Raw genomic sequence first — 40,559 nt, 5'->3', positions numbered from 1 at the left:
ACCTTGCATTAGCAAAGATATACAATAATACTCAGCTGTGAAACAAAACCAGACAAAAGTCTTGATTTCTTAATCCAGATTAACCGCTCACTTTGTTACAAAGTAACTACGCACATTGTAACAGGCGAACGGAAAGCCATTAGTTACAAAATACATAATTACTAATTATATTATTACAAAGTATGAACATACATACTTAATTATAAGATTAAGTATGTACATATTTATATTTATATTTATATATGTAATTACTTATACAATTAAGTAAAAAAGTGTATAATAAATTAATTATAAAAGTATGCAATTATTTAATTTATTATTTATATATTTGCGCACATACTTAAAAACGTACATTATGGGACAAATATTACCAGGAGTAGTCGTAGCTTTTGAGAATCCCAAGGGCGGGGTAGGGAAGTCTACGCTGACAGCTTTGTTTGCAGGTTATATTCATTCGCAGTCAAACGAAGAGGGGGGCTTATCCATTGCCGTGGTGGATATCGACGACATGCAGAACACTATCGGAAAATTACGTGAGGACGAAGCCGAGGACGGAATCATGAAAAAGGAAGAAGAATATGAGGTTATCAATATCTCTTCCTCAGAGTTCATCAACCAACTGGATTTCCTTCAGGACAATTACGACATTATACTTGTCGATTTTCCGGGTAACCTGAAACAAAACGGTGTAGTTGAAACGCTGCACTTCGTTGACGTGATCATCATTCCCTTCGAACCGAACCAGACCGATTTAAGACCTACATTGACCTTTTACTATAACATCTATGAAGGGATTATCGAAAGCCGTCGAAAGATTGGTAAAAAGACTACCGTGCGTGGTGTTATGAACCGTGTTCTTCCGAATGTGCTGGAGTTCAAAGAAATTTTGAAAAATAAAAAAACCTTGCCTTTCGAGTTGATGCAAAACTACATCAAGGATTCAAGGGTTGACTATCAACGCAATTTAAGTACGCTGAGTAAAGCGTACCATCATCCCTGTGATGCTTTCTGTGAAGAGGTATTGGAATTAATCTGTAACCATATAGGAGAATAAAGCTATGGCAACCAACAAAGAAAGGACATCATCAGCCGCCATGAGAAAACTCTTGCTGCAAAGCGCCAGTAAGAAAGAGCAGGAAATCCAGCAGATCGGAAGTGTTGCGGAAAGCACTATCCCCCAACCTGCGATTGAGCACCCCATCCATGAAGAGGTGAAAGAATCGGCTCCAGTCAAAGAAACCGTCCAAGAACCTCAGCCGGAACAAATGGAAAAGCCGGAATCCAAACCTTCCGTGCAGTCTTCTCCAAAAACAGAAGAAAGCAAAGTCTGCGGAAAAAAATTCTCGGAATATCTGGAAGAGCGAAAATTAAAGAACACCGAAGTAATCCGGATATCCAGCGAAACCCACAGAAAGCTGAAGCAGATTGCTATGGCCACTGGATTAGGAATGCACAACATCGCAAACAACATTCTTGAAGACATATTGACCAGCCATAACAAGGAGATTCAAGCGATACTGAAGAAGTATATGAGCATCTGATTCTACTTTCGGAAAAATATATACGCCTGTTCGACTGCATCCGTCGGGCAGGCGTTATTTTTGCACACCGTTTTAGTGAAGGCCGGCATTGAACCGGGACACTTTTACACAACTGCGGAAAAATCCCTTTGCCTATTATCCTGGACAATATGTTAAAGAATTCAAACCTCTACTTGTTTCCACCTCAAAATTTTTTCCGAAAGTAAGAATACGGTAACAAAATCATTTCTTCGTTTTATTTAGGTTTTTAGGGATTTAAGTATTTGTGGGACACTTTTACACAACTAATAAGGGAGGTTTTCCGTATAATCAACTATATTATTGCAAGTTAGCACTTACTGGCATCTTCTCGTAACCGGGACACTTCTGCACAACTAACCGACTATTCGGGACACTTCTGCACAACTGAACAGGAAAGTCGGGATACTTTTACACAACTAGAATCTGCATTCGGGACACTTTTACACAACTAAATCAGGAATCCGGGACACTTCTGCACAACTAAACCGGCCATTCGGGACACTTTTACACAACTGGGGGATCGGAAACAGCCGTAGTCGGGACACTTTTACACAACTAAATCAAGAAACAGCACGAAAAAAATGCTTTGGAATCTTCATTTATAGGGAGTTAGATTCACTATCTCCGTAAAAAAACGTATCTTTGCATCAGTAAACAACAAGTGTCCGCCTATGAAGGAAAGTAATACACAAAAAGAGTTGAGCAGAGTCCCCAGGACTCTCAGCGAGTCTTCCAACACGAAAGTATTGGAAGTTCTATTTGATGCAGGCGGCACTGTCATGTCTGACATTATCATTTACGTGGCATCTTCACAAATGAAAGATCTGTTCGGCGACTGCTGGTTCTCCATCAACGATTTTTGTGAGGTCATGGGGTATGAACGAACCAAGTTGCAACGAAAACTGACCGAGAAGCAGCTTGATTTCCTGTTCAGCAACCAACGTCCGGTATATATCACCGAACAGAACGGCCAAAAGATAGAGCATCCGATAGAGAACACCTTTGAAGCGGCGTTATACCGTTTAGGGACATCCAACCTCAGTGTAGCATACGCCATGAACGGCAAGACGCAATATAAGTTCATTCAAATACTGGACCGCTTTGAGATAAAGGATAACTTCGGCACGAAAAAGCGCACCAAGCGGAATTACAACGTGCATCTGAGCAAAGATCTGATGAATACTTTGCTTACCGAATACAATCTGCTGGAACTGAAAGACTACCGTAACCTGCCCAACCGCAAAGGCTACCGCAAGTTTTATCTGAACCTGGCGAAAATGATTTACCTGATCAAGTATAAGATTGACCAAGGACAAGCACCTTATTTCACCGTTACGGTTGACCAACTTGCCAAGGAATTTGATGTAACGGTAAAGGACAACCATGACCGGAAGAAGAAGGTGACCAGCATCTTAAACGGTATCAACAAAAAGCTGGAGAGAACCAAATTCCAATACCAGTACATCAAAGGAAAAGGGGAGAAGTGGCCCTACACCGTACAGTTTTTCTTTGACCAGGAAACATTGGAATATTTCGACGAAAAGATAAAGGCGATACTGACCTCGCAATATCACGATGCGCTTAAATCATGCTTCTTGTTAAACAAGAAAGGCATTCCCGTGAGCAGACATTATCAATATAAGGATTTCTTTAAATTGGGAACCGGCGAATATTATCATGAATTTACCGCATGGCTTTATTCTGAAGAGGACAAGGAGATTAAGGAGAACATCTACCGGGATATCTATATAAAGGTAGTAGGCATTCGTCCAGAAGACCTTGCCGTCAACTTAAATCCCTAAAAGTTGGAACAAAAACCATAAAATAGTATCTTTGCAGCGGATTGTCAGAAAATTGGCAGCCCGCTTTTTACATACGTCCGTCTGTCTAACAAAAGAGTGGCATCTATCGTTAAGGAATTAACAACAACAGGCGCATGCCTGTACCAGTATGAAACTGGTACGGGGCGTGCCTTTGTTGTTGGAACGCCACGTCCATGTTAGAGGGTACGTTTCCGTACCCTTATATAAACATAAAACAAATTCAATGGTTCAAACAATTGCCACCCTGATAGATGAGACGCTCATGGTAATGGGCGCCCATCTTCACGTGCGGATGACAGACGAAGAAAAGGCGTATCTTGATGCTCATTTCGAGCTTATCCATATCAAAAAGGGAGAACACCTCGTCACCAGGGGCGAGGAAGTATGCTACCTCTATTATCTGGAATCCGGCATCGTCCGGTTATGGTTTCCGGACAAAGAGAATAGAGAGATTTCAGCACGGTTTATCCAAGCCAAAGAGTTCATCAATTTTTTCCTTTCACATGAAGAACACCATGCCCACTACAATATCAAGGCATTGGAGCCATGCAAGATCTGGAGATTGCCCAAAAAAGATCTTCATCAGCTATATGAGTTATCCATCAATTTCAACAAGCTGGCCAGAATACATTTGGTAAGATCCATCAACCGCAAAATAATAAGGGAAGAGGAGTTTTACACACTGGATGCCGAAGCGCGTTACAAAGCGCTTTTGGCCAATGAAAAATGGCTGTTACGTTCAATACCCTTAAAAGACATAGCAAGTTATATCGGCATCACGCCACAAGCATTGAGCAACATCCGAAAGCGCATATAAACCAAACCCTATAAGCCGGGCAGGACAGTTTTACACAACTAATCCTATCCGGCTTTTTTCTGTAGAATTATTCCACACCTGCCGGTTTACGGCACATGTATTTTTTAATGCACATTAAATAAACACGAAAGGCCCTTTAAAAGCCCTTCATAAAATTTGTCCTCCCGTATATAATCTATATGTTTGGAGCGAAAACAACGCGATAAGCACCTTGATTCGGTTCTGCCGACAGGAATCCGCGTAAATTGGAAACACCGTATGAGACAAATAGAAAAATATATAACATTAATAACCTAAAGAGTAATTCCCATGGAACACATCAGACTGACTGCTATCAGCCTTAGCCTGCTGTTATGCACCGTAAGCGCTTTTGCGCAACGCCATTATGAGAACATCCCGGCACTTGAATTGAACTACGGCACTAACCTGTTCGGCAATGCAGGCAACTATTACAACCTGTCCTTTTCCAGATACATCAACCGGACAAGCTATTGGAAAGCCGGGTTTAGCTATTTTGAGAAACCTTACGAATATACAGCCAACCTACCGCAAGTCTCTACCTTGAACCCGGAAGAAACGATTCCCGAAACGATACATGACAAGGGTAAGGACTTTTTTGTGGACGGCGGTTATTACAGAACCCTGGCCTGCAACCTGAAATCCGTTTACTGGGGCATCGGCCTGGGAGGATTCATCGGTACAGAATACGTCCGCCACCCCGATAAGGAATACAACTTCATCATCGGCCCGAAACTGGAAACGGAACTGGAAGTATTCATCCTGCCCCGAACGGCATTGCTTGCCCGCATACAACAACATTGGAATCCCCTATCCATTGACAAGTGGAACACTGTCTGGAACGTAGGAATAAAGATACTGCTCTACTAACCGACAAATCATATCACCATGCTTATTATCATATTGTTAGCCGATACAAATGTATCCGGCCTGATCTCCTTATACCGTGAAATAGGCGCCATGCTGATAGGGGTAGGCTTTCTATGTGCCGGACTAGCGGTACTTAAAAAGCTGATAAGCAACCACGAGCGCACCAAAGAGGCCATCATCACCTATATCACGGCATTGGTCACTTGGCTCATTATCTGGCAACTCTTATGAACGTAGTGGATTTGATACTGGTTGCCATACTCGCCTGTGTCACGCTTCACTTTTACTTTCGGAAAAAGAAGAAAGCACTTTCTTCCGGAAAGGAGAAAGAGAAGCCGATAAGGGAGGCGGTGCGCAAGGAAGGGCAGGAGAGAGCCTGTCCGGTCATCTGCGTGGTATTTCAGCCTGAGCTGGAAGAAGAGGAATTGGCTGCCGAGATAGCCGATATGTACCTGCATGGAAGAGCCTACTACTACTCAGGCAAACCACTGCCGGAACAGCCGAAAGAAGAGCCCATATCCATCAAGTATAAGGATGTGCAATGGGAGAGACTGAAAACGATTCATGTTTAATTAAAAAATAGGAACAAAATGAAAGCAATCGAAAATGTAAGAGAAAAAGCGAACCAAGTCATTAACCGCTATGGAAAGGTTATCTTCACCTTTCTCATATTCTTCACGCTGTTGGGAACGGCACAAGTGGCGGAGGCACAAAGCGGCCTGAAGATTAACAGCCTATCCGAAGTGACAGACAAAGCCAAAGAGGGTGCGGACACCATTCTGGACGTAGCCAAATACATTTTGGCGGCGGTACTCGGCATCGCTCTGGTCTTTGTCATCTATTCGCTTGCCACGAACAATCCCCATGCCAAGGAATACCTGCTCGGCTGGATCATCGCCGTGGTAGTCATCATGGTAGCCTTCCTGATTATCTAAAAACGAAGAGCCATGAGAACCATGCGTAAAATCAACAAGCCGATCAAGTTCTTCGGTCTGTCATCGGGACAGTTCGCCATCTTCATGCTGCTGACGGCCATCATCATCATCGTGAGCATATTCAAGCAGCTGCACCCGATACTCATCATCGGAATCATTTCCGCCATTCTGTTTCTATCCGGTCTGCTGTTCCAAACCTTGAAAAAGGAACACAAGGCCGGTAACCCGGACTACCTGACCGGCCTCCGGATCAAGAACGCCACCCCCCGGCAGATAACGGACAAACGGCAGATTTTCAAATTCATCCTAAAACAGCAACCATGATAGGAATCATCATACTCATATCCCTGCTAATCTGTGCGCTGTGCCTGCTGATTGCTCTGCTGTATATCCGGCAGACAGAGATAGAGGTGAAGGACAAATCCGTGGATCTGGAAAGTGTCTTGCCTATCCAGACCATCACGGAGAACGCCGTCATCAACGGGAACGGTGACATCACCGTCGGCTACCGGCTGCTTCTGCCCGAAGTGTTCACCTTGTCGGAAAGCGAGGCGCAATACATCCATGAGCGGTTGGAGGCTCTTTTGAAGCTGCTTCCGGCAGGCACGGTCATCCATCAGCAGAATTTCTACTATACGGGGCGATACCATCATGCAGAATACTCTTCCAATGCCCTGATAGCGGAGAACAACCGTCATTTCAACGGCAAGGAGATACTGAACAGTTACACCAACCTGTATGTGACGTTCACGAACGGCAGCCGAAACGGTAAGATACGCAAAAGCGCATCGGGCACCTCGCTGATGCGAAAGCTGCACTACCCGTTCAAGCAACCTTATAAGGAATATCAGCAACGGCTGACAGAAATGGAAGCCTTTCTGATGAACTTTGAGAACGGTTTGTCGTCCATCCAGCAGTTTGAGATACGCAAGATGGATGATACGGAACTGAACAACGCCATCTACGACTACGTCAACCTCTCTTACGAGACACCGGAAAACGATGCCACGCAGAAGAGCGTCAACCCTATGGCTGTCAGTGAAAGCGGAAGCATGAAAATAGGGCAGCAGCACGTTTCCATCCTTTCGCTGACCAACGAAGGCGAGCATCTTCAGGAACTGGCCGTGCCGCACACCGGCAAGTCGAAGGCATACGGGGGAAACATAGAGATACCGGACAGCATACGGAGCAAATGCTCGATGCTGTACCCCGTAGGACTTGGCCTGCCGTTCAACCACATCGTAAACATCGTGATAGAGATAACCGATCCAGATGCCACCGTAACGGCCATCGGTGCGGAGAAAGACGCGCTGAACTACATCACCAACTTCTACCCTCCGGCGGCAGAGAAGCAACGCGAGCAGGCAGCCTTCTGCGATGAGATTACCCAGTTCGACTACCAGACCGCCTATACCGCCTTCAATGTCGTGCTGAACGATACAGACCGCACCTCGCTCATGCGGAAAACCGCACTGGTACAGCAAGGCTTCAGCTTTATGAACCAAAGTTCGTGCTATGTGGAGAACGCCGAGCTGTGCAACCTGTTCTTCTGCAACATACCCGGCAATGCCAGGGCCAATTACCGGGGCTTCGTCAACACGACCAAGCAGGCCATCTGCTATCTGCAAAAAGAGGGGATGTACCTTTCGGACGAGAAAGGGCATATCTACCATGACCGTTTCGGTACTCCCGCCAAGATAAACCTCTGGGATTATCCGGCGCTGAACAACAAGAACCGCATCGTTATCGGCCCGTCCGGTTCCGGTAAATCTTTCTGGCTGAACAATTACATCCTGCAAAGCTATGAGCTGGGCCGGGATGTGATGATCATTGACATCGGCGGCTCTTACCGCTCGATGATAGCCTTGAACCGGGGCAAATACTTCGACTCTACCGAGCAGAAGAAATTTGCGTTCAACCCCTTCTTGTGTGACCGTGACAAGAACGGCAAATACCTGTACATCGACACCACGGATGCCGAGTCTGCCGATGACCAGATAAAGACCATCGTCGCCATTATCAGCTACATTTGGAAGGTACGTGAACCCATGCTGCCTGCCGAAAACGCCATTCTCAGGAAATCCGTCATCGGATTTTACGACTATGTGAACAATTCTTCAATAGGAGAGAAGCATGAGCGTATCTTCCCGACGCTGATAACTTACCGGGCTTATCTGAAGGAAGTGTTCAGCAAACGGATGACCGAGTTTGAGAAACAGAAATTCGAGATAGAGGAGCTGTTGCTTTTACTGGAACCCTATACGGACGGAGAGCTGTCATTCCTGCTGAACGCTACCGAGAACGTGGATATCGTGCATGACCGGCTGATAGCCTTCGATATGGAAGATGCCTCTAAGAAAGAGTACTTTCCACTCGTTGCCATCATCACCCTGCAAATGATCGTGGATAAAATCAAGAAACGCCAGGGGTTTGCCAAAGAGCTAATCATCGACGAAGCACTCGACTTCCTGCAAGACGAGAAATTCGGAGACTTCATCGCCTACCTGTACCGAACCTTCCGTAAAAAGGAGGGAAGCATCACGCTGGCCGCACAGAACATCCTGTTTTTGAAAAACATGCCGTCCAGTATCAAGGACTCCATCATCATCAACTGCGCGACCAAGATTATCCTCGACCATTCAGAACACCGGCAGAACCTGCCGGAAGTGAAAGCCGTGCTTTCCATCACGGACGAAGAGGCCTATATGATCGAGTCGTTGCAGCGCACGGAACGCTGGAGAGAGTTTTTCATCAAGATGTCGAACGATGCCTTCATCTTCCGCAACGAGGTGTCCGACTTCGCCGCCGTAGCCTTCGATTCGCGCCAGGCGACAGTAGTACGACTGAAGCAGTTGTTCAACGAAAGCGGCTCGACCTATACGGCCATCAACCGCTATCTGGAGGAAAGGAGGAAAAAGTATGGATGACGCCACCCAAGGGCTGACCGCCCTTCTAGGCTGGTCAACCGACTTCAACGGCAGCGCATACAATCTTGCCGGAAGCATTGCCGCCGCACTTTTGGGCGTTGCGCTCATTTTCGTGGTATGGGCACTCGCCACGAAAAAGGAAAATGCCAAGAGCTATCTGACAGCCTGGCTGGTATGTGTCATATTCACCCTATTATTCATCACCAACAAATAACCGTCATGAAAAGAATCATTCTCATACTCGGACTTGCCGCCTCGATAGGGCTGATGGGAACCGGCAGTGTTCATGCCCAGTTCGTCGTGCATGATCCCGGCCACACCCTGCTGAACTCAACGGAATGGATCGCCAATGTCAAGAAATGGGTTACACAAATCAATGAAATGATCGATGCCCAGGAACTGCGGCTCGGCCTGCAAAAGATCGACCAGTTGAAGGAACTCAAATCATTGAAAGAGCTTGCCGACCTGCTGGACGACGTAGCCTGCCTGAGCAGCGACTACAGCTTTTACCTGAACGTAGGATCGAATTACCACTGCCTGAAATTTCTCAACTTTCAGCGTGTGACCGTCAATCTGAGCCTGAGTACCGACCTGCTGTTCAAGGTGGCCACCGTGACCAGTTACTTCTCGATGAACTCGGAAGGGCGCATGTCCTTTATCGAGCAGGTGAAGGAATCGGTGGAAAAAGCCGCCGAAGAGATGCGTGAGTTTAACGAATCCGTGCGTTCCACGGTCATTTACAAATCCATGAAGGGGCATAACCGGAAGACCTATTACCAGGGACGGTTGGCCGCTTTCACACGACACACCAATTAAAGCGTTATGAATCAAGATAATTTTCTCTGGGGACTTCAGATCACGGACGGTCTGACGATGGAACTCGTTTCGCAAATGACAGTCATCGCCTTCGGTGTTGGTGTCATCTGCTTTATCTGCAACCTAGCATACAACTATCTCTATCACGGAGCCAGCCAGCTGTTAAGCCCGAATGAGGACAAATTTCCCGACATGATGGAAATCGCCCGTTGCCTGGTACTGTTCTTCTGCCTAAGCATATACACCCCCATCGCCCAAACCATCGTAGGCACGATGGAAGTAATCAACGAAGCCACCTCGCTGACCTCCGAGCGTGCGCAGGAATTTGCCCAGTTCATGGCACAATCAGCCATCGAACAAGGAGAGATGATTGCCGAATACGACAAACACAGCCTCCAGTCGGAGGTAGCAGCCGGAGAAGACAGCACCGGCGCCATGCAGCACGAACTGGATAAAAAGATGGAAGAGGACGAAATGACCGGTGTACGCTCCAGCGTGGAGAAGATTGTGCAGCTGCTCAACCCCGCCAACCTCGCCACCCTTGTGCTTCATGGCATTTCCGCCCTATTGGTAGGAATCATACAAGTAGTCATCTTGGGTATCGGCGTGGTCATTGTCAAGCTACTGGTCATTCTCGGCCCGTTTGTCTTTGCCGTAAGCATGTTGCCGGTCTTTCAGAAACAGTTGAGTATCTGGTTCGGTACGCTCTGCTCCGCCTGTATGGTATTCACCGTCATCAATATTCTGAACCAAATCATATGGCAGACCTTCAAGGCCATCTATACGGAAAGTGCCGACATGGTGGACGCAGCTACGCAGCAGATACAATATTTAGGAATGGATCTCGCCCTGATTGGTGCTTATTGCAGCTGTTTCTGGCTATCCTCCAAAATCGTAGGACACAGCGATGCCGGGAAAATCATTTCGAAAACCGTGTCAATCGTCACCACGGCGGCCACCATCGCCCTGATGGGAGGCGCAGCGGCAGGCGGCAAGCTGACCAACGTAGGCGGTGCCGCCTCTATCGGGGCAAGTTTCATAAACGACAACAATAAAAAATAGAACTATGAATCTGATGAAATTCAAAGGAGCAGATGATGCGGTCAAGCTGACTATCCGGCTTTCAGCCGGGTACTGCATCATTCTGACTATCGCTTTTGCCAGCAGTATCATCTTCCTTATCAACAAAATAGAAAAAGCATACGGCCAGGCTCTCGTCATCGACAGGCAGGGAGAAGTCTATGAGGCAAGCAGCCTGTCTGCCAGCGATATGCGGCAATACGAATACATGAACCATGTAAAGACCTTCGTAACCCACTGGTATGCCTTTGACGAGAGCAGCTACGAGAAGAACATTTCGCTTGCGCTCAACCTCATAGGCAACAAGGGGAAGGAGCTGTTGAACGAGTACAACGATGTGAATATGCTGAACTCACTCATACAAAAGAATATCCGTTACGGGGTACGCATCAAGGATGTAGAGATTAACACACAAACGATACCCGTTTCCGGAAAGATAATCTTCACGCAGACCGGGTACCGGGCACGGGGAAGCATCTCACGTAATATCGAAGCGGAGTTCACCATCTATGATATGCTGTCCCGCAGCGAGGAAAATGCGCACGGAGCCAAGATAGAAGATTGGATTGTCCGCTATTCCGAACCCGTGGAAAGCAACGGCACCAACACATCGCAGGCAGCTTCTCCGGGCAAGAATGAAAACCAGTCAGAAACCTCTAAACCAACCGACCATGGAACCGAATAAACTTATCAAAGACAAGAACAAGCTGTTGATGGCCATCCCGGTAATCCTGGGCATCCTCTTCCTTTATGTATTCTTCATCCGTGAGGACGGGAACGTGCCGTCAGGGAGTGACAGACAGGCCGCCTCGCAAGCCTTTTTGGAACCACAGTCGGAAATGGCCGACAAGGTGAACGACAAGATGGAAGCCTATAAGCAGGACAAACTGGAAGAGCAGGAGAAGGCACGCATCCTGAAAGAGTCTCAGGTCAAAGGATCTGATTTTTACTTCGAGCTGCAAAACCAGCAGGAGCGGTATGACCGTGCCACACTGGAGCGCATCCGCCGTATGCAGAACGATCCGTACAGCGAAGTCATGGCAGAATACGGAGGTGGCCGGAACGGACGCTTCTCTCATCAGCTGGAAAGCCAACTGGACGGACTGGAGGACGAGCAGGCGCTCAACGAGATTATCCGGGAAGCCAAGAAGAACTCACGCATCCGCAAGGAACTGGAAGAATCCGACAAATACCGCAAGCGCATGTATGAACGGATTGTCAATTATGACCAAGAGGGAAAAACGGAGAAAGCCGCTGCCAACCCTTCCGGCCATCCATCCGCCGACAGCCTGATGCAAAAAGGCCCGATCTACCATGCCGAAAACGGCAAGCGGGTACGCCGCCAACCGACCTCCGCACCGGGAAACAGCAACCTCTTCAGGGCTTGCATCCACGGCGACCAGACCGTAGTCACGGGCAGTACGGTACGGATGCGGTTGCTTCAGGACGTAACCCTATCCGGCATGAAGATACCGGCCAACACGCTGTTTTACGGTATCGCCACTTTGGGAGCCAACCGCCTCGATGTGGTAGTCAGCAACCTGAAGGTAGGAGACAACCTCAATCCCGTATCGGTGGTTGTCTTCGACAATGATGCCATGGAAGGTTTGAACCTGCCCAATAACCTGAAAGCCAGTGCAGCCAAGCGTATGGAACAAGGTCTTGTACAGAACATTGACATGCCGCTCTCTTCCATCGGCACGATGGCCAGCGAAGTGACCAGCGTAGTCAACGCCACCACCCAGGTAGCCAAGCAAATCTTGAACATGAGCCTCTCACAAGTGAAGGTACATCTCAAGTCCAACTACGAAATGTATATCCAAGAAGAGAGTCAGGAATCGAAGTTGCGTAGGCAAGCCGTGCAAGCGGAGTTACAGAAGCTCTATGAGCAAATGGAACAAGAGAAAACGAACAAGAAAAATCATCCCCTTCAAACATTGATAGACAAATTATGATAGACATTCTCAATTACCTGCTTGCGCTGTCAGCGGTCTTTTTCGGCTATCGGATCTACGTATCACGCCGGAACGGACGAGCCTTTAAAGAAATCCGTCCGCTGACCGTTTCTTTCGGCATTACCCTGCTTCTTCTATGGGGCATTACCGTATTCACCGCCTTTTTTTCAAGAACCGTTTAACATATCGACAACATGAAGAAATATATTTATCTACTGTTTTACTGCTTTGTGTGCAGTCTGCCGCTCTTCGCTCAGGAAAACGGCACTCCCCGGAAACAAGCCATCAGCCAAAAAGACATCTTTATCTCTTTCGACTGTGTGAAACACCTGGTATTTCCTGTGCAAGTATCTGATATCGCCATCGGCGAACAGGAGCTTGTCATGGCCAGCCGGGTAGAAGAGGCGCCCCATATCGTCAGGCTCTCGGCGCAAGCGGAAGGATTCACCGAAGAGACCAACCTGACCGTAGTCTGCATCGACGGAAGCGTTTACACCTATCACATCCGCTACCTTCCCGAAGGCGGCACGGATTCGTACCCGAACATTTACGAGGACAACGGGAAATGGCAGCACCATGACTATCAGGCAGAAGTCAGCGACCTCCATCTGGCCGAGTTCTTCTTTCCGGAGGACATCGCTTACGGAACGCCCGGCAACGAGGTGTCCTTCACTCTGGCCGCCTACAACAACCAGTTGAAAGTATCAACCGCCAAAGATGCCGTGGCATATTCCAACCTGTTTGTGGTGGATAAGGCCATGAACACTTACCACATCACCATCAAACGGGGCAATACCTCCGTATTCACCTACAATTTTGATGACCAGCGCAAATATACCGCCCATGTGGATGTGAACAGCGAGGAAATGGAAAGATGCATCCAAGAGCTGCGCACCAAGAAGCGCAACATCTACAGCCTGGGGGTCATCGAGAACAAGTTTGAGTTGTCAATGGCCAATCTGTATGTGCATGAGGACTTCATGTTTTTCATCTTTGACCTGAAAAACAAATCATACATCGACTACGACATCGAGTTTGTCAAATGTTTCCAGCGTGACCAAAAGAAGAGCAAGAACGCCATCCAGCAAGAAACGACCATCGAACCTATCTATCAGAAAGATTTTGATACGAAAATCAAGGGCAAGAGCCGGAACCGGCTGATACTTGGTTTCGACAAATTCACGATACCCGATGATAAGGTATTCGAGATCGAGATTTACGAGCGAAACGGCGGGCGGCACATCAAGCTGGCCGTGTTGAACGAATACATCCTTTCCGCAGAACCCTTATACAAGCCACAGCCATGAAACTGAGAGAAGCATTAGACACCTATATGTTCGACAACGTGGGACAGTTCGGCGGCATCGCCGAATCACTGGGCTATCAGACCGAATACCGGGACGGATATTTCCGGTTCCGCAAAGACGGGGAAGAGCTGAGCATGAGCGTAAGCGAAATCAGGGAAAAAGCCGGAGCAAAGTACGATGAAAGCCTTCGTGACCAATCAAAAGAACGTGTATCCGCCCTTTTTGACAAGGAACGTGCCAATGATCCTAAATATGTCGCCGAGCTGGAGAAGGATGGCATCAGCATCAAGCGGTGGGAGAACCTGAAGGGACATGACAAGGACGGCTTTACCGTCATCGACCATCGCCTGAAGGTATGCTACACCGGACAGTCGCTCTATGAATACGCCTACAAGCAAGGGAACATCCTCGACGGGAAAGGCACCAAGCTGGAAAAGGGTGTCATGTCTGATTTGATGGAGATACACGGCAAACCGGGGAAGCTCCGTTTCAACGATGACGGAATCTCCGTATTCTACCGCAAAGAGGCGTTGGTTATCCCGGACAAGGTGCTGGGAAAGAAGTTGGGCAAGAAAGAGAAAGAACAGCTGCTTGCCGGTGACATCGTACCCATCACCGTAAATAAGAAGGACATCCTGCTGCAAGTTGACCGGGATCTGAACTCCGTCATCCTGCGCACCAACCAGGAAATCAAGATTCCCGACATCATCGGGCAGACCAGCGAATATGGCGGCTACAAGTTAACCAAAGCCGACAAATACCTGCTCGCCAACGGCCATGCACTGGAGAACAAGCTGCTGCACAGTCCGGAAGGCTACTTCATTGCCGACATCCAACTGACGGATGACAGGAAAGGAGTCATGATACAGAACATCACTCCCGGCAAGGCACAAGAGCTGATCAAGGCCATGACCCCCAAACTGGAAGCCCATGCGGCCAACATAGAAGCTGCAAAAGAGCAAAAACACGAAGAGGGGCGCAATATGGAAGCCGAGTTTAAGGAAGCGGTGGGCAAACATGACTTTGAAAAAATCGGGAAGCTCAAAGAGGAAGGATATAAACCCAGTGAAGAGTTTATCAAAGGAATCGGTAAGGAACACGGTCTGGATGAAAGGCAAACCCATGAAGTCATCCAGCTGTTCGGCACCAAGCCGGAAGAACAGGGCGAACATGAAAGGCAGGCCGCACGTCTGTTGGATGCCGCACAGACCGACAACTTTCATGTCATCCAAGAGATACAGAAAGAAGGGTACCGGCTCACTCAAGAAGACCTTACCCGGATGCGTGAAACGGGTGTGCAAGCCAACACACTGATAGCCGTACAAAAGATTTTCGGGATGGAAGGCAGCACAAAGACACTGGGAGATGTCAAACTGGCCAGCACACCCAAACCCGACAACAGCAAGGAAATGGCCCGTCCGATAGCCAGCACCATCAACCGGGCTTTCAATGACTTATAACCTAAAAAATCAGGAATTATGGATTACGATGAATTAGTACAGAAAAACATTGCAGGAGAAATCAGTGACTTAGAGTTTCTACTTGCACAGGAAGAGCTTGCACAAGCCTATCAAGAAGAGATGGCTGCCAAGCAGCAAGAGACAAACAACCAAACGGCCAGAGAATGGCTGCTTGATTACGAGAACAGAAATCTATACCAATAAATCATGGATACAGCAAGTGATAAAGCATTACAGCGTTTCGCCGAACTGATGATCGAAAAGATAAAGCAGGTGGAAGACAACTGGCAAAAGCCTTGGTTCGGGATAAAGGGTGGGGGACTTCCGCAAAATATCGAGGGAAGAACCTACAACGGAGTAAATTCCTTCATGTTGTTTCTACTTTCGGAAAAAGAGCAGTACAGCCTGCCGGTCTATATGACCTTCATGCAAGCCAAAGACAACGGCCTTAACATACTGAAAGGAGAAAAGTCATTCCCAGTCATTTACTGGAATTTCTCAGTAAGAGACAAGAACGGAAAGAAAATACCTTTCGACGTATATAAGAACCTGGATAAAAACGAGCAGCAGGAATATAAGGTCACGCCGTTTCTGAAGACATACAATGTGTTCAACGTACAGCAGACCAATCTTCAGGAAACGAAACCGGAGAAATGGGAAGCATTGAAGGAGCAATTCAAGATACCGGCCATCAAGGACGAGCAAGGGATGCTCACCGTGCCTCTGATTGATGCGATGGTACGGGAACAGCAATGGATCTGCCCCATTTATTCCAAGGAAGGAAATAGTGCTTACCATGCAAGGGGAGAAGATAACCATATCGTCGTACCCCTGAAGGGGCAGTTTAAGGACGGAGAGAATTTCTACTCCACACTACTGCATGAGATGGCGCACTCGACTGGAGAACCTGAGCATCTGAACCGGGAAAAAGGCGTGATTTTCGGAGACAAGCAATATGCCAAAGAGGAACTGGTTGCCGAACTCACCTCCGCTACCGTCGGGCAAAGCCTGGGAATATCCACCCATATCCGGGAAGAAAATGCCATGTATCTAAAAAACTGGCTGGGAGCCTTGAAAGAAGATCCCAAATTCATCTACAACATCCTTGCCGATGTAGGAAAAGCCAGCAATATGATTCAGGAACATACCGCACGGATGGAACAGTACCTCACACCGGAGGAACGGTTCACGCAGGCCGTCCTGCAAGACAACCGTCCGGTATTGGAGCAGATGAAAAACGAAGGTTTTACCCCTTCATCACGGTTATTGGAAAGTGTTGCGGCAAACCATCCTACAGCCGACAACCTTGAAACGCTACACAGCACTTTCGGCATTTCGCTGCCTTCCATGGAAGCGGAGCCAGCCATGAAAAATATGAATGAGCCACAGCTCGGATTATAAACTTTTAAAAACCATCATTATGTTTACAGGACAAATTATCGGTTATGTCGGTGCGGATGCCCGGCAGAACAAGAACGGAAAAGGATTCAACTTCCATGTATCCACCAAGTACAAGAACGTGAACAACGAGGAACAGACCCTATGGGTATGCTGTTTCGTGAATTACGAGAGTAAAGTCTTTGAGTATCTGAAAAAAGGGACACAGGTATATGTCTGCGGCGATGTGTATGCCGATGTATTCCAGAAGGATGACGGTAGCCACATCCCATCCGTCAGCCTGACCGTCTCACGCATTGAGTTACTGGGAAAGGCAGAGAAAAAAGAGAGCGGTGACGGAACGGCATCCGGACAACCCCAATAACAGCAACGGCCATGGAAAGAGAGAAGAAAGACCTGTCATTCATCCTGATCCTGCTATCCACGCTCATCGGGACAGCCGTACTGTTTCAGTGGGCTATCGTTACGGGATTATACGCTCCACTACGTAATCCGGCCATGTGGGAAAGGCTGATGGAGAAGGATATCCTATTCCGGTTTCTCTACGTTATCCTGATCGGAGGCCTCGCTTTTCTCTTTCCGGTTGGCAAAGTGAAAGACGAAAACAAGAAATGGGTTTACACCAGTATGACACTGGTTACGGCATCCATGCTGGTTGTCGGATTCAGCCGGTTATCAGCGTGGTATAACCTATTTGTATTTCCCATTCTATTCGTAGCGTACACGCTGCTTGTCATCAAGACTCTGCCTTATTTCATCCGGCGTCATGCCCAATCCGATGATAGCATTTTCGGGTTAAGCCGGGAAGAATCGGCTTTCTACTTCCGCTTTGAAACCGCCTCCGGGCCGCTGGTCATCCATAAGCCGCAGCAGAATGTCTATATCGACGGCGGTCCGGGAAGCGGTAAATCAGAGAGCTGGATCAAGGGAATCATCTACCAGTGCGCCGAGCGCAACTATGCCGGATTCGTGTACGATTGGGAGGGTGATCCCACCAAGGACAAGTCACCCATCCTCTCACGTATCGCATACGGAAGCATCGAACATTTCCGGAACAAGGGGATGGAAACACCCCGTTTCGCCTATATCAACTTTGTGGATATGTCACGCACGGTCAGGGTGAACGTACTTTCTCCGCAATACATGTCAAAGGGAAACGAATCGCTATTCATCCGCAATATCATCATGACACTGATGAAGAATCTGGAAGCAAGCTGGAAGGAAAAGACCGACTTTTGGGCCAACAATGCCATCAACTACGTCTATTCAATCGCCTATAAATGTTTCAAGGAAAGGAAGCTTGGTATCTGTACGCTGCCCCATGTGATAGCCCTTGCCCTTTCTGACAGCAACCTAGTATTCCACTGGCTGTCGGAAGATCCTGAAATCGCATTGAACATGTCCTCCATGCTGACCGCCTGGAAACTGGGTGCACAACAGCAGACAGCCGGAGCCGTATCATCCGCACAGACTCCGTTGGTACTCCTGAACAACAAATACATCTTCTGGGTGTTGTCGCCACTTCCCGAAGAAGAGTTCTCTTTGGATATAACCAACAAGGAACACCCAACGCTGTTATGCGTAGGCAATGCGCCCACCATCAAGGAAGCCGTTTCCCCTGCTATTTCCTGCATCGGCAGCGTCTTGATGTCACAGATGAACAATCCCGGCAAAGCGACCAGCATATTCATGGTAGATGAATTTCCGACCATCCTGTTGCAAGGCATTGACACTTTCATCGGAACCGCCCGGAAGCACAATGTCGCTACCATTCTCGCCGTTCAGGACTTCAACCAAGCGGTCAGGGACTATGGAGAGAAAAGTGCCAACATCCTGAAAGCCTCCTGCGGAACGCAGGCTTACGGTATGACCGGAAATGAGAAGACCGCCAAAGACATCGAGAACTTGCTTGGGGAGAAGAAAGAAGCGCAAGAATCTTATTCACACCAAGCCGGTGGCAATAACAGTGTCACGGAGAGCCTGCAAAAAGAAAAAGTCTTAAAGGCAAGGGACATTGCCGGACAAGCAGCCGGACACTTCATTGGCAAGATTGCCGGAGGCAAGCCGCCATTCTTCAGCGTGCAGATGGATATGTGCCGTTTTGAAGAGAAGGAGATACCCCGTTTCTCCTTACCGGTCAAACTGGGCAACGGCAAAGAAGAGATGGAACTGGAAATCCTGGAAGAGATTATCCAGCAGAACTACATCAAAATCATTGAAGATGTCAACGCCATCCTCAAAAAGATAGAGGACAAATTAAAAGAAAAGTCAGCAGTTCCGCCAACCGGGACACACAAGACAGAACAAAAAATCATCCGATAACATTCAACAAAAGAATCCTACCATGAGAAAAATTCATTCATTATTAGCGGCAGCCTGCTTATTGGCCGCTTCATGCAACAAAGAGGAAATCCAATCGGAAACAGACAAAGCCGGCATGTATCACATCACCGTAGCCGTAACCGGTTCCTCACCCAAAGGCAGTGTGCATATATATAATCTTGACGGCGTGAGATTCAGGAACGAACGCACCGGTACCTCCGCAGCTTCCGTAGATGAGAGTTTCACCGATAAAGCGGAATACAGCACGGAAAAGCCTGTCAGCCAAATTACCGTGCAAGGCATTCTCTATTCAAAAGAGAGTGCTATCATCACCATGCAGATAAAAAAAGACGGGGAAAGCGTATTCAACCAGAGCAAACAGTTGGAGGCCGTTCCCGGTATAGACACTACTGTTGATTTGGTTTACAGTACCTTGAAATAAAAATGCAGACGAATCAAAAAACATATACTTTCTCTTCCATATTTAGATGATATTTCTTATCTTTATGAAAGATAATCTTTCTCATTTATAATCTAAGCTCAGATAAAATGAGATTCAACTAATCCAGTCAACGTTATGAAAGTCGATTTCAATCAGATAAAAACAACCATTTCTCTGCCCGATTTCCTGCTGGAACTAGGATGGAAAATCGTGGAAGGCTCTTCCAACTCCTGTCCCAAAATGAGCAACGGAACGCATACCATCGTCATCAAGCGGAACTCGCAGAACCAATACACCTATTGGGACGTGCATAGTGACAGCGTGCGTGGCCGCAGTATCATGGATCTGATGCAGGAACATCTATTTGAAACAACCGGAAAAATGCCGTCCTTGCGCGAGGTGGGGGAGATCCTTCAGAACTACATCAACACCAACCGCATCACGACACCCGAAAAAAGCCGGTATGAAGTAGGTAACACAAGCATGAGAGCGGACGAACTTCAATTCTACTTGAGCCAGCTACAACCCTACAAGGGCAATTATCTCCAGAAAAGAGGTATCCTGAAAGAAAGCATTGAAAGCCGGTTCTTCAAAGACACTTTCTTTATCCGTGAGGTAAAGAACAAAGGGAGTGTTTACCGCAACGTGTGCATCAAGATGTACAATGAAAACGGTGTGCAAGCCATTTCTCAACGAAATGAAACATTCAAAGGGATTATCGGTGGCAAGTTCGACTGTCTGGCGACCAGCAACCATGACAAAAGCCGCCCGATAGACATTCTCTACATTGGGGAGTCATTTATAGACTGTATCTCCCACTATCAATTACGCCATTCCGGAAACGACCTCAATCTTGTATATGTATCTACGGAAGGGACATTCACGGAAGGACAAATGAGGCTATTACGCCTGATTCTTGACAAGAACCAGGTAAAGGAGCTCCGGAGCATCTTTGACAACGACAAACAAGGGCACAAGTACACTCTATGGCTGCATCGTTACTTTCATGGCGATACGACTGATGTCGAGAGCCTGAGTAACGATGAACTCCGCAACAAGGTACGGAAACTGAAGAACGTCGAACTTTCGGAAAACAAGGATTGGAACGATGATCTGAAAATCTCGTGTGGCATCTGTTCCTCCACGGAGGACGGCCAGTAACCTCATAGATTTGCTCCATCACATAATACGACAACCTATAAAATCAGATCAATATGAATATCAAGCATTTATTTTTTTGTATGCTGCTCATTGCCTTTTCCTCATGCAGCAAACCCGGCTATGAGAAGGCCATTGCGGAATGGGTTCAGACAGATTCTCACGGCACCTGGACGGATTTAAAGTTCGAACTACTGGAAGTGTTGGAAACAGAAGACGTCACCGTATCGGACAGCCTGTGCTACCTGAACAACAAAAGCGCACAATTATCCGCTGTCATACAGAAAGCGGAAAGTCCCCGTGCCTTATTCAAACCGTCCTTTTCCGCCTATATGGAAGCCGAAAAAAGCCTGAAAGCAACGGATGCCATGAAAGCCATGTACCTGCACCGTGACAGTACGGAAGTTATCGGCAAGATATTAAAATGCAGGTATGCCATCGTCCAGCCACACTCAGGGGTGCAGCAGAAAAAGACGGCTTCTTTCCTATTGTCCCCCGACATGGAAAAATGTATCGGCAAACTAAAGCCGACAAGCAAATAATCCGAGCGTAACGATGTGTAGCGACAACGTTTTTTGGGGTTCTTTTTTGGGCGTCTTCCAAAAAAGAACTCCCACACATTTAGATGTGTGGGCTATTCATTACACTACCATCCTTTCCCTTATCAACGGTATATTATCCCGTACCAAATTCAGAATCCGGTCATGATAGGCTGATAATTGGTTAGACTTTCCACGACACTGGCACACCTCCATCCTGCTAAGTGAAAACTCCACCGTTTCCATGCGCCTTCCATCCACCGTTGCCGACATTATCAACGAATCTTCTCTCTTATAATAGGCGTTGCTGAATACACAATGATGCAGCAACTTTCCCTCTTTGTAAAAGTCCGAAAGGCTTTCCAATACCCGAACCATAATATTTCCATCCGCAAACGAAAGATTAAAGAAACGTGATTTGGCAGCAATATAGTCTTTTTCATCCTTTTCAGAATATTTTTTCTTACATTTCCCCATCACCCAATCATGCGCTTCTTCTACATTCAACGGACACAAATAATGAGGATTTCTCGCATCCAATTTATTTTCTATCAGCATATCCACATAGTCCAGCCACAAGTCCGCATCATGTATCACATAGTCATGTCTTAAACAGATTTTTACATACGTCCAATACTTATCTATACCGTATTTTCTCTCTAAAAATCTCAAGAACAAATTCATTTGCCCTGCCTTATATAATATCTCCATCCGATTATCAGTTAATAATGTCATAAAGAAGGAACTCGGACAAATATCATAAAAGGCACCCTTAAATCCATTCCTCGTAAGTTCGGGTATCACTTTCATTCTCGGATAGATAACTGCCGGGCAAATATCATAAATACGGTCATGATGCACATTCCGCTTACGCAATTCCAAAGAACTTCCATATATCCATGCATCGTAATAAAATATAGACATGCCCCGCAGCAAAGACAGCGTTTCTGTCTTGCCCTCTTTATTCATCCAACACTGTACCGCCTCAATTATAAAGTAATTAGCCGGAGACCCTTTTTTCAGCCGGCAGTCCACCATAAAAAAACGGATAACTTGATATTGCTTGTATGTAGTAATCACACAAAAATATTCTTTATATACAGCCGTCCTTTTCCTGCTATTCTCCAATTTCAGGTTCATACCGCAATGAGGACATTTACAGTTTTTCTTATCTTCCTTATCCCGCCATGTATGCCCACAATCCAAACAAAAGCAATTCCCCTTTGCATCACGCTTGAAATAATGCACAAAGCAATGTTTATAGGCATAACGCTTTTGAGCCTCTGAAACGGGAGCTAACTTCCTGCTCCCATTCACGATTTCCATTTGTAATTTTGTCTTGGGTTTCATATCAAAAAAGAGTTAACTGGGTTTGTACTTCGGTGTTGTTCTCACGTTTAGCTTGTTGACGCTTCTTCAACTTTGCCAATTCTTCCTCCTGCAATTTTTTGATAGCAGCCTCACGAGCCGCTTTCTTTTCTTCCTCTGACAATTCAACATGATGATTTACGACTACATTACATTTCAATGGGCTACCCACCTCAATATTATCTTCCTGATAATAGTGCAACGCCATACCAAAAATTTCATCATCACTAAAACCACAGCAACCGCTTTTCTTCACTTGGTTTAAAATATAGGTAATGCAATTATCTATATTCTTTGTAGGTTTTTGATAGACTGGAGCAAACAGACTATCCACCGCTGCCATATTATCAAGGTATGCCTTGATGGTACTTTTAAATTGTTCTGACACTTTCATAGTATATCATTTTTAGATTTCATTTCACAATAAGCCAATTTCACGAGAAACAAGGAGAATAGGCAAATAAGAGCCAACAACGTAACCGACACAACCTTTATCGGACTTGGCGTTATTACCGCTCCGACAAACATAGCCACTGCACAAAGAGCGATGATGACCGAAAAAACAAATTGAATGATTTGCATATACTTCTGCTACTTAGTTTGTTAAACTTCTAATTTTATGCTTCAGCTAGATTTAAAGACCTTTTTTTAAAACCCCTTTCCGGGATGGCCTTTTCTTTCTGCCGACTTTTTTTTTGAGCTTTCATGCCCCATCTGAGTTTATGAGCCTTTTTTTTACGGCACACAACAATAAGGAAGGAGGGATTAAGAAAAGTTTTGGACGACAAAAAATGTTGGGGACAGCGAAGCCGTCCGGCGTTATTTTTTTCGGGACAAAGGGGCGAAGACCGGAACTCTTTCGTATCCATCCACCGAAATAAATTTGCCGTTCAAAAACAAAGGATCTCAGATGGAGCTATGAAAAAAGCACATTAGGGGAGGCAGAAAACAAGGAAAAGGGCAGTACGGAAAGTAAAACAAACCATACGGTTTTGCTTGCAAAACCGTATTCCTATCTCCCTGCCACAAGTGACAGGGGGGGAACGGGTTAGCAACGGACTGCCGGGACAAACGGTAAAAGGAAGGAACTGCAATACGGAAGAAGGAGGTTGTTTCGGCAATGCCGAAGCTCCGGATGATGACCATTGCAATCCCGCCCACGTTTGGAACTTCTCTTTTCTGGTTTGCCCATAATCAGCCGCATAGCGGATGACTACGGGCAAACCGGGAATGAGAACAGTCATTCCGATGAAGGGGAGGGTGGGGAAGAATACTGCGTGAACGCAAAAACACTCTCGGATATGTAGCAAAAAAAAGCGGCACTAGGCCGCTTCAATCATTTGCTTGCTTTTTTCTTTTTAGAGACAGCCTTCTGTTTAGGCTGATCCGGTTTTTCTTCTTCTTTTTCCGGAGCCGGATAAAACTTGGTGGCTACCATCACAATGCGGTTACGCTTCTCCCCACTTTTAGAATCCGTCCATTCTTCCGGCTTAAAGTAGCCTTCAACGGTTATCAGCTCACCTTTTTTCAATACATCGAAGGAATCCAGTGCTTCATTCTTTCTCCAGGCTTCAATCCCCATGAAAGCGGAAACATAAGAGGTTTCTTCACCTGTCTTGTCTGCACGGCTGACCGCGATAGAAAAGCGTGCTACGCTTGCTGTTTCAAAACTACGGATTTCTGCATCCTTACCGATAAAACCTGTTACTGCGAATGAATTTTCAATCTTTTTCATATCTCTGATTTTTTAGAAGTTAATTAATCAATTTTACAGTGCAATAACTGATTGTTGGCTTTGGGGGACACCATGAAAAAAGATATAAATACTCTTTTTATGCTGGCCGGAAAAAGGAAGATTTGTAACTTTTTTATTGGTGAAGATGGCAGCAAATAATTCGGGTTAAATACGCTTTTTATGCAAGGCAAAAAAAGGAAGATTTCAGACGAATAACAACGTGGTGTTTGTGAATCGTCCCCTTATCCCCGTAAAAGGGGTTAGCAACAATCTATATTTGCAACGGAAAATGATTTGACTTCCCTAAAAAATGATATGAAAAAGACAAAACTTGAAAATCAGCAACAGGTTTGGAAAGGATGCAAAAAACAACCGGTCAGACAGCAAGCATGGCACATTCCGAAAATATGGTCAGCCGCCTATCGACACACCGGAAGAAACCTCTGCAATTCCTTTTAAAAAAATGAAGCCGAAGAATGAAGCATACAATATTCCACGTATCGAAAAAAGTGACTGCACGATAAAATGAAAGGCTGCAACGGAAGAACAGACTTGCGGATTCTGCGGGGAGAACATAACCATACAGGCATACAGCCACTACAACTGTTTCCGGAAAAAGAAGATTATACAACCGGAAAAACAGAAAGGCATCCACTCGGAGAAAAGCAAGCAAACGATTGAAGCGGACTGCCGATTTAGCGGCGAAATATCCGACTACCTATATACAGCCCTAAAAGGCTGGGGCATATGGGTAAGCAACAGACTGCCGGGCAAATAAAAGGAGAGTGGCATAGCCGCCGGAAAGAGGTTGTCTCGATGTGGCCGAAGCTCCGAAAGCAGACCGGATATGCCTCTCTCCTTTGCCTTCCCCATTCCTGGATTTCACACAATCACGGAGCCTGCGAGTGACTATGAGAAATCCTGAAACGGGGACAGTCACTCCGCTGAAAGGGTGGGTGGGAAACATGTGACTTTCTCCAAAATAACAAATAGGGGTATAAAGATCTCAAAAGAAAAGAAAGCCGTTCCAGAAAAGACTGGAGCAACTATCACCATCTACTGTTCTTTAAGTTAATTGCAGCAAATCCAAATCATCAGTGACCAATCCATCCAATACATGTTGGATTTTATCAAATATAGCCTTATCTATGCCATACGTGGCGCATAACGATTGAAATTTGCTTACAGCATCGAACACCTGTAATATCTTCTTTTCGGGCTCCTCTACAAAATCCTCGGCAAAGTTGACGAAATCACTTGTAGTCAAGGCAGACCTTTTGCCCATCACGCCCATCGAATGAATGTGTGCTGAAGAATTTTCCCATGTATTTGCCGTGAACATTACATCATATGCAGGTGATAAACGCCATACCCCTGCCTTATCCATGATAAACGATATGTTCTTATTATGATCATCGGATATACCTGCGACATAATTAAATACCATTCTGATAAATATCTGATCTTTGTCTTCCTGGGGAAGTTTCAGAGTCTCTGCTATCCAACACAGCTTCATATAATCATCTGCACCCGGCATAATGGCCGCAAGGGTCTGACTAAAGAGCTTTTCTCCATTCTTACGATCAAATCTTTCCGTTACGAAATGATTTCTTCCATCAATTTCTTTCAGGAAGCATGGCATCATGTTGATTCCCGCCGCCTTTGCCATTTCGCTATATACCATTTCTATCTCTGTGGTAGGAGAGTCATCTGCTTCTTTAAATTTGATGATATACTGCTTAAAATTTTCAGGCAAATCCACCTGGCCGGAACGAAACTCTTCCGTTTCGAGATTATAGGCAATCACTGCCTTCGGGCGCATGCCACCGGCAGAAGTTCCAAGATATATCAACTTTTTCATCGTGAGGCTATCCTCCGGTGATATGACAGCAGCATCTCGATCATTATATATTTTAGAAGCCAAAGTTGCCAATGATGACATATTTACTGACTCATGGATGGCATCATCATTAAATTCCGGTTCAAATTCCAATGCTCCCATAGCCCTCTTGCCAATATAAGAGAGCTTCAATAGAGGCAATGATTCCGTAACCTTTATATTATTATCCGTGAGCCATTGGTCAAATAGGGAAGCCCCCCATTTGTCAGGAAGCGCATCTGCAAGAAATTCCGGAAGCCCTTGATATAATTTATCTTTATTCCCATAGAAAGACGCAAACAAAGGGGTTCTCTTAGGGTGTGTGGAAGGGCATATATCATAATCTTGTTTCCTATATTCATCCGTAAATTGGAATACAGAACAATGCTTTTCAAAGTCCCAATTCAATTTGCCAATGCAAGTCCCCCACAGATATACATTCACTATAATCGGCTCTTTCTTCATACCATCTTACGTTTACCGTTAATTCTTTGTATTCTTTTACCTGTTTTTTCATTGATTAGGAAAGGGGAGTCTGGAAGTTCCGGAACCAAACCGACAACGCCTTCAAGAGTTCCACTTATACGCAAAATCTTAAGCAATGTACTTAGGGCAATATCACTTACTTTACAAGATTCTATTCTCTTAATAGTAACGATAGATACTCCTGCCTTATCCGCAAATTCTTGCTGGGAAAAACAGCAGCTAAGTCTTATAGACTTAACTCTCTTGCAGATTTCCTTTACAATACATTCATCTGAAAATTCGTATATTGTATATGTATCATATAATCTTTTCATAGAAAAACATATTTAGGTATCATTTTTGATACAAAAATACCGATAAATCTGAAAATCACCAAATTAAGAAACACTTTTTTTATAATCTTCTGCCGCATTAGCAAACGATTGAAGCGACCTTGTGCCGCTTCAATCGTTTGATTGCTTTTTCTTTTTAGTCCGGGGGTTCTTATTTTTCCGGAGTCGGGTAGAACTTAGTAGCTACCATCACAATGCGGTTACGTTTCTCCCCACTTTTAGAATCCGTCCATTCTTCCGGCTTAAAGTAGCCTTCAACGGTAATCAGTACATCTTTTTGCAGTATCCAAAAAGCATAGCGGTCTTCCATCTTACTCTAGGCTTCAACTTTCATAACAGAGGAAACAAATGTTTTTTCTTCATTTATCTTGCCTATGCGACTGACCACAATAGAGAAGTGTGCAACCTTTACTATTTCGAATAAATGGATTTCTGCATCCCTACAAATCCTGCCTGTTACTGCGAATGAATTTTCAATCTTTTTCATATCTCTGATTTTTTAGAAGTTAATTAATCAATTTTACAGTGCAATAACTGATTGTTGGCTTTGGGGGACACCATGAAAAAAGATATAAATACTCTTTTTATGCTGGCCGGAAAAAGGAAGATTTGTAACTTTTTTATTGGTGAAGATGGCAACGAATAATTCGGGTTAAATACGCTTTTTGTGCAAGGCAAAAAAAGGAAGATTTCAGACGAATAACAACGTGGTGTTTGTGAATCGTCCCCTTATCCCCGTAAAAGGGGTTAGCAACAATCTATATTTGCAACGGAAAATGATTTGACTTCCCTAAAAAATGATATGAAAAAGACAAAACTTGAAAATCAGTAACAGGTTTGGAAAGGATGCAAAAAACAACCGGTTAGACAGCAAGCATGGCACATCCCGAAAAGATGGTCAGCCGCCTATCGACACACCGGAAGAAACATCTGCAATTCCTTTTAAAAAAATGAAGCCGAAGAATGAAGCATATCATATTCCACGTATCGAAAAAAGTGACTGCACGATAAAATGAAAAGCTGCAACGGAAGAACTGACTTGCGGATTCTGCGGGAGAACATAACCACACAGGCATACAGCCACTACACCTGTTTCCAATAAAAGAAGATTACACCACCGGAAAAGCAGAAAGGCTCCACTCGGAGAAAAGCAAGCAAACGATTGAAGCGGACTGCCGATTTGGCAGCGAAATATCCAACTACCTATCTACAGCCCTAAAAGGCTAGGACATATGGGTAAGCAACAGACTGCCGGGCAGTCACTCCGCTGAAAGGGTGGGTGGGAAAAAACTAAGTGGACGCAAAAAACAACCTTACCATTGGGGGATAAACTTCCCCCTATTTTCACTTCACATATTCTTTACCCCACTTCAATTGATTCAACAAACTTCAACAACAAAGCGACTGTTACCGTATGAAATGAAAGCTGATTGAACAACTTATGCGCTTTCAGCATCTCAATAGCGGCTTCAGCCGTAACAACTCTCTGTTCATAAAGCCGAATTGTCGCATATAACTGGTCATTTGCGACAGGCCCCATTATTAGGTCATAGTCACCGTTTTCTCTTCCTCTGCGGTTGTTGACAACAAACTCCAGCCATTCTTTTGTTGCACCCATAAACCGAAGAACCGGATATTCCCTATCAAGAATATCATCGGGAACTTCATAAACAGAGACGATTGCTTTTTCGCTCTGTTCCCTGTTCTTCTTCAACAAAGCCCATTTTTTTGCTTGTTCAAAGTTGGTTGTCGTATAAAATCCCTTCCCAAAGTCCGTAGCCTTCCGTCCTTTCTGTATATTAGGGCGTTTCACGGTAACTGTAGATCCATGAAATAGTCTCATTTTCTTTTATTGATATAAGTCGTTATAGTATCTAATATATATTCGGGGTCTTGGGTATGAAGCATTTCAAAAGTCTCATCCAAAAAATCAAAAACCCCATAGTCCGAAAACAACAACAAGGTTTCTTCCGCACTTTGTTTCTTTTCCTCCCTATAATTCTCAATGCAGAACATCTTGAAAAGCAGGATCTTCGTGTCACCGTTATACCGTCGTTTTTCTTCTGTTTTTTCCTTCTCCAATGTTTCATAAAGCGACAATGTACTTGAATACCATAACTTGGTACTCTTATCCAGCAAAGATTTATACAACTTGGAAGAATATATATAATACAGTGCATCGCCTAAAGGCAATGCCTTTTTCTTCATGACCAGTTCTACCAGCTCTCTCATCACGAATGGGAGCATGGTTGAGTCAAGTTCTCCTTGATTTTTATGAGTAATTTCCATATTCTTGTTGTTATTACTTTAGCATATTTTCGAAAACACCTTCTTCACAGTTCTTTATACACACCTGACACTCGGCCACCACTTCTCTTAATATTCGGGCACATTCTTCATTCGAATGCCCTTGCAGTAATTCATAGGCATATCGCATCAGTTCATTAGCTTCCATTGTTTCCATCCTTATCAATAATATTCAAGTTCATCATTATTTTCTGCAACGACTCCATATTTGGAGTTCCTAACCAACACACACCTATGCAAAAGGTCATATTGTTCTCTGTATCTGAAAAACGCATATTGTTTTACCTTTTACAAACATTGTTGTCCCATTAAAATCTAAAAGAGTTCTTTGAAATATTTGAAATTTAGTTAGTTACAGCGATTTTCCGAGCGAACGGACTTGAATTTGTAGCTTTGCATCAGATTAATCCGATGGCATATGTTCCAAGACAAATACGTTTTCGCTCAATTGGCTTCATTTCTGAATCGAAGTAAGTTTAACCGCATAGTCACCAAGTATGATGGTGATAAATATGTGAAGCACTTCACCTGCTGGAATCAACTACTTGCTTTGATGTTTGGTCAACTTTCTAATCGTGAAAGTCTGCGAGATTTGATAGTTGCTCTTGAAGCTCATCATTCCAAATGTTATCATTTAGGAATGGGTAAAAATGTATCAAAGTCATCGCTGGCAAGAGCAAATCAAGATAGAGACTATCACATCTTTGAAGAATATGCTTACTACCTGGTTAGCGAAGCACGACAAAAGTGTGCTAATCATATTTTCAAACTTGGCGGTAACGTTTATGCTTTCGATTCGACTACTATTGACCTGTGCCTTTCAGTCTTTTGGTGGGCAAAATTCCGCAAAAAGAAAGGTGGTATCAAAGTGCATACATTATATGATGTGGAAACACAGATTCCTGCATTCTTTCATATCACGGAAGCATCCGTACACGATTCTAAAGTTATGATTGAAATTCCTTATGAACCAAGCTCTTATTACATCTTTGACCGCGGTTATAACAACTTCAAAATACTGTATAAAATTCATCAAATTGAAGCCTACTTTGTTGTCAGAGCAAAAAAGAATCTCGGGTACAAATCCATCCAATGGAAACGTAGGCTGCCTAAGAATGTGCTTTCAGACGCAAGTGTATTTCTGACAGGATTCTATCCTAAACAATATTATCCAGAGCCACTTAGATTGGTTAAATATTGGGATGAAGAACAAGAACGAGAATTTACATTCATAACCAATGCGATGCATATATCTGCGCTTCAAGTTGCTGAACTTTATAAAAATCGCTGGCAGGTAGAGCTGTTTTTCAAATGGCTCAAGCAGCACCTTAAAATCAAAAGATTTTGGGGAACTACAGAGAATGCTGTTCGAATACAGATATATGCTGCTATATGCGCTTACTGTTTGGTGGCAATCATTCAACACGATATGCAACTGAACAGAAGTACATATGAAGTGTTACAAATACTGAGCATCTCATTGACTGATAAGACTCATCTGAGAGACCTCTTTGATAAAACTAAATTTCAAAATGACAAAGAACGATTCGGACCAAATGGGCCAAGTTTATTTAATTTTTAATTCGTCCCAATTTTAATGGGACACTAATGTTTTACAAAGGTAAAACAATTAAGTAAAATTCATCTATCATTGCTTTTCATATTTATTGTGTCTTTCTCTTTTGCATCGGAAGTATTAGCACTTACAGCAACCAGACAGTATGACATCGCCACGTTTGATCATACCGCTGGAAAACAACGATATACAATCTGAATCAAAACAGATTGTATATCACCAATTTCTTTTTTTGTGCCTTGTTAAACGTATAAGAAGTTCCTCCGGCAGATTTTCCATCCCAATAGGCAATCAGCCTACAGGCGTGTGAAATCATGTAATCATTACGGTGGGCATAGCATTGGGCATAATAATATTCGGATAGAACTACCACCTTGTCGGCTTGGCGCAAAATATCAGCATACCTCTGTTTGTCCTCTTTGTTGAAATACACATCTTGCCCGACATAAGGAACAACCGCCACCAAAACCATATCGGGATATTGTTTCCTTTGTTCAAGTACGGTATGAGCAGCCATCATGTCAAATCCAACCGCACAACCAATATAGAAAAAACGGATTCCATTCTCATAGCAGAAACGTACCTCTTCATTCAACGATACGGACAAAGCATATTTATTTGTTCGTATCGTTCTATGACCGGTAAAAGCAACGGACATCATTTTCATCCATTTATCACGTGCCTTTCTACATATATCCAACGAACCTGCCGAAGTTTCATACACCATTCCATTCACCTCATAACGATAAGTGAACCAAGTAGTATCTCCAAAGATATCCTTCTGCTTCTCTATATAACTCTCTTTTTCTTTCATCTTATAACATACGGACAACTGTTTTACCTAAAAAGAAACCTCCCAAAACCTCACCTCCTATTTTTTCCAACTGACATGCGAAACGAGCATACGAAAACCCTTTTGTTAAAATATCGTCAAATACCAAGATTTTCTTACCCCGAAAAAAGTCCTTGTCAAATTCTATCACTTGTACTTTTTGAAGCGACTTGCTGTCAAATTTCTCGTGAATAGCCAAACGATCTCCACTGACACGTATATGTTCATACGCATTGATAGCACCTGAAAACTTACACACAGCCGAAGCAAACCCCTTATAACGAAGTTCATTCTTATCAGCGGAAGAAGCCGGAACACAAGCAAAAACAATATTCTTAACATCATCACCAAAAACTTGATGTAACTTATTCGCTATCATCCAAGCTATATTCAAATAAGCTTTTCCATCCTTAAAACTCCATATCATCTTACGAATTTGCCATTCTCTTTCCGTTGCCTGCCGATATTGCATAGGAAGATACTCAAAGAAAGAAAACATCATCTTATGCCATTGTCTGTCTAAACTAGGATATTTACTCTGATGTGCCATAGTCTTTTATCTATTAAAATTAAACTTATGCTTCAGCTAGATTTAAAGACCTTTTTTTAAACCCCTTTCCGGGATGGCCTTTTCTTTCTGCCGACTTTTTTTTTGAGCTTTCATGCCCCATCTGAGTTTATGAGCCTTTTTTTTACGGCACGCATCAATAAGGAAGGAGGGATTAAGAAAAGTTTTGGACGACAAAAAATGTTGGGGACAGCGAAGCCGTCCGGCGTTATTTTTTTCGGGACAAAGGGCGAAGACCGGAACTCTTTCGTATCCATCCACCGAAATAAATTTGCCGTTCAAAAACAAAGGATCTCAGATGGAGCTATGAAAAAAGCACATTAGGGGAGGCAGAAAACAAGGAAAAGGGCAGTACGGAAAGTAAAACAAGCCATACGGTTTTGCAAGCAAAACCATACTCCTATCTCCCTGCCACAAGTGACAGGGGGGAACGGGTTAGCAACGGACTGCCGGGACAAACGGTAAAAGGAAGGGACTGCAATACGGAAGAAGGAGGTTGTTTCGGCAATGCCGAAGCTCCGGATGATGACCATTGCAATCCCGCCCACGTTTGGAACTTCTCTTTTCCGGTTTACCCATAATCAGCCGCATAGCGGATGATTACGGGTAAACCGGGAATGAGAACAGTCATTCCGATGAAGGGGAGGGTGGGAAAGAATACTGCGTGAACGCAAATTAATGGGATTACCAGTAACTCCAAGCGTTTTTTGCTACTTTTTTGGGGTGCTTGCCAAAAAGTAGCGGACAGCAAAATACCCTCCCTTCCCTAATCCAAAAGAAGGGAGAATGTGCTTCATTGAAGGTATATAGGTTCCGTTCCCTGATTATAACAATACATAGTGTTATTTCTGAAACCATCAAAGCATATATGAAAATCATCGAAATCCTGTTCCGTGGCCAAACGAACCTTATCACTCAACAAAACCATGCATTGTTTATTGACAGATGTAGCCAAAGAGGTAGTACGTCCCGGCTTTATCTCCAATGCCACCACATAAGAAGTCCTTCGTGGATAGATATACCCAATAATTTCCTCATTGAGTACAACCAAACGAATAACATCTTCATTCAAAACGGGAATATTATTAATTTTGCCCATCATTGTTATAATATAAATCAGTTTATAATCATTAAAATACAATATCATTACAAATGATACCTATAATTTTTATAGGTAAACTTTTCCACCGAGACCACCTCATAAAGATAGTCTTCATGGCAAGAAGCCATTATACAGTTCTCACATTCAAGAATAGGATTTATAACTACACGGAATTTAATAGTGCCGTCCACCAGAACAAACTCCACCCGATTAAAGAACCCTTGTAGAGAATGCCCTTCCTTATCCATCAGACGCACTACTTCACCTGTAAAAACAGCCAATTCCTTAGCCTGCCATTTCGCTTTACGCAAACAACTGTTCGCCGCTTTGACGTTCTCATTCACCTCTTTTGTTCTTATTGCTTTCATACCAAAATCCTTTTTACATATTTATCTTGTCAAAAATCAAAAGTCAGCTGCGTAGCCCTTGCGTTGCTCTGAATCGACCTCTTCAATTCAGAATTATCCTCCATTGCATTTTCAAGTTTCCTAATAAAAGAAGTGTCACCTGCTTCCGTTATCTTTAAAATAGGCAACCATACTCCGGCTATCAGCTGTAAATCTATATGATAACTTCTCCAATGCTGCATTGTCAATGTATTCATCCATGCGACTTCACCGGGTACGCTATTCATCATCAGATTGACAACGGTCATCTTTACACAAATCAAATCTATATCCGAGCCATAACAAAAAAGCCTTCCTCCATCATTCTCTTCCGCACATTTTTTTACAGCGGAAAGTAGCATCCTGCCGGAACCACAGCACGAATCACAGACCGACTGTTTAGGTTTCAGCCTATTTCCCCCCATACATGCCATCAAATCAGCAACGTGTATCGGGGTAAAGAACTGTCCGTTATTCCCATGACTGACACACTCCATGAACATATCTCCCAAGACATCGCAAAATCCTTCCGAATATTCAGACACCCTATAAAACATTTGAACAAAAAGTTCCATTTCATATGGCTTATATCTTTTTTCCACTCTACGATAATCCTCCGCCAACATCCCGACAGACAAATAGTAAAGACAAACATCCAAAAAATCCCGAAAGGCTTCTTCATATCCCCGACTGAAAGCAAGCTTTTCATAAAGTTTCATTATCTCCTTTGGTATCATACTTTTCTGACTTCATTATTCACAACATTCTATATTCCTTGTGCCATAGATTTTATCAAAAGCCGCTTTTATCTCCGAGCGATATTTACAGTCCTTCTCAAAACAAAGTTGTTTTGTCCAAAAATCGAAATCAAAACCATCGGTATTATCAATCGTTACAGAAACATAATCAGTCATACCACTCTGACATACAACCGTATGCCGATTTACACAAAAGTGGTCATTTAAAGCAGTTTCTTTTCGGGTAATGCGTTCTACCATCTTATCTATCCACTTCATACTTATAATATTTTATGTAATTGCCCCATTCCAAGAGGCAGTTACGGTTATACTCATTAAAAATCGTTCTCGTTCAAAAACAGCACATCGCCTTTCATCACCATCCAATTAATCTCACTCAGATGATAGCCACAATGCCCACTCAAAAAAATCTCAATCTCTTCAGTGGTCTGCAATCTCCTGTCTGGGCTTATCACCGCAACATTACCGGAATTACAATCCAATACAGCCAGTTTCTCATAAGCCCACTCACCAAACTGGCAGAACTCGATAAAATTGGTATAGGTTATCCGTATGCTATTGTTTGCATCAAATTCAAGGGGTGACTTTGTAATGAATGAACCTGCATGATTCACCACCACAGAGGGGCTAATCTCTGCCAATGAAGATAAGCTGTCATCCCATCTAATCTCATAAAGGAAAAATCCTTTTGGCAATGAATTGCGGTCTATACGATAACTGGAAAAAAGACCGTCTATCGTTTCATTAATAACTAACTGTTCATAATCTCCTTCTAAATAGTGTACTCGTGACATAACTCGTTGTTTTTTGGGATTGTTAAACTTCTAATTTTATGCTTCAGCTAGATTTAAAGACCTTTTTTTAAAACCCCTTTCCGGGATGGCCTTTTCTTTCTGCCGACTTTTTTTTTGAGCTTTCATGCCCCATCTGAGTTTATGAGCCTTTTTTTTACGGCACACAACAATAAGGAAGGAGGGATTAAGAAAAGTTTTGGACGACAAAAAATGTTGGGGACAGCGAAGCCGTCCGGCGTTATTTTTTTCGGGACAAAGGGCGAAGACCGGAACTCTTTCGTATCCATCCACCGAAATAAATTTGCCGTTCAAAAACAAAGGGTCTCAGATGGGGCTATGAAAAACGCACATTAAGGGAGGCAGAAAACTAGGAAAAGGGCAGTACGGAAAGTAAAACAAGCCATACGGTTTTGCCTGCAAAACCGTATTCCTATCTCCCTGCCACAAGTGGCAGGGGGGAACGGGTTAGCAACGGACTGCCGGGACAAACGGTAAAAGGACGGGGCTGCAATACGGAAGAAGGAGGTTGTTTCGGCAATGCCGAAGCTCCGGATGATGACCATTGCAATCCCGCCCACGTTTGGAACTTCTCTTTTCTGGTTTGCCCATAATCAGCCGCATAGCGGATGACTACGGGTAAACCGGAAATGAGAACAGTCATTCCGATGAAGGGGAGGGTGGGAAAGAATACTGCGTGAACGCAAAAACACAGTATGTCATCTTAAAACAATATCTTTAAAAAGTTTTTCAGAAGAAATGCTTACCAATATCCTAATAATTATTACTTTTGATAACATAATACAACGATATGGAAAAGAAAAAGATTACAATAGAGGTAGAACCAGCTACAGCCGTAGCTACCGTCGGTTTATTGCGTGGGATATTTCCCAGTATCATCGAACAACTGGAAAGGCAAGCCGCAACAAACGGCAGCCCCTTAAAATTCAATAAAGTAGAAAATATGCAAGAAGTATTGGATGAGATTTATGAAAAGTGCATTGCCGAAACGAACCTCCGGGAGTTTGCCCAGGCGCACTTAAATAGTGACGGATTACCTAACTGATACAGAAATACGGAATCTGCCAGCCATCCTTATTCCAAATAACAAATGGTACAGAATTACACACCTGTCATGTGGGATGACAAAGCATTTGCCTTTGTCCCCTACGAAGCATTCAGTGATTTGCCACATTATCCCAAAGAAAAATGTGAGCAAATTTGCAAAGAGCTGAACAGCCTTATAAGACTATGTACTTATAGGCCGAAAAAGGAAGATATTTATTTTCATCCGGTAAGTTATGTACGTCGTTCCGGAGGTTTCATAGTTACGGATAATCAGGCATCCTTTGAGAAATGCCCCTATCCTGCTTGCGCAGACCGTCATAGCTGCCAAAAAATATGTGATTTGATGAACCGTATCATTGAAGAGTCTTAATTATATAAAATACCATGGAACATCCAAACTCCAAATGCAGAATAGCACAAGCTGAATATTTAAGTCGGCTACCTGAAGAAGAACGGGAAAATAAGGCCAGAGATATTAGAATCGGAAACGCCAGCTATATTTACCACCAACAAGCGGTTCCAATCCAAGAAAACAGATTGATAATGTATTATAAAGAGTGGTTGGAAGGTCTTCCTCCCAACATTTCACGCCATATGAGAATGCTTGGATTTGAAGCATGTAAGACAATGATTCCGTTTACGAGATATGTGAACGAAAGAAACGATATTGGTATGCGTGACTGGATGCAAGAGCATCTTTCACCGAGTGACTTCAACTATTGGCAGGAACTTTCGAAAAAAGCAGGTTCGCCAACATTTTAATCCCATCCCGTTCAATACGCTGCCTGAAGAATAAAAGGTGCGTATTAAACGAGAATATTTTTTAGCGTTTAGTCATCTCTTCCCGCACCAGTTCCGTTTCTGTCGGGGAGAGTTTCGGCAATTTGACAGTTGCCGGACTTTCTAACTGGTAAGCCTTCACCTCATTGATAAGCAGCTGCCAGTCAAAAAGAAATTCTTCGGAACAACCATGTTTACGATAAATTTCTTTTGCTGCTTCCAAAATCTCAGGAGCGCAAAAATCGTCTCCCTGAAAGACAACTGCCGGACGATCATTATTGATACAGTCTCTCAATAATCGTAACTGATCTTTCATTGTGTTTACCTATTATGCGTTCTGTTGTTTTACCATTTTCAAAAATTCGTCAGACGGTTTAAATGCCGGTATGTTATGAGCCGGAATAATCATAGTAGTATTCTTAGAGATATTCCGAGCTGTCTTTTGCGCTCTCTTCTTCACTATGAAACTACCGAATCCACGAAGATAGACATTTTCCTCCTTACCCAACGAAGTCTTTACCTCGTTCATGAATCCTTCCAAAACAGCAAGCACCGCTTTGCCGTCGATGCCGGTTCTGGCAGATATTTCCTTTACGATTTCCGATTTAGTCATTTCTTTATAATTTGAAAATTAGCGTGCAAAGATAATTAATCCAATGGATTATTTAAAGTCTGGCATCCGCAGCAAGCCCTGCCTTCGCCCAATGAAGTGTTAAATTGTTGCGTATGGGTCAAGTTCCTTAATCCGCTTACACAAATAATCAAAGCGTTTCTTGGTAAGCGGTGTGAGTGTATCGAGGTTCTTGCCATCGAAATTCTCTCCGAAAATAAGGTCGTCCACTCCTATGCCGTGATTGTAATTCTCGCGCACGCAATCACGCAGAATCCAAAGGTTATGCAGGTTCACCCAGTCGGCTGTAATGTTTCTGATTTTACTGAACAGCAGCGCAGCAGTGTAAAGGTAGTGTCCGCAATGGTTGTAGTCATGCAACACCAGCTTGCCCTGGTAATAGATGTCGAAATCCTTGTTTTCTTCATCTTCCTTTGTATCGCAGTAGAAGAATGGAATGTCTTTCAGACCGTCCCAATTAATATAAGTAGTTGGCTTCATAATATCTTTTTTGAATACGCTACATAACCTGTTATTTGCACACTTTCCATTATTCACAGAACATTTGATGAAACACTTCCTTCAGTCTTTTTATCTCACTGAAATTCAAATCTCCAATCTTTCTTTTCAGCCGGCTTTTGTCCACCGTGCGAATCTGATCCGTGGCTATCTCCCCATCACGCCCGGCTACAGAACACAGAACCCGGTAAGGATAGTTCCTTATGGTGGAGGTTATCGGAGCAATGACTACTATTGTAAGGTACATATTCAAATCTGAAGGAGTTACAACAACACATGGCCGTGTCTTTGCCATTTCACCCCCACGGGTAGGGTCTAACTCTACCCAATACACTCCATACTGTTCTACCATGTCCAATCCTCAAACTTTTCATCCTCAAACACATCAGGGATAAGCAACTCATCATCCCCATTCTCATGGGCACGTTTGGCAGCTTCCGCCCATCCCTGCCGTGGTTGTGCCTTTATCACAATATTGTTCCCGTCCAAAGAAATGCTCACAGCCGATTTCAAGGACAAACGCAACTGTTTCAATATCTCGGAAGGAAGTATTATCCCCTTGCTGTTTCCAATCTGAATAATGTTTGTTACCATAATGTTATAACTTTAAAATTGATTATCACAACACAAATATAGACAAAGTTATAACAATACCAAAAGAAAAGCCAACTTTTTTCCATTTTCACCGATAACCCGGCCAACGGCTGCACTCGTCGGGAGGCTAGTGCCCCCCTTGCCGTGCGGCGCTCCCCGACCTATGATTCTTATCATGTCTTGTGTCCTTTTCTCCGCTTCTAACAAACAAATCTGCATAAAATATAGATTTGCGTTTCCATTTGAATTTTAGTTATTTGATACCCTAACTATGAATAGCAAACAGATAACTGATTTTTAAAACAGCAGAATGTTTCTGTTTTATTAAAATAAAAAGGGAACAAATTTTTAAGGTAATACTTACGGAAAAAACAGACTTTATAACGTTTCTTTTTCGTACATTTGCAACAATATAATAAAAGCGAAACATATAATGGAGAAGCAAGGAGAAATCATACTATACCAACCGGATGAAGCTGTAAGGTTGGAAGTACGTTTAGAAGATGAAACCGTTTGGCTCACACAAGCGCAGATAGCAGAACTTTTTCAACGTGACAGAACCGTTATTACCAAACATATAAATAATGTTTTTAAGGAAAAGGAATTGGAAGAGAAAAGCAATGTGCATTTTTTGCACATTGCTAATTCCGATAAGCCTGTCAAGTTCTTTAGTCTAGACGTAATAATTTCAGTTGGATACAGAGTTAAAAGCGTAAGAGGTACGCAATTCAGGCAATGGGCAAATAAAATTTTAAAAGAATATTTATTGAAAGGTTATTCTATAAACCAACGGCTCAATGACATGGAATATAGAATGAACAATAGATTCTTCCAAATAGAGAAAACCATTGCTGAACATGATGCAAAGATAGACTTCTTTGTACGCACCTCATTGCCTCCGGTGGAAGGTATATTCTTTGACGGTCAGATATTCGATGCGTATAAGTTTGCTACAGATTTAATAAAGTCTGCCAAATGCTCACTTGTGCTTATCGACAACTATGTAGATGAATCCGTGTTACTCATGTTGAGCAAACGAAACAGTGGAGTATCAGCTACTATTTATACACAAAATAAACGCACAGCTCCAACTTGATTTAAACAAACACAATGACCAATATCCTCCCATTGAAGCTAGAACCTACAAAAGTAGTCATGACCGCTTCTTAATCATTGATAATACGGAAGTATATCATATTGGGGCATCGCTAAAGGATTTGGGCAAGAAAATGTTTGCTTTCTCCAAACTGGAACTTCCTGCCCATACGATAATTGATGTATTATGAAATAAGCTAATCACCCATGCGAGAAGCGGAAGAGAATATAAAATTCAAGATGGAAATTGACGTATTGGTTCCCATTCCACGTACTGTCACCCGTGATTTCACCAGTTTGAAGCACCTGCGTCAATGGCAGAAACGGAATGACATCGATGGTTC

At 43.8% G+C, this 40,559-nt stretch carries 57 protein-coding genes and 2 pseudogenes (1 of these 59 only partly in view); 36 read left to right on the top strand and 23 right to left on the bottom strand.

The window, feature by feature from the left end; translation table 11 throughout:
- Window positions 1–355 precede the first annotated feature (355 nt).
- The 25 genes from INE92_RS26810 (at window position 356) to INE92_RS26690 (ending at window position 21,432) form a co-directional block, all read left to right on the top strand.
- A complete protein-coding gene (locus INE92_RS26810; protein ID WP_005868872.1) occupies window positions 356–1,054 on the top strand; it encodes a ParA family protein in 699 nt (232 codons plus the stop codon).
- A gap of 4 nt (window positions 1,055–1,058) precedes the next feature.
- The gene (locus tag INE92_RS26805) at window positions 1,059–1,541 is read left to right on the top strand and encodes a DUF3408 domain-containing protein (protein ID WP_005868873.1); all 483 of its coding nucleotides are present in this window, start codon (window positions 1,059–1,061) and stop codon (window positions 1,539–1,541) included.
- Between the two features lie 692 nt (window positions 1,542–2,233).
- Entirely contained in the window at window positions 2,234–3,364 is a 1,131-nt protein-coding gene (locus tag INE92_RS26800) for a hypothetical protein (RefSeq protein WP_005868874.1), read from the top strand.
- A 244-nt stretch (window positions 3,365–3,608) separates the two neighbouring features.
- Complete coding sequence (locus INE92_RS26795) at window positions 3,609–4,202, top strand: Crp/Fnr family transcriptional regulator (protein ID WP_005868875.1); 594 nt, start codon at window positions 3,609–3,611, stop codon at window positions 4,200–4,202.
- Window positions 4,203–4,511: 309 nt separating this feature from the next.
- Window positions 4,512–5,090, top strand: coding sequence for a conjugal transfer protein TraO (locus INE92_RS26790; protein ID WP_005868877.1), 579 nt, complete (start codon window positions 4,512–4,514; stop codon window positions 5,088–5,090).
- Window positions 5,091–5,108: 18 nt separating this feature from the next.
- Window positions 5,109–5,321 carry a hypothetical protein gene (locus INE92_RS26785; protein WP_005868879.1) on the top strand — a complete coding sequence of 71 codons (213 nt, stop codon included), beginning with the start codon at window positions 5,109–5,111 and terminating at the stop codon, window positions 5,319–5,321.
- Window positions 5,318–5,662: a hypothetical protein gene (locus INE92_RS26780; protein ID WP_005868881.1), complete on the top strand. Its 345-nt coding sequence runs from the start codon at window positions 5,318–5,320 to the stop codon at window positions 5,660–5,662. The genes INE92_RS26785 and INE92_RS26780 overlap by 4 nt, the downstream gene beginning before the upstream one ends.
- Window positions 5,663–5,680: 18 nt before the next feature.
- Window positions 5,681–6,025 (top strand): hypothetical protein, encoded by a 345-nt coding sequence (locus INE92_RS26775; protein ID WP_005868883.1) that lies wholly within the window; start codon window positions 5,681–5,683, stop codon window positions 6,023–6,025.
- Window positions 6,026–6,037: 12 nt separating this feature from the next.
- Window positions 6,038–6,349, top strand: a complete 312-nt coding sequence (locus tag INE92_RS26770) for a hypothetical protein (protein ID WP_005868885.1) — start codon at window positions 6,038–6,040, stop codon at window positions 6,347–6,349.
- Window positions 6,346–8,952, top strand: coding sequence for a TraG family conjugative transposon ATPase (locus INE92_RS26765; protein WP_005868887.1), 2,607 nt, complete (start codon window positions 6,346–6,348; stop codon window positions 8,950–8,952). The genes INE92_RS26770 and INE92_RS26765 overlap by 4 nt, the downstream gene beginning before the upstream one ends.
- The gene (locus tag INE92_RS26760; protein WP_005868888.1) at window positions 8,945–9,166 is read left to right on the top strand and encodes a hypothetical protein; all 222 of its coding nucleotides are present in this window, start codon (window positions 8,945–8,947) and stop codon (window positions 9,164–9,166) included. Before INE92_RS26765 ends, INE92_RS26760 begins: the two co-directional genes overlap by 8 nt.
- Before the next feature lie 5 nt (window positions 9,167–9,171).
- Window positions 9,172–9,768, top strand: coding sequence for a TrbJ/VirB5 family protein (locus tag INE92_RS26755; RefSeq protein ID WP_005868889.1), 597 nt, complete (start codon window positions 9,172–9,174; stop codon window positions 9,766–9,768).
- A 6-nt stretch (window positions 9,769–9,774) separates the two neighbouring features.
- Complete coding sequence (locus tag INE92_RS26750; RefSeq protein WP_005868890.1) at window positions 9,775–10,830, top strand: hypothetical protein; 1,056 nt, start codon at window positions 9,775–9,777, stop codon at window positions 10,828–10,830.
- Window positions 10,831–10,834: 4 nt separating this feature from the next.
- Entirely contained in the window at window positions 10,835–11,533 is a 699-nt protein-coding gene (locus INE92_RS26745; protein WP_005868891.1) for a hypothetical protein, read from the top strand.
- Complete coding sequence (traM, locus tag INE92_RS26740; protein ID WP_005868892.1) at window positions 11,520–12,803, top strand: conjugative transposon protein TraM; 1,284 nt, start codon at window positions 11,520–11,522, stop codon at window positions 12,801–12,803. The genes INE92_RS26745 and traM overlap by 14 nt, the downstream gene beginning before the upstream one ends.
- A complete protein-coding gene (locus INE92_RS26735) occupies window positions 12,800–12,985 on the top strand; it encodes a hypothetical protein (RefSeq protein ID WP_007564699.1) in 186 nt (61 codons plus the stop codon). Before traM ends, INE92_RS26735 begins: the two co-directional genes overlap by 4 nt.
- A 12-nt stretch (window positions 12,986–12,997) precedes the next feature.
- Window positions 12,998–14,110, top strand: a complete 1,113-nt coding sequence (locus INE92_RS26730) for a DUF4138 domain-containing protein (protein WP_005868893.1) — start codon at window positions 12,998–13,000, stop codon at window positions 14,108–14,110.
- Window positions 14,107–15,570, top strand: coding sequence for a DUF3945 domain-containing protein (locus INE92_RS26725; RefSeq protein ID WP_212702095.1), 1,464 nt, complete (start codon window positions 14,107–14,109; stop codon window positions 15,568–15,570). The genes INE92_RS26730 and INE92_RS26725 overlap by 4 nt, the downstream gene beginning before the upstream one ends.
- 18 nt (window positions 15,571–15,588) lie before the next feature.
- Complete coding sequence (locus INE92_RS26720) at window positions 15,589–15,774, top strand: hypothetical protein (protein ID WP_005868897.1); 186 nt, start codon at window positions 15,589–15,591, stop codon at window positions 15,772–15,774.
- A gap of 3 nt (window positions 15,775–15,777) precedes the next feature.
- The gene (locus INE92_RS26715) at window positions 15,778–16,971 is read left to right on the top strand and encodes an ArdC family protein (protein WP_005868899.1); all 1,194 of its coding nucleotides are present in this window, start codon (window positions 15,778–15,780) and stop codon (window positions 16,969–16,971) included.
- Entirely contained in the window at window positions 16,949–17,332 is a 384-nt protein-coding gene (locus tag INE92_RS26710) for a single-stranded DNA-binding protein (RefSeq protein WP_007564694.1), read from the top strand. The genes INE92_RS26715 and INE92_RS26710 overlap by 23 nt, the downstream gene beginning before the upstream one ends.
- Window positions 17,333–17,343: 11 nt before the next feature.
- A complete protein-coding gene (locus INE92_RS26705) occupies window positions 17,344–19,290 on the top strand; it encodes a type IV secretory system conjugative DNA transfer family protein (protein WP_005868904.1) in 1,947 nt (648 codons plus the stop codon).
- Between the two features lie 22 nt (window positions 19,291–19,312).
- Window positions 19,313–19,732 (top strand): hypothetical protein, encoded by a 420-nt coding sequence (locus INE92_RS26700; RefSeq protein ID WP_005868906.1) that lies wholly within the window; start codon window positions 19,313–19,315, stop codon window positions 19,730–19,732.
- Between the two features lie 135 nt (window positions 19,733–19,867).
- Entirely contained in the window at window positions 19,868–20,893 is a 1,026-nt protein-coding gene (locus tag INE92_RS26695) for a toprim domain-containing protein (RefSeq protein WP_005868908.1), read from the top strand.
- Window positions 20,894–20,946: 53 nt separating this feature from the next.
- The gene (locus tag INE92_RS26690) at window positions 20,947–21,432 is read left to right on the top strand and encodes a hypothetical protein (protein ID WP_005868909.1); all 486 of its coding nucleotides are present in this window, start codon (window positions 20,947–20,949) and stop codon (window positions 21,430–21,432) included.
- Between the two features lie 99 nt (window positions 21,433–21,531).
- Here INE92_RS26690 and INE92_RS26685 read toward each other — a convergent pair whose 3' ends face one another.
- From INE92_RS26685 to INE92_RS26670, 4 genes are all read right to left on the bottom strand, one after another.
- Window positions 21,532–22,779 carry a PcfJ domain-containing protein gene (locus tag INE92_RS26685; protein ID WP_005868910.1) on the bottom strand — a complete coding sequence of 416 codons (1,248 nt, stop codon included), beginning with the start codon at window positions 22,777–22,779 and terminating at the stop codon, window positions 21,532–21,534.
- A 1-nt stretch (window position 22,780) separates the two neighbouring features.
- Window positions 22,781–23,191, bottom strand: coding sequence for a PcfK-like family protein (locus tag INE92_RS26680; RefSeq protein ID WP_005868911.1), 411 nt, complete (start codon window positions 23,189–23,191; stop codon window positions 22,781–22,783).
- 538 nt (window positions 23,192–23,729) lie between these two features.
- A complete protein-coding gene (locus INE92_RS26675) occupies window positions 23,730–24,041 on the bottom strand; it encodes a hypothetical protein (protein WP_165852472.1) in 312 nt (103 codons plus the stop codon).
- 92 nt (window positions 24,042–24,133) lie between these two features.
- A complete protein-coding gene (locus INE92_RS26670) occupies window positions 24,134–24,532 on the bottom strand; it encodes a single-stranded DNA-binding protein (RefSeq protein ID WP_005868746.1) in 399 nt (132 codons plus the stop codon).
- Window positions 24,533–24,863: 331 nt separating this feature from the next.
- Between INE92_RS26670 and INE92_RS26665 the strand changes: the two genes are divergently transcribed.
- Window positions 24,864–25,061: a hypothetical protein gene (locus tag INE92_RS26665; protein ID WP_007564676.1), complete on the top strand. Its 198-nt coding sequence runs from the start codon at window positions 24,864–24,866 to the stop codon at window positions 25,059–25,061.
- A gap of 218 nt (window positions 25,062–25,279) precedes the next feature.
- Window positions 25,280–25,441: a hypothetical protein gene (locus INE92_RS26660; protein ID WP_005868748.1), complete on the top strand. Its 162-nt coding sequence runs from the start codon at window positions 25,280–25,282 to the stop codon at window positions 25,439–25,441.
- Window positions 25,442–25,598: 157 nt separating this feature from the next.
- On the opposite strand, the gene INE92_RS26655 is transcribed toward INE92_RS26660, so the two are convergent.
- From INE92_RS26655 to INE92_RS26645, 3 genes and pseudogenes are all read right to left on the bottom strand, one after another.
- A complete protein-coding gene (locus INE92_RS26655; RefSeq protein WP_005868749.1) occupies window positions 25,599–26,876 on the bottom strand; it encodes a type II toxin-antitoxin system HipA family toxin in 1,278 nt (425 codons plus the stop codon).
- A complete protein-coding gene (locus INE92_RS26650) occupies window positions 26,873–27,211 on the bottom strand; it encodes a helix-turn-helix domain-containing protein (protein WP_005868750.1) in 339 nt (112 codons plus the stop codon). The genes INE92_RS26655 and INE92_RS26650 overlap by 4 nt, the downstream gene beginning before the upstream one ends.
- Before the next feature lie 169 nt (window positions 27,212–27,380).
- A pseudogene (locus INE92_RS26645) lies at window positions 27,381–27,716 on the bottom strand (single-stranded DNA-binding protein).
- A 331-nt stretch (window positions 27,717–28,047) separates the two neighbouring features.
- Between INE92_RS26645 and INE92_RS26640 the strand changes: the two are divergent.
- Window positions 28,048–28,245 carry a hypothetical protein gene (locus tag INE92_RS26640; protein WP_007564664.1) on the top strand — a complete coding sequence of 66 codons (198 nt, stop codon included), beginning with the start codon at window positions 28,048–28,050 and terminating at the stop codon, window positions 28,243–28,245.
- A 344-nt stretch (window positions 28,246–28,589) separates the two neighbouring features.
- Here the strand turns inward: INE92_RS26640 and INE92_RS26635 are convergent, their stop codons facing one another.
- Genes INE92_RS26635 through INE92_RS26625 form a run of 3 tightly spaced genes read right to left on the bottom strand, consistent with a single transcriptional unit; the run spans window position 28,590 to window position 29,693 of the window.
- Complete coding sequence (locus INE92_RS26635) at window positions 28,590–29,072, bottom strand: DUF3990 domain-containing protein (RefSeq protein WP_005868753.1); 483 nt, start codon at window positions 29,070–29,072, stop codon at window positions 28,590–28,592.
- Window positions 29,069–29,518, bottom strand: coding sequence for a DUF3791 domain-containing protein (locus tag INE92_RS26630; protein WP_005868755.1), 450 nt, complete (start codon window positions 29,516–29,518; stop codon window positions 29,069–29,071). Before INE92_RS26630 ends, INE92_RS26635 begins: the two co-directional genes overlap by 4 nt.
- 13 nt (window positions 29,519–29,531) lie before the next feature.
- Window positions 29,532–29,693, bottom strand: coding sequence for a hypothetical protein (locus INE92_RS26625; RefSeq protein ID WP_007564662.1), 162 nt, complete (start codon window positions 29,691–29,693; stop codon window positions 29,532–29,534).
- 261 nt (window positions 29,694–29,954) lie between these two features.
- Here INE92_RS26625 and INE92_RS26620 point away from each other — a divergent pair, with 261 nt between their 5' ends.
- On the top strand, window positions 29,955–31,118 hold the full coding sequence (locus INE92_RS26620) for an IS4 family transposase (protein WP_005868407.1): 1,164 nt from the start codon (window positions 29,955–29,957) through the stop codon (window positions 31,116–31,118).
- A 193-nt stretch (window positions 31,119–31,311) separates the two neighbouring features.
- On the opposite strand, the gene INE92_RS26615 is transcribed toward INE92_RS26620, so the two are convergent.
- Both INE92_RS26615 and INE92_RS26610 read right to left on the bottom strand, forming a co-directional pair.
- Window positions 31,312–31,926, bottom strand: coding sequence for an SLOG family protein (locus INE92_RS26615; RefSeq protein WP_005868759.1), 615 nt, complete (start codon window positions 31,924–31,926; stop codon window positions 31,312–31,314).
- 1 nt (window position 31,927) lies between these two features.
- Entirely contained in the window at window positions 31,928–32,494 is a 567-nt protein-coding gene (locus INE92_RS26610) for a phosphoribosyltransferase (protein ID WP_005868760.1), read from the bottom strand.
- Window positions 32,495–32,892: 398 nt separating this feature from the next.
- Here INE92_RS26610 and INE92_RS26605 point away from each other — a divergent pair, with 398 nt between their 5' ends.
- Entirely contained in the window at window positions 32,893–33,093 is a 201-nt protein-coding gene (locus tag INE92_RS26605) for a hypothetical protein (RefSeq protein WP_008782408.1), read from the top strand.
- A gap of 212 nt (window positions 33,094–33,305) precedes the next feature.
- On the opposite strand, the gene INE92_RS26600 is transcribed toward INE92_RS26605, so the two are convergent.
- The 5 genes from INE92_RS26600 to INE92_RS26580 are packed head-to-tail and all read right to left on the bottom strand — an operon-like array spanning window position 33,306 to window position 35,552.
- Entirely contained in the window at window positions 33,306–33,614 is a 309-nt protein-coding gene (locus INE92_RS26600; RefSeq protein ID WP_224263218.1) for a hypothetical protein, read from the bottom strand.
- A gap of 44 nt (window positions 33,615–33,658) precedes the next feature.
- The gene (locus INE92_RS26595) at window positions 33,659–33,982 is read right to left on the bottom strand and encodes a hypothetical protein (RefSeq protein WP_005868762.1); all 324 of its coding nucleotides are present in this window, start codon (window positions 33,980–33,982) and stop codon (window positions 33,659–33,661) included.
- Window positions 33,983–34,011: 29 nt separating this feature from the next.
- A complete protein-coding gene (locus INE92_RS26590; protein ID WP_005868764.1) occupies window positions 34,012–34,737 on the bottom strand; it encodes an N-6 DNA methylase in 726 nt (241 codons plus the stop codon).
- A 15-nt stretch (window positions 34,738–34,752) separates the two neighbouring features.
- Complete coding sequence (locus tag INE92_RS26585; RefSeq protein ID WP_005868765.1) at window positions 34,753–35,016, bottom strand: hypothetical protein; 264 nt, start codon at window positions 35,014–35,016, stop codon at window positions 34,753–34,755.
- Between the two features lie 56 nt (window positions 35,017–35,072).
- Window positions 35,073–35,552 (bottom strand): LPD28 domain-containing protein, encoded by a 480-nt coding sequence (locus INE92_RS26580; protein WP_005868767.1) that lies wholly within the window; start codon window positions 35,550–35,552, stop codon window positions 35,073–35,075.
- A 410-nt stretch (window positions 35,553–35,962) separates the two neighbouring features.
- Here INE92_RS26580 and INE92_RS27295 point away from each other — a divergent pair, with 410 nt between their 5' ends.
- The 4 genes from INE92_RS27295 (at window position 35,963) to INE92_RS26560 (ending at window position 37,379) form a co-directional block, all read left to right on the top strand.
- Window positions 35,963–36,163 carry a hypothetical protein gene (locus INE92_RS27295; protein WP_007564649.1) on the top strand — a complete coding sequence of 67 codons (201 nt, stop codon included), beginning with the start codon at window positions 35,963–35,965 and terminating at the stop codon, window positions 36,161–36,163.
- A 197-nt stretch (window positions 36,164–36,360) separates the two neighbouring features.
- Complete coding sequence (locus INE92_RS26570) at window positions 36,361–36,615, top strand: hypothetical protein (RefSeq protein ID WP_005868768.1); 255 nt, start codon at window positions 36,361–36,363, stop codon at window positions 36,613–36,615.
- Between the two features lie 45 nt (window positions 36,616–36,660).
- Complete coding sequence (locus INE92_RS26565) at window positions 36,661–36,987, top strand: hypothetical protein (protein ID WP_005868769.1); 327 nt, start codon at window positions 36,661–36,663, stop codon at window positions 36,985–36,987.
- A 14-nt stretch (window positions 36,988–37,001) separates the two neighbouring features.
- Window positions 37,002–37,379, top strand: a complete 378-nt coding sequence (locus INE92_RS26560; protein ID WP_005868770.1) for a hypothetical protein — start codon at window positions 37,002–37,004, stop codon at window positions 37,377–37,379.
- Between the two features lie 61 nt (window positions 37,380–37,440).
- Here the strand turns inward: INE92_RS26560 and INE92_RS26555 are convergent, their stop codons facing one another.
- The 6 genes from INE92_RS26555 to INE92_RS27130 form a co-directional block, all read right to left on the bottom strand.
- Window positions 37,441–37,713 (bottom strand): hypothetical protein, encoded by a 273-nt coding sequence (locus INE92_RS26555; protein WP_005868772.1) that lies wholly within the window; start codon window positions 37,711–37,713, stop codon window positions 37,441–37,443.
- Between the two features lie 12 nt (window positions 37,714–37,725).
- Window positions 37,726–38,010: an HU family DNA-binding protein gene (locus tag INE92_RS26550; RefSeq protein ID WP_005868774.1), complete on the bottom strand. Its 285-nt coding sequence runs from the start codon at window positions 38,008–38,010 to the stop codon at window positions 37,726–37,728.
- A gap of 99 nt (window positions 38,011–38,109) precedes the next feature.
- Window positions 38,110–38,508: a hypothetical protein gene (locus INE92_RS26545; RefSeq protein ID WP_005868776.1), complete on the bottom strand. Its 399-nt coding sequence runs from the start codon at window positions 38,506–38,508 to the stop codon at window positions 38,110–38,112.
- A 49-nt stretch (window positions 38,509–38,557) separates the two neighbouring features.
- Window positions 38,558–38,878: a type II toxin-antitoxin system PemK/MazF family toxin gene (locus tag INE92_RS26540; protein ID WP_005868777.1), complete on the bottom strand. Its 321-nt coding sequence runs from the start codon at window positions 38,876–38,878 to the stop codon at window positions 38,558–38,560.
- Window positions 38,872–39,120, bottom strand: a complete 249-nt coding sequence (locus INE92_RS26535; protein ID WP_005868778.1) for an AbrB/MazE/SpoVT family DNA-binding domain-containing protein — start codon at window positions 39,118–39,120, stop codon at window positions 38,872–38,874. The genes INE92_RS26540 and INE92_RS26535 overlap by 7 nt, the downstream gene beginning before the upstream one ends.
- Window positions 39,121–39,168: 48 nt before the next feature.
- On the bottom strand, window positions 39,169–39,297 hold the full coding sequence (locus tag INE92_RS27130; protein ID WP_255418045.1) for a hypothetical protein: 129 nt from the start codon (window positions 39,295–39,297) through the stop codon (window positions 39,169–39,171).
- 256 nt (window positions 39,298–39,553) lie between these two features.
- Here INE92_RS27130 and INE92_RS26530 point away from each other — a divergent pair.
- Both INE92_RS26530 and INE92_RS26525 read left to right on the top strand, forming a co-directional pair.
- A pseudogene (locus tag INE92_RS26530) lies at window positions 39,554–40,406 on the top strand (virulence RhuM family protein).
- A 16-nt stretch (window positions 40,407–40,422) separates the two neighbouring features.
- Window positions 40,423–40,559, top strand: partial view of a hypothetical protein gene (locus tag INE92_RS26525; protein ID WP_005868780.1) — the beginning only. Its footprint extends 193 nt past the window's final position; only the first 137 of its 330 coding nucleotides appear in the window; it begins with the start codon at window positions 40,423–40,425; the stop codon falls past the right edge of the window.

The organism is Bacteroides xylanisolvens (assembly GCF_018289135.1).
GTDB classification, from domain to species: Bacteria; Bacteroidota; Bacteroidia; order Bacteroidales; family Bacteroidaceae; genus Bacteroides; species Bacteroides xylanisolvens.
The sequence above is the reverse complement of the archived record's forward strand: the minus strand, read 5'-3'. Positions and strand labels throughout refer to the sequence as shown.

What these genes read in the sequence shown, in the direction of transcription:
- INE92_RS26810 (WP_005868872.1), top strand. Translation starts at nt 356, where the DNA reads ATGGGACAAATATTACCAGGAGTAGTCGTAGCTTTTGAGAATCCCAAG.
- INE92_RS26805 (WP_005868873.1), top strand. Translation starts at nt 1,059, where the DNA reads ATGGCAACCAACAAAGAAAGGACATCATCAGCCGCCATGAGAAAACTC.
- INE92_RS26800 (WP_005868874.1), top strand. Translation starts at nt 2,234, where the DNA reads ATGAAGGAAAGTAATACACAAAAAGAGTTGAGCAGAGTCCCCAGGACT.
- INE92_RS26795 (WP_005868875.1), top strand. Translation starts at nt 3,609, where the DNA reads ATGGTTCAAACAATTGCCACCCTGATAGATGAGACGCTCATGGTAATG.
- INE92_RS26790 (WP_005868877.1), top strand. Translation starts at nt 4,512, where the DNA reads ATGGAACACATCAGACTGACTGCTATCAGCCTTAGCCTGCTGTTATGC.
- INE92_RS26785 (WP_005868879.1), top strand. Translation starts at nt 5,109, where the DNA reads ATGCTTATTATCATATTGTTAGCCGATACAAATGTATCCGGCCTGATC.
- INE92_RS26780 (WP_005868881.1), top strand. Translation starts at nt 5,318, where the DNA reads ATGAACGTAGTGGATTTGATACTGGTTGCCATACTCGCCTGTGTCACG.
- INE92_RS26775 (WP_005868883.1), top strand. Translation starts at nt 5,681, where the DNA reads ATGAAAGCAATCGAAAATGTAAGAGAAAAAGCGAACCAAGTCATTAAC.
- INE92_RS26770 (WP_005868885.1), top strand. Translation starts at nt 6,038, where the DNA reads ATGAGAACCATGCGTAAAATCAACAAGCCGATCAAGTTCTTCGGTCTG.
- INE92_RS26765 (WP_005868887.1), top strand. Translation starts at nt 6,346, where the DNA reads ATGATAGGAATCATCATACTCATATCCCTGCTAATCTGTGCGCTGTGC.
- INE92_RS26760 (WP_005868888.1), top strand. Translation starts at nt 8,945, where the DNA reads ATGGATGACGCCACCCAAGGGCTGACCGCCCTTCTAGGCTGGTCAACC.
- INE92_RS26755 (WP_005868889.1), top strand. Translation starts at nt 9,172, where the DNA reads ATGAAAAGAATCATTCTCATACTCGGACTTGCCGCCTCGATAGGGCTG.
- INE92_RS26750 (WP_005868890.1), top strand. Translation starts at nt 9,775, where the DNA reads ATGAATCAAGATAATTTTCTCTGGGGACTTCAGATCACGGACGGTCTG.
- INE92_RS26745 (WP_005868891.1), top strand. Translation starts at nt 10,835, where the DNA reads ATGAATCTGATGAAATTCAAAGGAGCAGATGATGCGGTCAAGCTGACT.
- traM (WP_005868892.1), top strand. Translation starts at nt 11,520, where the DNA reads ATGGAACCGAATAAACTTATCAAAGACAAGAACAAGCTGTTGATGGCC.
- INE92_RS26735 (WP_007564699.1), top strand. Translation starts at nt 12,800, where the DNA reads ATGATAGACATTCTCAATTACCTGCTTGCGCTGTCAGCGGTCTTTTTC.
- INE92_RS26730 (WP_005868893.1), top strand. Translation starts at nt 12,998, where the DNA reads ATGAAGAAATATATTTATCTACTGTTTTACTGCTTTGTGTGCAGTCTG.
- INE92_RS26725 (WP_212702095.1), top strand. Translation starts at nt 14,107, where the DNA reads ATGAAACTGAGAGAAGCATTAGACACCTATATGTTCGACAACGTGGGA.
- INE92_RS26720 (WP_005868897.1), top strand. Translation starts at nt 15,589, where the DNA reads ATGGATTACGATGAATTAGTACAGAAAAACATTGCAGGAGAAATCAGT.
- INE92_RS26715 (WP_005868899.1), top strand. Translation starts at nt 15,778, where the DNA reads ATGGATACAGCAAGTGATAAAGCATTACAGCGTTTCGCCGAACTGATG.
- INE92_RS26710 (WP_007564694.1), top strand. Translation starts at nt 16,949, where the DNA reads ATGAGCCACAGCTCGGATTATAAACTTTTAAAAACCATCATTATGTTT.
- INE92_RS26705 (WP_005868904.1), top strand. Translation starts at nt 17,344, where the DNA reads ATGGAAAGAGAGAAGAAAGACCTGTCATTCATCCTGATCCTGCTATCC.
- INE92_RS26700 (WP_005868906.1), top strand. Translation starts at nt 19,313, where the DNA reads ATGAGAAAAATTCATTCATTATTAGCGGCAGCCTGCTTATTGGCCGCT.
- INE92_RS26695 (WP_005868908.1), top strand. Translation starts at nt 19,868, where the DNA reads ATGAAAGTCGATTTCAATCAGATAAAAACAACCATTTCTCTGCCCGAT.
- INE92_RS26690 (WP_005868909.1), top strand. Translation starts at nt 20,947, where the DNA reads ATGAATATCAAGCATTTATTTTTTTGTATGCTGCTCATTGCCTTTTCC.
- INE92_RS26685 (WP_005868910.1), bottom strand. Translation starts at nt 22,779, where the DNA reads ATGAAACCCAAGACAAAATTACAAATGGAAATCGTGAATGGGAGCAGG.
- INE92_RS26680 (WP_005868911.1), bottom strand. Translation starts at nt 23,191, where the DNA reads ATGAAAGTGTCAGAACAATTTAAAAGTACCATCAAGGCATACCTTGAT.
- INE92_RS26675 (WP_165852472.1), bottom strand. Translation starts at nt 24,041, where the DNA reads ATGACTGTTCTCATTCCCGGTTTGCCCGTAGTCATCCGCTATGCGGCT.
- INE92_RS26670 (WP_005868746.1), bottom strand. Translation starts at nt 24,532, where the DNA reads ATGAAAAAGATTGAAAATTCATTCGCAGTAACAGGTTTTATCGGTAAG.
- INE92_RS26660 (WP_005868748.1), top strand. Translation starts at nt 25,280, where the DNA reads ATGGGTAAGCAACAGACTGCCGGGCAAATAAAAGGAGAGTGGCATAGC.
- INE92_RS26655 (WP_005868749.1), bottom strand. Translation starts at nt 26,876, where the DNA reads ATGAAGAAAGAGCCGATTATAGTGAATGTATATCTGTGGGGGACTTGC.
- INE92_RS26650 (WP_005868750.1), bottom strand. Translation starts at nt 27,211, where the DNA reads ATGAAAAGATTATATGATACATATACAATATACGAATTTTCAGATGAA.
- INE92_RS26635 (WP_005868753.1), bottom strand. Translation starts at nt 29,072, where the DNA reads ATGAGACTATTTCATGGATCTACAGTTACCGTGAAACGCCCTAATATA.
- INE92_RS26630 (WP_005868755.1), bottom strand. Translation starts at nt 29,518, where the DNA reads ATGGAAATTACTCATAAAAATCAAGGAGAACTTGACTCAACCATGCTC.
- INE92_RS26625 (WP_007564662.1), bottom strand. Translation starts at nt 29,693, where the DNA reads ATGGAAACAATGGAAGCTAATGAACTGATGCGATATGCCTATGAATTA.
- INE92_RS26620 (WP_005868407.1), top strand. Translation starts at nt 29,955, where the DNA reads ATGTTCCAAGACAAATACGTTTTCGCTCAATTGGCTTCATTTCTGAAT.
- INE92_RS26615 (WP_005868759.1), bottom strand. Translation starts at nt 31,926, where the DNA reads ATGAAAGAAAAAGAGAGTTATATAGAGAAGCAGAAGGATATCTTTGGA.
- INE92_RS26610 (WP_005868760.1), bottom strand. Translation starts at nt 32,494, where the DNA reads ATGGCACATCAGAGTAAATATCCTAGTTTAGACAGACAATGGCATAAG.
- INE92_RS26600 (WP_224263218.1), bottom strand. Translation starts at nt 33,614, where the DNA reads ATGATGGGCAAAATTAATAATATTCCCGTTTTGAATGAAGATGTTATT.
- INE92_RS26595 (WP_005868762.1), bottom strand. Translation starts at nt 33,982, where the DNA reads ATGAAAGCAATAAGAACAAAAGAGGTGAATGAGAACGTCAAAGCGGCG.
- INE92_RS26590 (WP_005868764.1), bottom strand. Translation starts at nt 34,737, where the DNA reads ATGATACCAAAGGAGATAATGAAACTTTATGAAAAGCTTGCTTTCAGT.
- INE92_RS26585 (WP_005868765.1), bottom strand. Translation starts at nt 35,016, where the DNA reads ATGAAGTGGATAGATAAGATGGTAGAACGCATTACCCGAAAAGAAACT.
- INE92_RS26580 (WP_005868767.1), bottom strand. Translation starts at nt 35,552, where the DNA reads ATGTCACGAGTACACTATTTAGAAGGAGATTATGAACAGTTAGTTATT.
- INE92_RS26570 (WP_005868768.1), top strand. Translation starts at nt 36,361, where the DNA reads ATGGAAAAGAAAAAGATTACAATAGAGGTAGAACCAGCTACAGCCGTA.
- INE92_RS26565 (WP_005868769.1), top strand. Translation starts at nt 36,661, where the DNA reads ATGGTACAGAATTACACACCTGTCATGTGGGATGACAAAGCATTTGCC.
- INE92_RS26560 (WP_005868770.1), top strand. Translation starts at nt 37,002, where the DNA reads ATGGAACATCCAAACTCCAAATGCAGAATAGCACAAGCTGAATATTTA.
- INE92_RS26555 (WP_005868772.1), bottom strand. Translation starts at nt 37,713, where the DNA reads ATGAAAGATCAGTTACGATTATTGAGAGACTGTATCAATAATGATCGT.
- INE92_RS26550 (WP_005868774.1), bottom strand. Translation starts at nt 38,010, where the DNA reads ATGACTAAATCGGAAATCGTAAAGGAAATATCTGCCAGAACCGGCATC.
- INE92_RS26545 (WP_005868776.1), bottom strand. Translation starts at nt 38,508, where the DNA reads ATGAAGCCAACTACTTATATTAATTGGGACGGTCTGAAAGACATTCCA.
- INE92_RS26540 (WP_005868777.1), bottom strand. Translation starts at nt 38,878, where the DNA reads ATGGTAGAACAGTATGGAGTGTATTGGGTAGAGTTAGACCCTACCCGT.
- INE92_RS26535 (WP_005868778.1), bottom strand. Translation starts at nt 39,120, where the DNA reads ATGGTAACAAACATTATTCAGATTGGAAACAGCAAGGGGATAATACTT.
- INE92_RS27130 (WP_255418045.1), bottom strand. Translation starts at nt 39,297, where the DNA reads ATGATAAGAATCATAGGTCGGGGAGCGCCGCACGGCAAGGGGGGCACT.